Consider the following 51,931-nt stretch of genomic DNA (forward strand, 5'->3'; position numbering starts at 1 on the left):
CTTGCAATTCTACCGCGGCCATGCCGCGTCCTATGCTGGCTGGGCGAAGGCACCGTCGACGCGGCTGCTTGACTTTCTGGCCCTGCTGCCATCCGGCGGCGCGATCCTCGAGTTGGGCTGCGGCGCCGGCAATCATGCGGCGGTGATGCTGGCCGAAGGGTTTTCGGTGCGCGCGACCGATGGTTCGCCTGAAATGGCCGAGATTGCCTCGCAGCGGCTTGGTCATCCCGTCGAGACGATGCGGTTCGACCAACTGGACGCGCAGGAGGCCTATGACGGCGTCTGGGCCAGTGCCTGTCTCCTGCACGTCCCGCGCGACGAGCTTGCCGGCATCCTCGGGCGCATTCATCGTGCGCTCAAGCCTTCAGGCGTTTTCTACGCCAGCTACAAGATGGGCGAGGGTGACGGTCGCGACAGCCTCGATCGCTACTACAACTATCCGCCGCGCGAATGGCTCGAGGCGACTTACGCTGACGCCGGTCCGTGGATCACGCTGTCAGCCGAAACCAACGTGATCCAGAGTTTCGACAAGACGCCGGCCAACATGCTGCATCTCGTCGTTCGCAAGGTCGCGGCCTGATCTCTAGAAGATATTGAAGATCGCCAGCGCCAACACCGCCTGCGCGAGGAAGCCGACGGTGAAGGCGAGGGTGCGGAACACAGGAATTCCGAGCGCATAGACGATGGTGTGCGCGACACGAGCCCAGAAATAGACGGCGCAGGCGAGCACAGTCCATTTCGTGGAATAGTCGATCGCGTTCAGGATCAGCACCAGCGGGGCGAAGACGATGAGGTTCTCGACCGCGTTGTCATGCGCGAACATCAGCCGGTTCGCCCATTCCGCCTGCGGCTTGTCGCCGCGCGAGGGGTTGGCCATGGCACCGCTCAACCCGCGAACCTGGCAGCGGTTGATGGTGTAGGGAATCCAGAGGATCGCGGTCAGGATCACCGTCAGTGTCAGCCAGAACAATTCGCGCGTCATAGTCCGGTTCCCTCAGTCGTCGCGGTGCTGCAAGCGAGCTTATACAAGCGCGGGAGATTCCGCTATGCGCGAACCCTGACATAGCTGCCGGGAGCATCCTCGATCGGTGGGAATGCTTCGCTGCCGACGCTGCGCGCCGGGACTTCCTCGGGATCGAGTTCGCCCAGCCACTCCCGCCAGTCCGGCCACCACGAGCCCTTGTGCTCCACGGCGCCCTTCATCCACTGCGCGATACTGACGTCCTTGACGTTGTCGTTGGTCCAGTACTGGTACTTGTTCGAGGCGGGCGGATTGACCACGCCGGCGATGTGGCCCGAGCCGGACAGGACATACTTCACCGGACCGCCGAAGAATTGCGAGCCGTACAGCACCGATTCGGCCGGCGCGATGTGGTCCTCGCGGGTGGCGAGATTGTAGATAGGCACCTTCACCTTGGAGAGGTCGAGCAGGGTGTTGTCGAGCACCATCGTGCCGGTGGAGAGCCGGTTCTCCAGATAGCAATTGCGCAAGTAATAGGAATGGTTGGCTGCGGTCATCCGCGTCGCGTCCGAGTTCCAGTGCAACAGGTCGAATGCGCTCGGCTGCTGGCCCTTCAGATAGTTGCTGACGACATAAGACCAGATCAGGTCGTTGGAGCGCAGCATGTTGAAGGCCATCGCCATCTTCGAGCCTTCGAGCACGCCGGCGGCCTTCATGTCCTGCTCGAGCGCCGAGATCTGCTCCTCGTCGACGAACACGAGGAGATCGCCGGCATGGGTGAAGTCGATCTGGGCGGCGAAGAACGTCGCGGACGACACGCGCTGGCGGCGCTTCTCGGCGAGCCAGGCGAGCGTGGTCGCGAGCATGGTGCCGCCGACGCAATAGCCGGCGGTATGCACCTTCATCTCGCCGGTGACCTTCTCGATCACGTCCATCGCCGTGAGCGGGCCCTCCTTCATGTAGGCTTCCCAGCTCTTGTTGCCGAGCCGCTTGTCGGGATTGACCCATGAGATCACGAACACGGTGATGCCCTGATCGATGCACCACTTGATGTAGGATTTCTCCGGCTTCAGATCGAGGATGTAGAACTTGTTGATCCAGGGCGGCACGATCAGGAGCGGCGTGCGCAGCACCTTCTCCGTGGTCGGAGCGTACTGGATCAGCTGCATGATCTCGTTCTGGTAGATCACCTTGCCCGGCGTCGTTGCCATGTTGACGCCGACGACGAGATTGTCCGGATCGGACTGGCGGATCTTCAGCATGCCCTTGCCGGCCGCGATGTCCTCGGCCAGCATCTTCAGGCCGCGCGCGAGGTTCTCGCCGCTGCTCGCCACCGTCTCGCGCAGCACCTCCGGATTGGTCAGCATGAAGTTGGACGGCGACAATGCGTTGATGACCTGCTGGACGTAGAACTCCGCCTTGCGGCGGGTCTGCGGATCGAGCCCTTCGGCATCGCGCACCAGCTCCTGCGCCCATTTGGTCGTGAGCAGATAGAGCTGCATGACGAAGTCGAAGAACTGGTTCGACTTCCATTCCGGATCGGCAAAGCGCTTGTCGCGCGGCGAGGGCGTGATCGCGGGCTGGGCGTCCTGACCGGCCATGCGGCGCACCGCCGAGCCCCAGAGGTCGAGATAGTCCTTCGCGAGCTTGGTCTGCAGATCGGAGGAGCGGGAGGTGTCCGACAGCCAGTATTCGGCAACCGACGTGAAGGTCCTGACGACCTCGGCAAGCTCGGCCGGCGGGCGGTCCTGCACCTCGCCGCTCTCGCGCGGCTTGAGATAGGCGGCGAGCGCCTTGCCGCCGCTCTCCATCGCCCGCGCGACATTCATCGCGAAGGCTTCCGCGTCGAACTTCGTCCCGGGTTTCGGCGTGTCGGTTGTGGCCATGCTCATGAGCAGAACAGTAACGATTCATTCCGTATTCGTCACCGCGAAGCTCGCATGTTTGACGTTAAACACTCTCGAAGATGTGTTGCACTGCGACAAATTTTCTTGGTTCCGTCACAATCGAGCCGCACCGCTCGTCTTGTTGGGCAAGGGCTTTTTTCGCTCGCACCATTTGGGCAGCCATGGTTTGAGCTTGGGCGCGGTCTTGGGTAAGGTTGCCCGGGGCCGTGCTTTGGGACGAGTAGGGGATTTCCCAAGTGTTGGCGTTATGGGACCTGCAAAAGACGCGGCCGATCTGCAGCGCGTTGCTGCTCGCGGCGTTCGCCCTCGGCGGATGCTCGAGCCAGCTCGCGGATCTGACGCCGGGGGATGCACAGCCGCATGTCAGGGAGCCCGGCACTTATCTGCCGGTGCATGACCTGCCGCCGGATCGCGATGAGGCGGTCATCCCGCCGGAGCAGCGCGCCAAGATCGAGGCCGAGCTCGCCGCGGCACGCGATCGCCAAGCGGTGGCCGCCAAGGACGCCAAATGAGGCGCAAGGTAATCGCTGGCGCCTCCGCCTCGCCGTGCTAAAAGATTCCGGTTCAGCCAGGAGTCAGGGCGAACGACTTCAGTCCTTGTCGTCGATGATTGCTCTAAGTATTTGATTTTGAGTGATTTTCGTGATGATCATGAGCGCCTTTTGAAATGGCCCTCGTGGCCTGTCGATTCTGTCCTGACCGGTTGCCCGGAGCCCTAGAGAGCCATGGAAGAGTTTTACCGCATCCGCCGCCTGCCGCCTTACGTGTTCGAACAGGTCAACCGGGCCAAGGCAGCCGCGCGGAATGCCGGCGCCGATATCATCGACCTCGGCATGGGCAATCCGGATCTGCCGGCGCCGGCGCATGTGCTGGAGAAGCTGAAGGAGACGCTGGGCAAGCCGCGCACCGACCGCTACTCGGCCTCCCGCGGAATTCCCGGACTGCGCAGGGCCCAGGCCGCCTATTACGCCCGCCGCTTCGGCGTGAAGCTGAACCCGGACACTCAGGTGGTGGCGACGCTGGGCTCGAAAGAAGGTTTCGCCAACGTGGCGCAGGCGATCACCGCGCCGGGCGACGTCATCCTCTGTCCGAACCCGAGCTATCCGATTCATGCTTTCGGCTTTTTGATGGCGGGCGGTGTGATCCGCTCGGTGCCGTCCGAGCCGACGCCGCAATTCTTCGAGGCGGCGGAGCGGGCGATCGTGCATTCGATTCCGAAGCCGCTGGCGCTGGTCGTCTGCTACCCCTCGAACCCGACCGCCTATGTCGCGAGCCTCGATTTCTACAAGGACCTCGTCGCCTTCGCGAAGAAGCACGAGATCCTGATCCTGTCCGATCTCGCCTATGCCGAGGTCTATTTCGACGAGAGCAACCCGCCGCCCTCGGTGCTCCAGGTGCCCGGCGCGATGGACGTCGCCGTCGAATTCACCTCGATGTCGAAGACGTATTCGATGGCCGGCTGGCGCATGGGCTTTGCGGTCGGCAATGAGCGCGTCATCGCGGCGCTCGCCCGCGTCAAATCATACCTCGACTACGGCGCGTTCACGCCGGTCCAGGTCGCCGCGACCGCCGCGCTGAACGGTCCGGACGATTGCATCAAGGAGATGCGCGACACCTACCGCAAGCGCCGCGACGCGCTGGTGGAATCGTTCGGGCGCGCCGGCTGGGAGATCCCACCGCCGGAGGCCTCGATGTTCGCCTGGGTGCCGCTGCCGGAAGCCTTCCGCAGCGTCGGCAGCATGCAGTTCGCGACGCTGTTGGTGGAGAAATCCGGCGTTGCGGTCTCGCCCGGCGTCGGCTTCGGCGAGCATGGTGAAGGATATGTCCGCATCGCCATGGTGGAAAACGAGCAACGGATCAGGCAGGCCGCGCGCGGCGTGCGCCGCTTCCTTGAAAGCGGCATCGAAACGTTGCACAACGTCGTTCCGCTCGCCAATCGGCGTTGAGTTCTCTTCGGCAGGTTTTCTAAGACACCATGGTTGCACCCCTGAAAGTGGGCATAGCGGGGCTCGGCACCGTGGGCGCCGAAGTAGTCCGTTTGATCGAAACGCAGGCGCGCGTGCTCGCGGGCCGCAGCGGCCGCGGCATCCGCGTCGTCGCCGTCACTGCGCGCTCGAAGGCGAAGAAGCGCGGCGTCGACCTGCGCGGCGTCGAATGGGCCAGGGATCCGATGGCGCTGGCCACCCATCCCGAGGTCGACTGCTTCGTCGAGCTGATGGGCGGTGCGGGCGATCCGGCGCTGTCGGCGGTGGAAGCCGCGCTGAGCGCCGGCAAGTCGGTGGTCACCGCCAATAAGGCACTGCTGGCCAAGCATGGGCTCAAGCTCGCCAAGGCGGCTGAAAAGCACGGCGGCGCGCTGAATTTCGAGGCAGCGGTCGGCGCGGCGATCCCCGTCATCAAGACGTTACGCGAAGGTCTCGCCGGAACCGGCATCGACCGCGTCTACGGCATCCTCAACGGCACCTGCAACTACATCCTGACCCGGATGGAACAGGAAGGGCTGTCCTTCGCCGAATGCCTCAAGGACGCGCAGCGGCTCGGCTATGCCGAGGCCGATCCGTCCTTCGACGTCGACGGCCACGACACCGCGCAGAAGCTCGCCATCCTCGCCAGCCTCGCCTTCGGCACGAAAGTTGCTCAAAGTGCCGTGTATGTCGAAGGCATCTCATCCATCGCGCCGGAAGATCTGCGGGCGGCGGCCGATCTCGGCTATCGCGTCAAGCTGCTCGGCGTTGCGGTCCGCACCACCAAGGGCATCGAGCAGCGCGTGCATCCGACCATGGTGCCGAAATCATCCTCGATCGCACAGGTGATGGGTGTCACCAATGCGGTCACGATCGACGGCGAGGGCATTCCGCCGATCACGCTGGTCGGTCCCGGCGCCGGCGGGGCTGCGACCGCATCCGCCGTCGTCGCCGACATCGCCGACGTTGCGCGCGGCATCCGTGCCAATCCGTTCGGCCGGCCGATCTCGCAGCTGCGCGACACCAAGAAGGCGCCGATGGAGCGCCACGAGGGCGGCTATTACATCCGCCTGCTCGCGCGTGACTTCCCCGGCACCGCGGCCGCGATCGCGACGCGGCTGGCCGAGCAGAAGATTTCGATCGAGTCGATCGTGCAGCGTCATCCCAATGGCGGCGCTGCGCCCAGCGACGGCAAGGCGGTCCCGGTGCCCGTCATCCTGATCACCTATGCCACACACGAGGATGCCGTGCGCCGTGCGCTCGCCGCCGTGCAGAAGGACAAGGTGATCAGCGGGCTGCCGCAGGTCATCAGGATTGAGAAGAACTAGAGCATGACCTCGGAAAAGTGTTGAGCGGTTTTCCGGAAAGGTCATGCTCAAGCGATAAAACGGTTCGAACGAACTGTGGGTGTTACGAGTTGATGCGGACGGAGATTTCCGGCCCAAACGTTTCGAAGGAGTGAGCCGATGTCGACCCATATTGAAGTCCCCCCGCACGCCTTGCTCGAGCGCATTCTGACGCTGGAGATCGTGCGGGTGACGGAGCGGGCGGCGGTGTCCTCGGCGCGGCTGCGCGGGCACGGCAACGAGAAAGCGGCCGATCAGGCCGCCGTCGACGCCATGCGGCGCGAGCTCAACAAGCTGCCGATCCAGGGCACCATCGTGATCGGCGAGGGCGAGCGCGACGAGGCACCGATGCTCTATATCGGCGAGGAGGTCGGCCTCAAGACCGGACCCCAGGTCGACATCGCGGTCGACCCGCTCGAGGGCACCACGCTGTGCGCCAAGAACATGCCGGGCTCGATCGCCACCATGGCGATGGCCGACGGCGGCACGCTGCTGCACGCCCCCGACGTCTACATGCAGAAGCTCGCGATCGGCCCCGGCTACGACAAGGGCGTCGTCGATCTCGATGCGAGCCCTGCCGACAATGTCCGCCGCCTCGCGAAGGCCAAGGGCGTCAAGCCGGAACATATCACGGTGCTCGTGCTCGACCGGCCGCGCCATGCCGACATCATTTCGGGCGTGCGCTCGACCGGCGCCGCCGTGCGCCTGATCACCGACGGCGACGTCGCCGGCGTGATCCACTGCGCCGACCCCGACAACACCGGCGTCGACATGTATCTCGGCACGGGCGGTGCGCCGGAAGGCGTGCTCGCGGCCGTGGCACTGCGCTGCATCGGCGGCCAGATGCAGTGCCGCCTCATCCTCGATTCCGACGAGAAGCGCGAACGCGCCGCGAAGATGGGTGTCAACGACCCCAAGATGATCTACGGCATCGAGGACATGGCGCGCGGCGACTGCCTGTTCGCCGCCACGGGCGTCACCACGGGCTCGCTGCTGTCGGGCGTCAAGTTCCGCAAGGACGGCGTGATCGAGACCGAGACGGTGGTGATGCGCTCCGTCACCGGCACCGTGCGCTACATCAAGGCCGAGCATCGCGAGCTCGCGAAGTTCCATCTGGACTAAGCTGGCCCGCCCACGCGATCGTTCGGCTGGCTCAGCCAGACGTGGCCGGGACGGGTCCAACGTCCGCCCGCTACGGGCCGCGCAGCGGCGCTGGCACGAACAAGAACGCGTCGCACAAAGTCAGAGCGAGCTTGGCTGCTCCTTGAAGCAAGCCAACCTCCTCGGCCCACGGCTGGAGAATTGACCTCGCGGACGCCATGTCTCCGCCCGCGACCGCTCGGCGCGCTTTGGTGTCGGCCTCGGCATAGAGGTCGGTTGCGATCATGCCGGACAGCGCCTGCGAGAGGCCTTGATCGAAGCTCTCGAGGCGAACCTCCGATTGGTAGTGATCCGGCCTGAGCCTGATGTGGTTCTTCGCATCGGCAGGATCGAAAAGTCCGACCTTGCCCAGCATGATCAGCAGCGGATGATTCCGGGCGATTACGGCGGGAATGATCGGGTAGGTCCTGCGTCTCCCCGATCGGTCATCGAGGGATGAGAATGAGACGACCGGCCCGATGTTGAAGCGCGAATTGCGGTGGAGCACCACGACGCGATGATCGATCTCGGAATCGGCTTCGAACACCTCGCCGCTCTTAAATCCGTCCTCCAGGCCGGTTGCGATGAAGTAGGCCGAAAGCTGGGCGACACGGGCGGTGACGGTGTCTTGATCGAGCCCATCCACCTCGAACTCGATCTCTCTTCCAGTGAACGCCGACAGTCCGACTGTATAGGCTCCTATGGTTTTGCCGGAACGGTAGGGGACGATCTCCGTCCACAATGCGAGCGGTTGATCTGGATAAGCCGCAAAGGCGCTGCGCGACTGCTCCAGCCACATCTCGGGCGAACGACCTACCTTTCCATCCCAGATGACGGCGACCACACCGGGCGTCGCTGCGAGCACTGCGCCTACAAGGGCGGTTGTGAGGAGCGTACGCTCGGCAAATCCCAGCTCTTTCGTTTCGGCATTGCTCTTGGCAGAGTCCATCACCGCGATGGCGAGGTGCGCGCGATGGCGTCCCGCGGCGCGGAAAGCTTCCGGCCATAGCCGAGAGGCTCGCTCCCAAAGTTGCTGATCAGAAGGCACCGGCTCCGGTACCAGGAAGATCGTCAGGGTGTGATTTCCGACGGGGATCAACATCGGACGAGTAGCGCCGTCGCTCAATACGGCGGCGCTGCGACTGCACTGCAAGTCGGGATGACGACCGCGTATTGACTGAATCAAGGCCTCCTGATCCGGGAGGCGGGCATCTTTGAGCAGAATGAATGCGAGAGGAATGGTTGCCATAGCAGATGGGTGCGCGTCCCAATTGGTCGAGGCAGCGACATTGCTCGCCCCAGACGAAGTTGATGTGGCGGACAACCGCTATTGTTGCATAGGAAGGAACATGCTTTAAAGCCTCGATCTGAACCCGGAGTCAGCCCGGCGCAGGAAAATCTGCGGAGCGAAACATGACACCACCATCCGATCACTCCGCCGTCAAAGCCCTCGTCTTCGACGTGTTCGGCACCGTCGTCGACTGGCGCACGAGTCTCATCGCCGACTTTATGTGGTGGGGCAAGCAGCGTGGCATCACCGCCGACTGGACCGCACTCGTCGATGGTTGGCGCGGCATGTACATGGCCTCGATGGACGACGTGCGCAAACACCCCGAGCGCGGCTATGTCATGCTGGATGATCTGCATCGTCGCTCGCTGGACAAGCTTGTCGAGAAGTTCGCCATCAAGGGGCTGACGGAAGCCGATCTCGATTATCTCACCAAAGGCTGGCACCGCCTTCACCCGTGGCCGGACAGCGTCGCCGGCCTGACCCGGCTCAAGACCAAGTTCGTCATCGCGCCGCTGTCGAACGGCAATGTCGCGCTGCTTACCAACATGGCGAAATTCGCCGGCCTGCCTTGGGACCTCATCCTGTCGGCCGAACTGTTCGAGCACTACAAGCCCGATCCGGAGACCTATCTCGGCGCAGCCAAGCTGCTGTGCCTGAAGCCCGAGGAGGTCATGATGGTTGCCGCCCACAATGGTGATCTCGCGGCCGCCCAGAAGAACGGGCTCAAGACGGCATTCGTGGCGCGGCCGACCGAATACGGGCCGTTGCAGAAGGTCGACTTCGAGGCGACCGGCAACTGGGACATCGTTGCGAAGGATTTTGGCAGCATCGCGGACAGGCTAGGTGCTAGGACGCGGACTCATTAAGGCGCAGCCATAGCCTGATTGACGCGAGTTGAACGAAGGCTAGGTAGTTGGGCAGCGAGCCTGTCGTAGCGCATCGCCACCCGACGACATTGTTTGATCCTGTTGAAGAACCGCCCGACCTGGTTGCGAGCGCGGTAGAGATAGGGGCTGAAGCAGATGGGATCGCTGGATAGCTTTTCGGCGGGATGTTGGCCCACGCGCCCTTCTTCATGGCAAGGTCTCTGATCCAATCGACGTCATAGCCACGGTCGGCAAGCAACATTGACCCGACTTTCAGACGAGACAGCAGTCTCCCGGCAAGCCGCACGTCGTGGGCCTCACCGGGGCTCATGATTGGATGGCCGGCCTTGACCTGCTGGCCGACTCGGTCACGCACGATTCAAACTTTGTTTCTTGACCGGCAAATATCCGCCCACGTGGTCGTTTACCGGTGCGCGGCGATGAACATGGCGACGGCCGACCGGCAATAGGATTCGATTTCGTTCTCGTCCTCTGCTTTCGCCTGATCGAAGCGCGCGATCATCAGGAGATCGGATCCTTTGAAAAGCGCGGCAAACAAGCGGGCGGACCGGAGAGGATCGGGCACGTTCAGAAGCGCCTTCGCGTGCAACTGAAGCAACAGGGCCTCGATTTGGACGATGACATGGGCGGGGCCGGCTTCGTAATGGAGTTTGCTTAACGACTTTTGATTCGTCTTGTCGGCCATCACCATGGCTTCCACACTGCGGACGTCCAATCTCAACAGGGTGCGAAGCAGTGATGATCCCACCGCCATGAGTTGATCCTCGGCCGAACCGCCGACGCCTTCAAGCAGGGCCTGTGGTGCAAACAACTGATGGCAGCCGGCCGCGATGGCCGCGCTGAACAGCGACTCCTTGTTCTCGAAGTGCCGATAGATGCTGAGCTTGGATATCTTCGCCCGCTGGGCGACCTTGTCCAATGTCGTCGCTTGAAAACCCAATTCCACAAAGAGTTCGCGCGCGGCGTCGACTATCGTTTGGCCAAGCGCCTCGTTGGCGGGCCGGCCGCGCCGGCCCTGGCTGTTTTCGGTCACGACATTTCCAGTCCTTGACAGTATCCTAATTGTTGCATTACGATACCATATAGTATCTGAAATGTGCAAGCTAGGCCCAGCCTGACCACAACACGGAGCCACGACCATGAATGACGTCATCATCATCGGCGGCAGCTTTGCCGGTCTCGCCGGCGCCCTGCAGCTCGGCCGTGCCCGCCGCAAAGTCACCGTTCTCGATACCGGCCTGCCGCGCAACCGCTTCGCCGGCCACTCGCATGGCCTGCTCGGCCACGATCACAAGCCACCGCTGGACATTCTGGCCGAGGCGCGGCAGCAACTGGCGCGTTATCCCACGGTCAGGATGGTCAATGCCCGGGCCGCCAGCATCTCCGGTACCATCGACAGTTTCTCCGTCCTCACTGGCGATGGCGAAAGCCTTGGCGCGCGACGCCTGATCCTGAGCTATGGCGTTGTCGACCAGATGCCTGCTGTTCCGGGCTTTGCTGAAGGCTGGGGCACATCCATCATCCCCTGTCCCTATTGCGACGGCTTTGAGGTCGCCGGCCAGCATTGGGGCCTCGTCTGGTTCCGCCCGCAGTCGCACATTCAGGTCAAGCTGTATCAGGATTGGACCGACAGGTTGACTGTCTTCGCCGATGGTCACGACATTGCACCGGATATCCGCGCCGATCTGGCCCGCCGCAACATACCTGTCGTTGATGGCCGGATCACCGGGATCGCCCGTCACGGGGGCCATAGCGCCACGGTCAAGCTCGATACCGGCCCCGATGTCGCAGTCGACATTCTGTTCGCGCATCCGCCCACCAAGCCGTCCGCAAGCCTGCATGACTCATTGGGCCTCGCCACGGTCGATACGCCTCTCGGCATCGTCCTCAAGGTCGACGAGCGCCGCGAAACCAGCATGCCCGGCATCTACGCCGCCGGCGATCTCGCCACCCCCGGAATGCCCTCGGTCACCACGGCATCATGGCAGGGCGCAACGGCCGGCATCTCCGCTCAGCAGTCGATGCTGGCTTGAGAGCAGGCAGCATCGATTACCCCAGTTTCAATTTCACAATAGACAGGAGCGCCACCATGGCCGCCATAAAACCATTCAAACCTCTAGACGAGAAATTTCCGTTTGACCGCCAACTCGGTGTCGCGGCCGCGCCTCTCGTGCTCATCAACCTCTTCACGGTCGTCGATCCCGCCGACGAAGCGGGCTTCCTGGACGCTTTCAAGGCGGCTGCCGAGATCATAACGAAGCAACCGGGCTTCATTTCCATGCAACTACATCGAGCGATCGGCGATAGACCAACTTACCTGAACTATGTGGTGTGGGAATCCACCGAGGCGGTCCGCGCCGCCTTCACTGATCCCGAGTTCCTCGCGAAACTTCCAGCATATCCTTCATCCGTCGTGGCCAGCCCGCACCTGTTCCAGAAGGTCGCCGTCCCCGGCTTCTGCACGGCCTGACCCCGGAAATATGGCGAGGCGCGATGACGGGTATCTCGGCCCAGCAGTCGATGCTGGTTTGAGAGCGCAGATTGGAGGATGAAGCATGGCCGTCGAAACCGACAGCGCGGGTGTGCGCTTCCCTCCGCCCTTCGTCTATCTGGGAGCGCTGCTGTTGGGGCTGGCGGCGGAGCGGTTCGTCACCCTGCGCTCTTTCGGCATCGACTGGCGGTTGCTGGTCGCGACGGGCGCGCTGCTGTTCGTTGCCGGCGCGGCGATGATGCTTGCGGCGGCGGGGCTGTTCCGGCGGCTGGGCACCAACATTCCGCCGTCGCGGCCAACGACCCTCATCGCAACGACCGGTCCTTATCGGTGGACCCGCAATCCCATGTATCTCGGCATGGCGCTCATCTATGCCGGCCTTGCGCTCGGCTTCGACGGGCCGATCGCCTTCGCCTTGCTCCCGTTGGTGCTGATCGCGATCCAGACGCAGGTGATCGCCCGCGAGGAGTGCTATCTCGAAGCGAAGTTCGGCGACGACTACCGCCGCTACAAGGCCGAGGTTCGCCGCTGGCTCTGACTAATGCGCCGCTGCTGTCTGCGTGGCCGCCCGTCAGCCAGCTCTCCCAACAGATCGCCGTCGTTACCCGGAGCAGCTTTCAGTATCTGGCAAGTATCCATCCGTCCTGCAGAGCCGTCGGCTATCCAGCAACAGGGGGCATCAATGGTCTACAGTCTAATCGTCAAAAAAGAGATCCGCAGGAGCTTCGATCATGTCAACAACCAGCGTTGGGATGATGCTGCAAAGGGCCTAACACCAAACGCGTATCACTGGGTTGCCGGAGATCATGCGTTGGGGGGTGAGCGACATGGAAAGCAATCGGTGAAGCAGTGGTTCGAGCGCATGGGCCGTGTTTTTCCGAAGCTTCACATAGATATTGAGCAGGTCGAGGTGACGGGTTGGCCATGGAATACCACAGTGTTCGTCAAGTGGCGGGCCAACGCGAGGCTACTTGACGGCCAAAGCTCGTATGTGAACAGGGGCGTCCACGTCTTCAAGTTGCGATGGGGCAAGGTTTATTCGATTGAGGAATACTTCGACTCGCAGGCTGCAGAACGAAGCCTCGCTATCCAAGCTCGTGTCGGTTTGGATGAAGCTGCGGCTGGACCAATTGTGAGCTAACGCGGATCATTCGTATGATGCCGCCATCAGCGCACAGATTCCCTTATCCGGTTGCCGCGGGCGGTATCGCGGCGCTCTCAAAAGGAAGGGCAATGGTGGCGATGGTGGTCGCGGGCTTGGCGAACAAGATGGCCGCCTTCTCGAACCGCCTGAGGCCTCGATCAATGCAAAGAGCAACGATGAGAAAAATCATAGGGCCGTAGAGGTGAGAATACCCATGGTGTTCGATGCGCCAGAAAGCGGCCTGTATCGGTACGCCCAGTCTGGTCTGGAATTGGCCCATCGCGATATATTGCGCTCGGCCGTTGTAGGGGCAACGCGGACATGGGGTACGTCGTCGCAGGGTTTATGGGTACACGGCTTAGTCTGCGCCTCCCGGACGCAGTAAATGCCCTTGCTTCCAACGCGACATGCACTTGCAAGGGTGGTGCAAGAGCCTGACACGATGCTGATCTACGAGCGTTTTCGGCTGGTCGAGGGCTTCGGCGGTGCCAAGATCGATCCCCAACTACGAAGCGGCGATTGATAGCTCGGGATTGCTCGAAGAGCTCCGTGAATTCGATCCGCGCGTGGTTGGAACGCTGCCGTTGGACCTTTCGACCCCGACAAGCGATGTCGATGTCGTTTGTCACGTCACGGACACGGCCGCTTTCGCCGAAATCGTGTGGCGACGGTACAGCTTGTGTGAAGGGTTTGCGCTCTATCAATGGCGTTCAAGCCTGCGGCCGGTGGTCGCCCGCTTCAATTGGGGCGGCTGGCCCTTCGAGTTGTTCGGCGATCCCCGGCCGGTCGATCAGCAGGAAGGCTGGCTGCACTTCGAGATCGAGCGGCGATTGCTGGCGCTCGATGATGGACGGCTGCGCAAAGCGGTGGCCGACCACAGGGCGCGCGGGATGAAGACGGAACCGGCGTTTGCCGTCGTCCTCGGCATCGCTGGAGACCCGTACGCTGGATTGCTGGCCCTGGCCCGCGAGAGCGACGCGCATCTGCGGGCGCGGCTGGAGCGCCTGTGAGGTTCGCCTCGATCGATTGCCGATCCGGGCGGTTCTCGCGCCGCCCGGACCTGAGCCGATGAGCTACAATGTCATCTTCATCGGTTCCGGATAGTAGTGGAATCCCTCACCGGCCTTGGCGACATGGCCGTAGCCGGGCCAGGCGAAGTGATAGGACATCACCGGGGTCTTGTTGGCCGCAAGCATCGTCAACAACTTGACGCGCGATTCCGCCGCCTGCTTCGGATCGGTGTCATAGGAGAACTCCATCCGCGGCCGCTCCAGCAGCAGCACCGAATGGTGCGAGAGGTCGCCGAGGAAGGCGAAGGATTTTCCCGCCGAAGAGACCATGAAGATGGTGTGACCGACGGTGTGGCCCGGTGCCGCGATCGCCTGCACGCCGGGCAGGAATTCCTGGCCGTCCTTGAAGAACACGATGCGGTCGCGAACCGGCAGCAGGTTCTTGCGGGCGTGGACGACGAAGTCCTTGGCCGCGCTGCCGAGCTTGCCCTCGTCGGTCCAGAAGTCGAAATCGGTCTGCGAGATGTAAACTTGCGCGTTCGGAAACAGCGGCTTGCCGCCTTCGTCGACGATGCCGCCGATATGGTCGATATGGGCATGCGAGCAGACGACGGCGTCGATGTCGCCCGGCTTGATGCCGGCCTCGGTCATGCTCTTCTGCTGCCGGCCGGTGCTGGCGCCGAACATCTTTGAGCTGCCCATGCCGGTATCGAACAGGATCAGCTTGTCGCCGGTGTTCACGATCGGCGAGTTCTGTTCGAGCACGACGTTGTCCGGCGACAGGAAATTGTCGGCGAGCATCTTCTTGACCTCTTCCTTGGGAACGCCGGTAAAGGTCCCCGAGGGATCGCCGAGCGGCAGCGGCCCGTCGGATACGACGGTCACCTCGGCATCGCCGAGAATGAATCGGTGCCAGTAGGGCGTCTGCGTGCCGAGCTTGGGAGCCCGCGCCAGCGCGCTGCTGCCGAGCATGGCGCTGGCGCCGAGACCCGCCCCGAGTGCGAGCAGGGACCGACGAGAGACATCGATTGTCATGCGTTTCCTCCGCTTTAGTCTTTTATCTTGGTTATCTTGCGCCATCGTTCGCGCGGTTGCGACCGGCCTGATCAGCCATGTGGCCGGAGGTCGGCGGCAGCCATGCTGCGCCGGTTACGACAAGCTAGCAAGTAGAATTGGTCGGCGGATGCATGCGACCGCGGAATTGCGCGTTACGCAATTCTCAGCGTGAGGTCCTTGCCTTCCGTCTCGGCAAAGCCCGCCTGCAGAACCTCTTCGCGCTTGTGACGCTGCTCTGCTGCTTGCAGCCGAAATGGCGGCGCGTCGCGGCCTCTGACGGCACGAACCGGTCCGGCGTTACTTCGCGATCGGCGTCGTTAGCTCCTTGTCGGTCGTGTCCACCACGAACACGGCCAGCAGCTTCGCGGGCTCGCTATTGCTGGCATTGGCGCTGACGGCGTGGCGATCACCGGGCCTTTCAGAGAAGTTCTCTCCCTTGTGAAAGACCTTGGCCGGGCCATCATTGACCTGACTGCGGATCGCTCCTTCGAGGACCGTGGCATAGATGAAGGCGGACGGCGCGTGAATGTGGGCGGGCGAGGAGCCTCCGGGCCCGTACTCGACCAGCACGCCCTTCATGCTCTTACCGGGGACATTTGGCAGCGCCTGGTCAAAGACGATCGTGACCTTGGCCAAGGGGGCGGCCGATTGGGCGGCGGTCTCTGCTGCATGGGCCGCCAGGAAGGATGCGGCATAAACCGCGGTTGCGATCAGCAATCTGCGCATGGGATTTCCCCTTCTTTGCCATTTCCATCGTGGTTGAGTCTGGCCGAGCCTTCAGAGGCTCGCGAGCCATGTTGCGAGCGGCGTTGTCCCCAGCCGCGCATCGCCGAGCGGGGTCAGCGACTTGTCGTCAATGAGGGCGCCGTAATAGGGCGCCTTCGGATCCCCCACCACTGGGCGGACATCGCGCGATGCCTTCAGGCGGCGTGCGATGAATTCATTGAAGGGGGCCTTCTCGGGGCCAGCGATATCGATCGTGCCGTTGAGCGGCTTGCCGGTTGCGACCTCCGCGAGGCGATCGACGACGTCGTCGGCCGCGATCGGCTGAAACCGGGCCGTGGGAACGATGATCTTGCCGTCGATCGCGCCTGTCTCGGCGATGGCTCCGAGGAATTCGAAGAACTGGGTGGCGCGCACGATCGAGTAGGGGACCGAGGCGGACTTGATGATGGTTTCCTGCGCCAGCTTGGCACGGAAATAGGCGTTGTCGGGAGCGCGGTCGGTACCGACGATCGAGAGTGCCACGTGATGTTTCACGTCTGCTGCGGCCTCTGTTGCGCCGAGATTCCTGCTCGACCGCTGGAAGAACTCGAGCACGGCAGCCGGCTCCCAGGACGGCGCGTTGGCGACATCGACGACGACCTCCGCGCCCGCCAGCGCCGCAGCAAGGCCTTCGCCGGTCACGGCGTTCACGCCTGATTTCGGCGAGGCTGCCACCACCTCGTGGCCCTGTTGCTTGAGCTTCGCGACGAGCTTCGATCCGATCAAGCCGGTTCCGCCGATCACGACGATCTTCATGGCATGTCTCCTCGGTCTATCGGAGCGCGAGACAAACCAGGGGAGCTCGCGCTGTCACGTCGATCGACGTGATGCGAAGCGACTCTATGCGAGCCATGGCCCAGGCTCTTGCCTGTAACGGGCGAGCCTTGCCGGAAAATGCTTCAGAAGCTGGGCTGCGATATCACAAGATCGCAGCGGAAGGGATCAGTCCCTCATGCCGTGCACGCAACCTGTGATGATCTTAGATTGCCAGTGTTTTGCCCGACATGTCAAAGCGTTTTGACGGAGGCAAGGCGGCAGGGGAAGCCCTTGAGAAACATCAATGAAAACAACCCTCGGGCTACTGTGCATGGGGTTGTTTTCGAGGATTGGATCGGGTGGCCGAGACGATCCGGTTTCGCGGACGGCCGCTGCTCGCCTCAGGCCCCGCAGACGATCACGCCATACCAGCCGAGGCCCCGATAGGTCTCGTAGCCGGGCGTCGCATGGAAGGCGACCATCGTGCCGGAGCGGTCCTGATAGAAGCCGGAACGCTGGCCATCCAGCGACAGCGAGATGCGCTCGCTGAGGATGCCCTGGCCGTCGGAGGCCGCGATCACGCGAAAATTCGAGTCGACCAGCAGCACGCGGGCCTTGTCGCTGTCGCCGACGCGCACGCCCTGGACGATGGCGCGGGCCTGCGGCTCCCAGTCGAAATGGATGGCGAGCACGCCGATCGGAGCGCCATTGGCCTGGCCGCCGTCGCGGACGCTGGCGCAATAGGTCGCGACCTGCGCGTTGCCGAGCAGCGGCTGGTTCTCGACGTCGCCGGCGACATAGTCATCGCCGGAGCGCAACGACCGTGCCTCGCGAAACCATCTGGTGTGGGCGACGTTCTGGCCGACGACGCGAAAGCGGTCGGCGCGGCCGTTGGCGATGACGTTGCCGTCGAGATCGCAGAGCCAGAGGTCGAGATAGACCGTGTAGGCCCCAAGGATCACGCCGAGGCGCTGCGAGGCATGGGAGACGGCCGCCGCGCCAGGCGAGGCCGCGCAATCGACCACGGCGGAATCGGTCGCCCACCAGCGCACGTCGCACGTGCGCTCATAGAGATTGCGGTCGATCAGCTCGATGGCGTTGAGCGACAGATCGACCATGCGTTCGCCGCGCGAACGCTGGCTCATGCGCTCGATCGAGGAGACGAGATCGCCGGTGCGTTTCGTCAATTGGGTTTCGAGCTCGCGGGCGATGGTCTCGACCTGCTGGCCGACGCCGCGCACTTCCTGCGCCACCACCGCAAAGCCCGCGCCTTGCGCGCCTGCGCGCGAACTCTCGATCAGCGCGTTCAGCGCCAGCATCTTCATCTGATTGGTGATCTGCTGGATCGACTTGGTCTTGTCGATCGCGATCTGGTTGACCTCGGCAGTGAGGCGGTTGATCAGCGCGGAGATGTCGGAATCATCGTCCGTAGCTTCGGGGGCAATCGGCTTGGCTTTCAGACCCAGCGCAGCAGACATCGGGGAGCTTCCCTTGGCAATGAGGCCTGATCTGCAATGAACGGGGAACAACGGCTTACAGATCGAATACGATTCTTTTTCGAAGATTCCGCCTAACGCCTGCTTAATTTGCTGTTCGGCGGAATGCCTAAATGGTAGTCACCCCGGCCGGCCGGGCGGCCATCCACCGCTTTGTGCGTCCGGGCCGTTGCAAATCCCGGCCGATTGCCGGCCAATCCTCGGACAGCCAGTAACCGTGCGTCCGCGTGATCGCCTGGACCCCGAGCTCCCAACAAGTTGCATCCGCCATGACGCCGCCCGCCATCGCCTTGCCCGTCGAAGCGCCCCAGGCTTTCCTGGGCGTGGCGCGTTCGCTGACCGACAAGCTCTGGCGCGACCGGCTGGACGGGCGCGGGGCGGCGCAGGCGCTCGCCATCGTGCAGCGGCACCAACTGCCGGAGTTGCTGGCGCGGGTGCTGGCCGGCCGCGGGGTCGACATCGACGCGGTGCCCGACTTCCTCGATCCGACAATCCGAAAGCTGCTGCCGGACCCGTTCACCGTGACGGAGATGGAAGGTGCCGCCAAGCGGATCGCCGATGCCGCGGCGAGGGGCGAGAAGGTCGCGATCTTCGGCGACTATGACGTCGACGGCGCCACCTCGGCGGCGCTGCTCGCCTGGTACCTGCGCCATTGCGGGCTCGATCCGCTGATCCATATTCCCGACCGGATATTCGAAGGCTACGGCCCCAATACCGAGGCGGTGCGGGCGCTTGCAGCAAAGGGCGCGACGCTGCTCGTGACCGTCGATTGCGGCACCACCAGCATCGAGCCGCTCGCAGAAGCAAAACGTCTCGGCATGTCCGTGGTCGTGATCGACCACCATCAATGCGGGCTCGACCTTCCCGAAGTCGACGCGCTGGTCAATCCGAACCGACCCGACGATCTCTCCGGCCTCGGTCATCTCGCCGCCGTCGGCCTCGTTCTGGTAACGCTGGTCGCCGTCAACCGCGAGCTGCGCCAGCGCGGTTTCTGGACCTCCGAGATGCCGGAGCCGGATCTGCTCGGCATGCTGCATCACGTCGCGCTCGGCACGGTCGCCGACGTGGCGCCGCTGATCGGCCTTAACCGCGCTTTCGTGGCCAAGGGCCTGATCGCGATGCGGCGGCGCGACCATGTCGGGCACACCGCACTGATGGACGTGGCGCGGCTCAACGGCCCGCCGGAGGCCTGGCATCTCGGCTTCATGCTGGGGCCGCGCGTCAATGCCGGCGGCCGCATCGGCCGCGCCGATCTCGGGGTGCGGCTGCTGCTGGAAGGCGACAGCGTCGAGGCTGCGCGGATCGCGGCGGAGCTCGATCGTCTCAACAGCGAGCGCCGAGTCATCGAGCAGGCCGCCGAAGCCCAGGCCGAAGCCGAGGCACTGGCCTCGATCGGGCTGGAGGACAAGCTCGCCGTGATCGTCACGGCATCGGAAGGCTGGCATCCCGGCGTGGTCGGCCTCGTCGCCTCCCGCCTGAAGGAGAAGTTCTCGCGGCCTGCCTTTGCCATTGCGCTGGAGCCCGGCGGCATCGGCACCGGCTCGGGCCGATCGATCGCCGGCGTCGATCTCGGCAAGGTAGTGCGGCAGGCGGTCGCCGACGGCATCCTGCTCAAGGGCGGCGGGCATGCGATGGCCGCCGGCGTCACGCTGCGGAAAGAGAAGCTCGCCGAATTCCGCGCCTATCTCGAAAACGCACTGGCGCGCGATGTCGCGGAGGCGCGCCACGTCAACGAGCTCTATATCGACGGCGCGATCTCCGCACGTGCTGTGACGCCGGAGCTTGCGGCGACGCTCAACCGCGCCGGTCCCTTCGGCAGCGGCAATCCGGAGCCCGTGCTGGCACTGCCGGCGCACCAGCTCGTGTTCGCCGACGAGGTCGGGCAGGCGCATCTGCGCCTGCGTTTCAAGTCGGGCGACGGCGCCATGGTCAACGGCATCGCGTTCCGTTCGGTCGGCCAGAAGCTCGGCAATGCGCTGCTCGCCAATCGAGGCCAGCAGCTGCATGTCGCGGGCTCGCTCTCGGTCGACCGCTACCAGGGCGCCGAGCGCGTGCAATTCCGCGTCGTCGACGTCGCGCTACCCGATCAAGGGCCATCCGTGATTAGATGACGCATGATCCCTCGCGACAAACGCGGTACGCGTTTGCGCGGAGATCATGCGCAAAGATAACGCGCTCAAACAACAAAAAAGGGAGTGAACATGGCAGGACAGGTTGAGGGCAAGGTCGCGCTGGTGACGGGTGGCGCTTCCGGCATTGGCGAGGCCATCGTCGAGCTGTTCGCGCGCGAAGGCGCCGTGGTCGTCATCACCGATATCGACGAGCTGCGCGGCCCGGAGCTCGCCAGGCGCGTCACCAAGGCCGGCGGCAAGGCGGTCTTCCTGGAGCAGGACGTCACCAGCGAGGAGCGGTGGGTGGAGGTCGTCGCCGACATCGCGAAGCGCTACGGCCGGCTCGACATCATGGTCTCCAACGCCGGCATCGGCATCGCCGTGCCCTCGATCGTCGACATGACGCTCGCTGACTGGCGCAAGCAGAATGCGATCAATCTCGATGGCGTATTCCTTTCGGTCAAGCATTGCCTGCCCTTGATGCGCAAGACCGGCGGCGGCTCGATCGTCATGATGTCGTCGCTGGCGGGCTTGCGCGGCTCGCCCGGGTTGTCGGCCTATTCGGCGACCAAGGGCGGCGTGCGGTTGTTCGCCAAATCGATCGCGATGGAGTGCGCGGCGGCGGGCGACGGCATCCGCGTCAACTCGGTTCACCCCGGCATCATCGATACCCCGATCTGGGGCAAGATCCCGACCGGGGCGACCGGCGCCGGTCAGAACGCGCCGATCGATCCGGAGGAGCGCGCCAAGGTCGTCACGCCCCTCGGCCGTGCCGGCCATGCCGCGGAGATCGCCTCCGGCGTGCTTTACCTGGCCTCCGATGCCTCGCGCTACGTCACCGGCAGCGAGCTCGTCATCGACGGCGGCATGAACGCGGGCGGCGTGCCGCGGCGGACCTGAGCCGCGCAGGGCAGGGCGGCGGTTGCAGGGGCTGACGCGCGGGCCCGGTCCCTGTACAAGGCTGACAGCTCCCGACCGACAGAGGTGTCCTTTGCCATGGCGCACAGTCTTCACGCGTCCTCACCCGCGCCCGCTCCATTCCGCTCCAACCGGCCGGACCTCGCGACCGACGCGATCCGCACCGCGCGCGAGGATCTGGCCGCCTGCTTCCGCATGGCGGCGCGCAACGGTTTCGAGGAGGGCATCTGCAATCATTTCTCGGCCGTGGTGCCGGGCCATGATGATCTGTTCCTCGTCAATCCCTACGGCTACGCTTTCCGCGAGCTGACTGCGTCGAAGCTCCTGATCTGCGACTTCCATGGCAACGTCCTCGATGGCGAGGGTGTGCCGGAGGCGACCGCCTTCTACATCCATGCCGAGATGCACAAGCGCCTGCCGCGCGCAAAGGTCGCCTTCCACACCCACATGCCCTATGCCACGGCGCTGTCGATGACCGAAGGCGATCCCCTGATCTGGGCCGGCCAGACCGCGCTGAAATTCTATGGCCGCACCGCGGTGGATCGCGATTACAACGGCCTTGCGCTCGACAATCGTGAAGGGGCACGCATAGCCACCGCCGTCGGCGATGCCGACATCGTCTTCATGAAGCATCACGGCGTGATGGTGCTGGCGCCGACCATCGCGGAGGCCTGGGACGATCTCTACTACCTTGAGCGCGCTGCCGAGGTGCAGGTGCTGGCGATGTCGACGGGACGAAAGGTGTTGCCGGTCGATCCCGCGATTGCGGACGCGACCTACAAGCAGATGCGCGAAGGCGATGCCGAATCCGCTCGGCTGCATCTCGCCGCCATCCGCCGTCAACTCGACGCGGAGGAGCCGCAGTACCGGCACTGAAGCCGGCTACGAGCCCTGCCGCAGCTTCGCCAGCACCTTCAGCCCGCCATAGCCATCCGCCGGCGTGATGCCGGCGCGCTGCTGAAAATCCTTAACCGCCTTCATCGTGTCGTTGCCGACGCGGCCGTCGGTGCCGCCAGTATCGAAGCCGGCCTTGGTCAGGCGCGTCTGCATCTCCTGCACCTCGGCCAGGGTCAGCGCACGCTCGGAGCCGGGGAAGGGCTGGATGAACGGTGGCGCGCCGAGGCAGCGGTCGCCGAGATGGCAGATCGCCAGCGCATAGTTCATGGAAGGGTTATAGCTCTTCACCGAATAGAAATTCGGCCCGAGCAGGAAGGTCGGCCCGCCCGAAACCGGCGTCCACATCTGCGCGGATGCGTTCGGTTGCGGAAACGGCTGGCCGTCGGCGCGGGTGACGCCGGCTGCCTGCCACGCCGCATAGGTGCGGCTTCCGCCGATGTTGCCGGGCGCGCGCACCTCGTAGCCCCAATGTTCGCCGCGATGCCATTTGCCGCGATTGACGAGATATTTTGCCGTCGAGCCCAGCGCGTCGTCGGGCTTGCCGAACGGCGAGACCTTGCCGTCGCCGTCGTAATCGATGCCGACATTGAGCCAGACTTCCGGCATCCATTGTGAATGCCCCATCGCGCCGGCCCAGGATCCCTGCATCTGCTCCGGCGTGCTCCAGCCCTTGTCGACGATGCGCAGGGCGTTGATCAACTCGGTCTCCCAATAGGCCTTGCGGCGCGGCTCGTTCCAGGCGAGCGCGGCGAGCGAGGGAAACACGGGCCTCATGTGATTCTGCTGCACCAGGGGATCGCCATAGGCGGATTCGACGCCCCATAGCGCCAGCAGCGTGCCGCGCTCGACGCCGAAATCGCGCTCGATGCGGGTGAGCAGCGCCTCGTTGTTTTTCAGCGCGACCTTGCCGTTGATGATGCGCCAGTCCGAGACGCGGCGGTTGATGTACTGCCACACCTGCTCGCGGAATTCCGGCTGGTTGCGCATCTGCTTGAACACGCTCATGTCCGGCTCGACCCGCCCCATCGCGCGCTGCCATGTCGCGGCTGAAATACCTTTCGCCATCGCGCGGGCGCGAAAGCTCTCGCGCCATTCGTCGAAGCCCGGAGGCGCGGCGAGAGCGCGCGTCGGGACGGTGAGCAAGGCGGCTGCACCGAACGCCGATTGGAGCAGGGCGCGGCGAGTTGGACGAGGCGAGGAATCAGCGTGCGTCATGGGCGCATTCTAGCCGGAAACATGGCGCGTGTGAGTCGGTTCCTGGAACGGCGGCGATGTGAGAATTCTGCCTGATTGCGTCGGCGGTTCCCACCGGAACAAGTGTCGCACTCCCGCATTCCCTCCACACCAGGAAGGAGGAGAAGATGAGGAAATATCTGCTTGCCGCAGCCATGGTCACCGCCGTCGCTGCGCCTGTGTTCGCCGACGAGGTCGGCGTTCACGTCGGCCCGGCCGGCGCAGGCGTAACGGTCGGCCAGTCCCACGAATATCGTGAGCGCGACCGCGACCACGACCGCACCACCGTCATCAGGGAACGCGAGCCCGCCGACCGCACCACGGTGATCAAGAAGGAAGATGAATTCGGCAACCGCAGCAAGACCGTCATTCACGACAACGACTGACGGAGCGGGGGCCCGGCTTGATGCCGGGTCCCTTCCTTCGCACGATCGGCAAATCGAATCGGGGCCGAATGAAGATACGCACGCATGCGGAAAGCCACGTCGTCGAACTCGACGACGGATCGCAGTGGCAGATTTTCCCCGGCGATCTCGCAACCACGCTGAGCTGGAAGCCGGAAACCGAATTGCGTCTCGAGCAGAGCAGTGACCCGATGAGTTCGCACGTGCTGGTGAATGCCGCCGACCAAAGCCGCGTGCGGGTGATCGCGGCGCACGAAACCTGGCCCGACGGCGAGGTCAAGAACGCGTTGAAGGGCGGATAGGCGCGCTGCTGCTGCGGCAAAGACGGCAACCAACGTCTGCGAATGTCGGTGGCCTAGCTAGTCCCCCTGCAGGTCCTTCGCGATTCCGGCAAGCCAGCGCCGGATCGTGGTTTCGGCATTTGAATCCAGATCCCGAGCCAGGCGCTTCTCCAATTCGAGCACACGCTGCCGGCACGCGTTCAACAGCGTCGCGCCGCGCGGCGTCAACGTCCATTGCAGGATGCGGCCGTGGACGGGATGAGGCGACATCACAATCGCGCCGTCGCGTTCGAGGTTGCGAATGATCACACCGACGGTCTGGGGCGTGAGGAAAGTGAGGCGGGCGACATCGGCCCCCGACAAGCCCGGATAGGCGTTGAGCATCGTCATGACCGCAAATTGCGGCGACGTCACGCCGAGATCGGCGAGAGTCCGTTCCATCGTCAGGCGAACCGCGGCATGGGCCTGACGCAGGAGATAGCCGAGATAGCCCTGCTCGCCACGCTTGCCTTCGCCGGGAGCGGGAACACGCGTGGTGTCGTCGGCAGTCGCGGGTGCGTTGCGCACGTTTTTCGGTCTTCTGCTGGCAGCGGACTTGCGTGTCATATAAGAGCTCTTATAAGATATAAATACACTTATAACATTCCTAGGTGAACGGCAATGTCACACGCCCGCAGCGAATACGAGGATTTCAAGAGGATCGCGCCGGACGCGTATGATCTGGTGCTTGGGCTGGGCCAGCTAGCGGCCAAGGCAGGGCTCGACAAGCAGCTGCTCGAGCTCGTCAAGCTACGGGCCTCTCAGATCAATGGCTGCGCCTTCTGCGTGCAGCACCACGTGCTGCTGTCGGAACGGATCGGCGTTCCCGTCGACAAGCTGCATCTGGTCGCGGTCTGGCGCGAAGCGCCGATCTTTTCGCCGCGCGAGCGTGCGGCCCTGGCCTGGGCCGAGGCGCTGACCTGTCTGCCCGATGGCGTCAGCGAGGAGGTCTACGCCGAAGCCTCTGGCGAATTCTCCGAGACGGAACTGACGTACCTGACGTCAGCGGTTGCCTCGATCAACGTCTGGAACCGTTTCGGCGCGGCGTTTCGCTGGACGCCAGTAAAGCGGCCGGTCGCAGCCGCATCCTGAGGGGGACAAGGGGAGGTCACGATGACGGCCATCAGCTTTTCTGCCGTGCAGCGCCCGATGCCGTCACGTTCAACGGCGCTTGCGGTCGTCGCAGGGCTCGCCTGCGCGCTCGCGATCGGCAAGGTGCTGCCGGTGACGATCGACAGTGTATCCGGAGTGCTGGCCCCGCTCTGCGCCACGGCGGCGGAGAGCTCGCCGCTCGACAAGGTCGAGCCGATCGGGTCCTACGCGCTTCCGAACGTCCCGGGCAAGCGCGTCACCATCGTGCGCGTGTCCTATGGTCCCGGCGGATTTTCGCGGCCGCACCGACACTCGGGATCCGTCACCGCCTACATCACCAAGGGCGAGATCCGCTCGCAGCTCGGCGGCGGCCCGGTCGAGACCTTTGGCGTCGGCCAGTCCTTCTTCGAACCGCCGGGCTCGACGCATCTGGTCTCGGCCAATGCCAGTATGACGGAGCCGGCGGAGTTGATCGCTGTGTTCGTCGCAGACGAGGGCGCGCAACTGACGACGTTCATCGAGTAGCTGCACGCGCAATGCGCCACCGCATGTTCAGGCCGATCGCGATCGCCTCAACCGTTTCCATGCCGGTGCGAGACCGTATTCGACCGCTGGAATCGCAAGTCCGCCGACAAGCAGTCCAAGCACGCCCGAGATGGCTGCCTCGACCGACCATTCGATGATGCCCGCAACGGAGGGAAGGAGGTGTGCGGCAGCCTCGGTGGCGGCATGGACCGTGTGGCCGACCACGGGTGGGCCGTATTTTTCGATGCCGTGCAGGATGATGCCGCCGCCGACCCAGATCATGGCGGCGGTGCCGATGGTGCTCAGCACCGCCAGGAAGATGGGCATGCCGCGGACGAGCGCGCGTCCAAGCAAGCGGATTCCGCTGCCGATGATCGAGGTGCCGCTATAGCGCGCAAGGGCCATGCCGACATCGTCCGCCTTCACGATCAGGGCCACCACGCCGTAGACCCCGACGGTGATGCAGAGGCCGACCAGCGCCAGCACCAGCGCCTGCGTCCAGATGCTGCCCGCCGGGAGGGCCGCCAGCGTGATCGCCATGATCTCCGCCGACAGGATGAAGTCGGTCTTGATGGCGCTCGCGACCTTCTCGTCCTCGACCGACCGGGGATTCAACGCAATCGGCTGCAGCTGAGCTTCGTGGTGGTGCGCATGATGCGGCAGCACGGCTTCGAGCACCTTTTCGGCGCCCTCGTAGCAGAGAAAGGCTCCGCCCAGCATGAGCAGCGGCGTGACCGCGGCGGGAAGGAAGTAGCCAAGCAGCAGGGCAATGGGCAGCAGAATCAGCAATTTGTTGCGAAGCGATCCGGCCGCAATCTTGCCGACGATCGGCAGCTCGCGTTTCGAGGCAAAGCCGATGACGTAGTTCGGCGTGACGGCGGCGTCGTCGATGACCACGCCTGCCGCCTTCGTGCCCGCTTTGGCGGCCTGGCTCGCCACATCGTCGAGCGAGGCTGCTGCCACCTTTGCAATCGCCGCGACATCGTCGAGAAGACCGATCAGTCCGACACTCATGAACCGTGTCCCTTCTTCATTGAGCCGGCGGGTTTTGCGCGACGACACGCTCTTGCACCGCCCGGCATCGGGAGCGAGCAAGCCGTCAATTGTCCTCGCCGCTCGATCCCTCGCGCTGGTCCGGCTTGATCACGTCCTCCGGCAGCGCATGGGCGACCGGCTGCGCCGTGCCTGCGATCTCCGGGCCGACTTCGCGGCCGCGGGCGCGGATCAGGCGCTCATAGGCCGAGACCAGCGTGACGTAGGGGCTGACCCAGATCCAGCCGTCGCGTGTGAACACCTGCACATCGAAATGCAGGTGCATCGACGTGCCGGCGGGATGGTCGAGATAGTTCGAGATCACACCGATCTTCTCGCCTTCGGTGACGATGCGGCCATTGAGCACGCCATCGGCGTTCAACGCGTTCGGGTTCATATGCATGTAGCGGAAACGGATGTGCTCGGTGCGGCTGTTGACTTGAAGTGTCGCGGCCTGGTCCTTGGCTCCGCGGATGACGATCGCGTCACGCACGGCGACGACGGCGCGCTGCTTGGGATCGCAGGGCTCGCGGCCTTCACCGGGCAGCGGGCAGTCGGCGGCGCGGATGTCCTCGCCCTGGTGGCCATAGCCTCCGCCACACTGCCACACCTCGAAGCTGCGCGACTCGCAGAAATTGTCGCGCCAGGGATAGGCGGTCGGACCTTCGCTCTTGTCGCGCCTGCCGTAGGATTGCGAGCGTACGAAAGCGGGCGCCTTGTCGAGGGGAAAGCGGATCTGGGCATAGGCCATCATGTCGGGATGGCCGCCTTGCTTGCGGTAGCCGGTGTTCGGGATGATGTCGCCGCTCGGCCGGTAGCTGAAGTCCGGTGAACGCCCCGCGGGACGGTCGAGGACGTTGGAGGCAATGTCCATCAACGGCCGCATGCGCTGGCCACCGGCGATACGCAGGGCCCTCAAGAAGCGCTCTGCGACTGGATAGGCTTCCTTGCAGGCGAGTCGCCGCGGCTTGGCGATGCTGTCGAGGCACTGGATCGACACCACATAGGCGACGCCGAAGCGGGTGAAAGCGTAGCGTACATAGCCTTCCCGGATGAATCTGCGCAGGTCCGGGTAGGTGGCCGCGAGCGGCTTGACTGGCTCGCCCTTGCCGCCGGCTGGATCGGCGATGTCGTAGACGAGCGCCGAGCCCGTGATCTGCACCTCGACCGGCCTTGCGAATACCCGGCTCGGCATACCCTCGCCGGCGCCGGGCTCGAACGAGAAGGTCGCGCTGTAGCCGGCCGGACCGGCATCGAACATGTCGACGGGATTGAAGTCTGCCTGGTAGCGCGACAGCGTGAGCGACGCCGGCGCGCCGCTGCGCTGCGCCTCGAGGTACGCGGCAGCGTCGAACGGCAGCAGCACGGGTACGGGGCTTCGGGTGATGCCGGTGAAGAAGCGCGAGGAGATCGCGTTGAGCTGCACCAGCGCGGGCATCGCGCGCGGATCGTAGCGCGGCCCCGAACGGCGGGGTGCGAAGATGAAGTCGCCCGCAATCTGCGGGCGACTGTTGATCTCGACACGGAGCTGGTCGAGCGCTGCGCGCCAGTCGACGCGCAGGGCCGTGAGCGAGGGGCCGCGGAATTCATCCGCCGCGACCGGCGCTGCAGCGAGGAGCGACAGCGACGCCAGGAGAAGCGGGACGAACCGGAAACTCTTCCTGCCCACTGCCTCGCCCCCGGCGGTACCTGTTCCGATCCTCGATTGCCCGCTTAGTCCTTGGCGCGCTCGGCGTAGGAGCCGTCCTCGGTCATCACCACCACGCGGGTGCCGACCGTGATGTGCGGCGGCACGGTGGTGCGCACGCCGTTGGAGAGAACCGCGGGCTTGTAGGAGGAGGAGGCGGTCTGACCCTTGGTCACGGGCTCGGTGTCTACCACTTCCAGCGTCACGCGCTGCGGCAGCGCGATCGACACCGGATTGGTGTCGTGCATGGACAGCTTGACCGTCATGCTCTCCTGGAGATACGCGGCGGCGTCGCCGACGACGTCCTTCGAGACCTGGACCTGGTCGTAGGTCTCAGGGTTCATGAAGTGGTAGCCGTCGCCATCCTCATAGAGATAGGTGTAATTGCGCTCTTCGATCGTGGCCTTTTCGACTTGGTCGGTGGTCTTGTAGCGTTCGGAGATCTTTACCCCGTCCGAAATTCGGCGCATTTCGATCTGGCTGACCGGGGTGCCCTTGCCGGGATGGATGTTCTCGGCGCTCACGACGACATAAAGCTTGCCGTCTTGCTCGATCACGTTGCCCTTGCGAATAGAACTGGCGATGACTCTCAAAGCTGTATTTCCTGCTTGCTTGGCCCGGCGGGGGCCAGGACGTGGTCAAATTGATGGGGGACTTGGGGCCTCAAATCGGACCTCGGCGCCCGTTTCGGGCCGCAACATACTGATTTTGCCGTTGGATGCCAGCACTTTGCTGCTGGCTGGAGCGGTCGGTTAATGGCTGGGGACAAGCCGATGTCGCCGTTCTGGTCGCCCGGTAGGCACCCTGACCGGCGGCCGTTCCTCCAGGCTAGAGGCGCGGTGACCGGAGCTTTACGGGCCTTTTTTGCCGAACAAGGCTTCATGGAGGTCGAAACCTCGGTCCTTCAGGTCTCCCCGGGCAACGAGACCCATCTGCACGCCCCCCGGACCGAGATCATCCGGCCCGACGGCAGCCGGGCCCGCCGATACCTGCGGACCTCACCTGAATTCGCCTGCAAGAAGCTGCTGGCGGCGGGCGAGACGCGGATTTTCGAATTCGCCCGGGTGTTCCGGGACCGCGAGCGCGGCGACCTGCATCTGCCCGAATTCACCATGCTGGAATGGTACCGGGCAGGTGCCCCCTATGATGCCATCATGGCCGATTGCGTCGTCGTGATCGCCCGTGCGGCGCAGGCGACCGGCATCGGGACCTTTGCCTTCCGCGGCAGGACCGCCGATCCCTTCGCCGAGCCGGAGCTCCTGACGGTCGCGGGTGCCTTCGAGCGCCTCGCCGGCATCGATCTGCTGTCGACAATTTCGGGTGGCGAGGGTAACCGTGACGCGCTCGCCGCGGCGGCCTCCGGCAAGGTCCGTGTAGCCGAGGACGACACATGGTCCGACATCTTCAGCAAGGTCCTGGTCGAGCATGTCGAGCCGCATCTCGGGCAGGGGCGTTTGACCATCCTGTTTGAATACCCATCTCCAGAGGCGGCGCTGGCGCGGGTGAAGGCGGACGACCCGAGGGTCGCCGAGCGATTCGAGGTCTATGCGTGCGGCGTCGAGCTCGCCAACGGCTTTGGCGAGCTGACCGATGCCGAGGAGCAGCGAAAACGCTTCACGGAATCGATGACGGAGAAGCAGCGCCGCTATGGCGAAGCCTATCCGCTCGACGAGGACTTTCTGGCCGCGGTCGCCGCAATGCCGGAGGCGAGTGGTGTCGCACTCGGCTTCGACCGGCTGGTCATGCTGGCGAGCGGCGCAACACGAATTGATCAGGTGGTGTGGACACCGCCTGCGGATGAGAGATGACGAAGACGAATCTTGCACGCACTTTGCGCGAGCCTGCCGAACTCGTCGCCGAGGGTCTGGCCCCCGCAGCGGCGCTGCCGGCGCTCGAACGCGTTGCCGCGCGCTATGCCGTGGCGATCACGCCGGCGCTGATCGAGCTGATCGACACCAGCGATCCCGACGATCCAATCGCGCGACAATTCGTTCCCACCGCGGCCGAGCTGGACCTGAGGCCGGACGAGAATGCCGATCCGATCGGCGACCACCCGCATTCGCCGGTTCCCGGAATCGTGCACCGCTATCCCGACCGCGTGTTGTTCAAGCTCGTTCACGTCTGCGCGGTCTATTGCCGATTCTGCTTCCGCCGCGAGATGGTGGGGCCCGGCAAGGAGAATGCGCTGTCGGACAGCGCTTATCGCGCGGCGATCGACTACATCCGGGCACACGACGCGATATGGGAAGTGATTCTGACCGGTGGCGATCCCCTGATGCTGTCGCCGCGGCGGATGAGCGAGATCATGGCCGAACTGGCTGCGATCGATCACGTCAAGATCATCCGTCTTCACACCCGCGTACCGGTGGCCGAACCCGCGCGCGTCAGCGAGGAGATGATTGCGGCATTGAAGGTCGCGGGCGCGACCACCTGGCTGGCAGTGCACGCCAACCACGCGCGCGAGCTGGCAGGGCCCGCGCGTGCTGCCTGCGCACGGCTCGTCGACGCTGGAGTTCCCTTGGTGAGCCAGTCCGTGCTGTTGCGCGGCGTCAATGACAACATCGCCGCTCTGTCGGATTTGATGCGAGCTTTCGTCGAATGCCGAATCAAGCCCTACTATCTGCATCACGGCGATCTCGCGCCGGGCACCTCGCATCTGCGAACGACGCTGGCGGAGGGACAGGACCTGATGCGGCAGCTGCGCGGGCGGGTGTCAGGACTGTGCCAGCCGGACTATGTCATCGACATTCCCGGCGGCGCCGGCAAATCGCCCGTGGGGCCAGGTTACGTACTGGCGCCGCAAAATACCGCACCCGATGCGGATGATGCGGGAGCCGAAACGCGCTATCGTATCGTCGATTATTGCGGCGACGTTCATCTTTACCCGCCCGAGACCTGAGCGGGGTGGAGAGCGCGCCGGTTTTGAGAATGGAGCACTGAGAATGAAGAAGATCATGGTGGCAGCATCGCTCGTGGTCTTGCTTTGTGGCCCGGCGGTTGCGCAGACCAACGGCTCGAAGGGATCGACCTCCAGCGGTGCAAGCCGTGGAACGGTGTGGCCGGCGCCAGTTGGTCACCGCCAGCCGCGTGCGACTGACGTGCCGAGCGAGAAGAATCTGAGCGATCCGAACACCGCCGCGAACAAGGAAGATGCGGAGCTCGATCGCAAGATCAGGAGCATCTGCCGCGGCTGCTGATTGCTTTGACCTCTCCCCGTCGGGGAAGGTCAGGAGCGAGCCAACCTAAAGTGCGATACGATTAGGATGAATCGTCATCGCGCCTTAGGTTGTTGTTTAAGCATGATCTTTTCGGAAAACCGCTGCACACTTTTCCGGATCATGCATTGGCCTCGTGATTTCTCAGGCCGATCGTTCGTGCCGCCCGGCGTGCCGGGTGTTGCGACGGATCTCGACGGCGTCGGCGAGCTGCTCGAGCGCGCTTGCCGTAGTCGGCCAGTCGATGCAGCCGTCGGTGATGCTCTGGCCGTAGGTGAGCGGCTTGCCCGGCACCACGTCCTGGCGACCGGCGACGATGTTGCTCTCGATCATCGTGCCCATGATGCGGCTCTCGCCGCCCGAGATCTGACTGGAGATGTCGGCCATCACCAGCGGCTGGTTCTCCGGCTTCTTGCTCGAATTGGCGTGGCTCGCATCGACCATCACGAGCGGCGCGACGCCGGATTTGGTCAATTCGTTGCAGGCGGCCGCAACGCTTGCTGCGTCGTAGTTGGGCCTGCTGCCGCCGCGCAGGATGATGTGGCAGTCCTCGTTGCCCGCGGTCGAGGCGATCGCCGAACGGCCGAGCTTCGTCACCGCCATGAAATGATGCGGATGCGAGGCCGACTTCACCGCGTCCGCCGCGATCCGCACGTTGCCGTCGGTGCCGTTCTTGAAACCGACGGGGCAGGACAGCCCCGAGGCCAGCTCGCGATGGATCTGGCTCTCGGTCGTGCGCGCGCCGATCGCGGCCCAGGAGACGAGGTCGGCGATGTATTGCGGCGTCGTCATGTCCAGGAATTCGGTGCCGGCGGGCAGACCGAGATTGTTCACGGCCGACAGCACGTTGCGCGCCAGCCGCAGGCCCTTGTTGATGTCGAAGCTGCCGTCGAGATTGGGGTCGTTGATCAGGCCCTTCCAGCCGACGGTGGTCCGCGGCTTCTCGAAATAGACCCGCATCACGATCTCGAGCTGGTCGGCAAGGTCCTCGCGCAGGCGCGCAAGGCGCTCGGCGTAGTCGAGCGCGGCCTCGGGATCATGCACCGAGCAGGGGCCGACCACGACCAGCAGGCGATCGTCCTGGCCGCTCAGGATGGCGTGGATGGCATTGCGGGCGGCCATCACCACGCGCGTCGCGGTGAGCGTGCGCGGGACCTCCCGCATCACCTCTTCCGGCGTATTCAGTTCTTTCAGTTCACGGATACGAAGATCGTCGGTCGTGCTCAGCACGGCGGGCTCCTGTCTGTTTTAGAACCTGCCGGCCAATAAAAAAGCCGCCAGGTCTGGCGGCTTGTTCGGACGTTTGCTGCAATCTGTCAGATTGAGCGCGATCCTCCCGCCGCCAGCGAGCTGTCGTAGCTAAAGTACCAAAAATAGCTGGTGGCGACGGTGATCATGGCAGGCCATATAGCCTGCCGCTGGCGGCTTGTCACCCCCCCAATCGGCGCGTAGGGCGGCGAGGCGCCTCAGGTCTTGCTGTTGCGTGCGGCCATTGCCATGCCGATCAAGGAGGCGCCGCCGAACAGCAGGTTGATACCGACGAGCACGCCGATCGCCCAGTCCGCCGAGCTTGGCAGTCCCGTGATCACCATGAACGAGATCGCGATGTCGACGAGGCCGGAAACCAGGAGCCACGACCAGCGGCCGCTGAGCTCGCGGCGGTGCTCCAGCGCGTACATGATGGTGGTGACGCCCTCCGCGAGGAAATAGGCGCCGAGCACGATGGTCAGGGTCAGTACGGCCTGCGTCGGCCGGGCCAGCAGCAGCATGCCGGTGAGCACGGCAAGAGCGGCCGAGATCAGCGACCACCAGAAGCCCGGCGTGCTGCGCGCCCAATAGGTCGCGATCAGTCCGCCGATGCCGCCGATCAGGAACATCCAGCCGAGGAAGATCGCCGTCGCAAGACTCGCGAGCGGCGGCAAGACCAATGCGGCGACGCCGAGAACCACGAGCAGGATGCCCTCGAACAGGAAGGCCTTCCAATGCGTCTTGACCGCCTGGTTCATTGCGGATTGCAGCCGTGAAAATTCCTCAGGCGATGTCATGAAGTCCTCGATCTCGTCAGCAGCCCATGCCGCTCAATCTAGTATGTGTCCACCGCGGTTGCCATCGCGCGGATCAGCCGCCGCCGGGCGCCGACGAAAAGCCATCCGCGCTGGTGCGGATGCGGTTGCGGCCGAGAATGTAGATCGCCGTCGTGACAATCAGAAGCGCAAGGCCGAGCAGGATCGAGACGAAACCAATCGGGATCAGCGCCAGCGTCAGGTTGCGCTCGGGGTTGATCAGCCAGTGATGGATCGAGGTCAGCACGAAGGCGAGCCCCAGAAAGCCGATGCCGCCGCCGGCCAGCAGCAGCGCCCACATCCGGCGGAGCTGGCTGAGCCGCTCGCGCGCGACATCTGTCCGCGGCGCATGGTGGCGCGCGACGCGCCGGACCAGGCGGATGGCGAAGGCAATCGAGCCGAAGCCGACCAGGAGGCTCGCAGCGCCCAGCCACATCCGGAGCGTCGGATCGAGATCGGGCATGCGCTGGAGCGCCAGCAGCGGGAAGTCGAAGGCCGAATGCAGCGCGAGCGGGGCGGCGAAGATCAGTAGCCGGCTGGAGAGGCGCGCCCAGTCGCGATGGCGGCGGTTCGCGCCCAGTGCCGTGCCTGCGCGCGCGATCGTCAGGTAGGCGCCCGCAATGATCCCGAGTGCGCCGTGGAAGGGCACGGTCAGCACGCTGCGCAGGGCGGCCAGCGAGCGCCACATCTCCGCGTGCTGGACCAGATAGGCGAGGTTCTCGTAGGCGGCGAAGCCGAGGCCGACCGCGGCGCCATAGACCACGGTGTCCATTGGATTGGAGAAGGTCCGCCGTTTGGTCGACGAAATCAGCACGATGGCGATCACCTTGACGGCCTCTTCAGGCAGCGCGACGCCGAAGATCGAATGCATGGCCAGCGCCGCCCAAGGGTCGTCGGGGGCCGCGACCATCTTGGCGAAGGGAGCGCGGGCGAGCCCCAGGAGCGAAATGCTGGCCGCGCCGAGCAGGAAGGCAGTCCAGACCTGGGCCGGCGGGCCAGGGCGCTCTTCGGCCGCGATGACAAGCCACAGCATCAGCAGCGCCGGGGCGATGGCCGCAGTTCCAATCACGGTGGGGAGCGCTTCGATCAGGTACATTGGCGCCGAAAATAGGTTCCCTTGATCCGCTTATCTACGTCGGCCGATGCGACCATGTGTCATGCGCCCGCTGTCCGCTCGCTGAACGCGGGCGACCGCTGCCGTTCATTCCCGTCGCCTGCGAAGCAGTAGAATACAAGCGCAATCAATTGCATGACAAAAAATGCTCGTCATCCATGGCAACGACCGTGCGTCGGATGTCGGGTCCGGGATTGGCAAGCCAGATCAAGGAAATACGTAGGTTTCTTCGATTCACTGCACACCTGTCCCGGCAGTGGATCAGCGGGCAGTATGACCTCTCAAGGCAGCGCGCGGCGGCTTACCACTTGCGCTGCAGTGACTCGGCGGCCTCGAAGCCGTTCTTCAATGCGTGGTGAATGGCGGCGCGGCGCCGGGAGCGACGTCGAAGGCGCCGAGGTGGAATTCTTCGCCGATCGATGCGTCCGGACCGGCCGGTTGCGCCAGCAGGGTGAACGCAGCCTGTGGGTATCGCTTCCAGATCTCGATATCGCCGGCGGTGATGGTGAGCCAGCCGAACGTGTACATGTAGCGGCCGGGCTCGGTGACCCGGCCGACCCTGTCCCAAGTGATCTTATCGACTGTGATTTTATCAGCTGTGATCTTGTCGACTGCCATTCGGTCCCCTGAGCGCAAGTCTGCAGATGACGTCCGGCCCGAGGCACAGACCTACATAGGCTGAGACCGCATTTTGGCCGCGATAGGGCAGCGATGCGGCGGATCAGGCCGGCTGCGATGAGCGCACGATCAAGCGGACGAGGTCGTCCCGGGATTGCTTCTCGGCGAATTTGACCGCAAAGCCATGCGCGAATTTGCGGATCACCCGCCCGACGCAGGCGCCGACCGCAAGCGGGGTTCCGACCGGCGGATCGAACTCGGAGGACACCGCGACGCCGGCGGTCGAGACGTCGATGATGAAGCAGGAATGAGCGCTCCCGTCCGCGAGGGTCAGGACGGCGTGCGAGACCTGCGGAACGAAGCGCGCGTCACGTCGCAGCTCGCGAACGCTGGCATCCTTCTGCTTCTTCTCGAGCCAGGTCAGCTTTTCCGACATCCAGGCGCGCCGTGCCCGCGTCATGTCGAGCTCCATCAGGAAGCCTGCCTTCAGCGTCGCGCTGATGGTGCACTGGAATTCGCCGAAATCCTGGAAGTAGGAGGTCACGCGCTCGCCGACCTTGCCGACGACAGGCACGTCCACGATCATGCGGAAGGGGGAGACGCGCTTGGTCCGACAGGCGAAGCTGCGCAGCTTGCCCTCGCAATCGTACCAGCGAGGGAGCGAGTAGCTGCCGCTCACGGCAACGTCCACTGCCCGTTGCCTGAGGAACTCTTCGACGGACATGAGCGCCGATCTGTTTGGGATTCCGTGGGTTCCACGGCTAGCGGCCAAACTCTAAGCAATTGACACCGGCGCTCATGAGTGGGGGTAAATTTCCGGTAAATGCGCAGACCAGAATTGACTGATGGCTCGCGGCGTAAGGTCGCAACGTCGTCGCTGCTCTGATCCCGATCGATCCGAGCGCCTTTTCGATGCGCGTGCCGTCGGCTAAGAGAAAGCTGCCATGCGTAGAAAGCCAACCGACCCCGCTGCCTCGCCAGCTCCAGACGCGGCGCTTCAATTTCGGATCGAGCGAATGGCCAGATGGGTTGGCAGGGTCACCGCTGTGCTGGTCCCACTGGTCACAATCGTCTCACTGGTCTTTTGGCGCCGACCGTGAACTCGACGGCTCATCTCCACCGAGTCTGGGTCTCGACATTGTGCCCGAGCATCGTGCTGATCTTGGCGAAGATCCTGAACCACCTCACCCGAAGTCGCGTGTACGGGATTGTTCCTGGCTGCGGTGAGAACAGCCGGCCGTCCGTTTCCTTCCAGCGTCGCAGCTGCCACTGCATGTATCGCTTGTGAGCGACCCGATAGTAGTGCCCGAAAGTGGGTTGCATCGTCGCTATGGGAATCGCGTGGGCACGCAGGCACTCGGACAAGGCGATCTGCTCGATGGTGAGCTGCCGTGCGCCATGGTCGAGCACGGCGTCGATCCATGCTATGGCATCCTGCACCACCGGAAGATGCCGCTCCGGATCAACGGCCGTGAGCCCGCTGTTGTATTCAACGGCGAGCTTTGGATCGTAGCGATAGGGACCTGCATTCGGCAGACTGGTTGCGAACCCCGCGAGCCGGGGCATGGGATCGCGGCCGTGACGGCGATCGACGGCTACAGCACCGGATCTCAGCGAGGCCAACAGACGTTCGAAAAATCCCTCGCGGAAGAAGGTGTCGGTATCGGCCATGACGCAATAGTTCGTGCTGGTCTCCATTTCCTTCAGGAGGACGCATGGCTTGATGCGATGATGGTAGAGACCGTCGCGAGAAAACTCCGAAATCCTGCTGGAGATGTCGACCAGCCGAACCGGCAAATCCGCGTGGCGATATGGTTTGTCAGTGTAAACGACAACATCCAAAGGGAAGGGGCGCCCCCAATATAGCAAGGTCGAAAGACTGTACCTCAGCTCCAATTGGAGCCGCTCCATGTCGCCATACTCGACGTAGATGAACGTGAGCCCCCGGGCCGTCATCGCTGCGGATCCATAGATTGAAACCGCACCGGTAGCCGAGTTTCTGCGCAGAAACAATGTGTCCGCGGCGCGAGCGTCCGCTACCGCTGCTTGATCTCCCGGTAAGGCGCAGGCCGAAGCCGGGCGGCTAACCACCCCGGCCAACCTGCCTGCATCGCTATGACTTTAGGTGCTTTTTGGCGCTCCCTAGCGGAATCGAACCGCTCTCTCCACCGTGAAAGGGTGGCGTCCTAACCGATAGACGAAGGGAGCAAACGCAGGGCCCCGCCGCTTGCCGCGGCACGGCCGCTGGCCGGCCGAACGGCGCCCGGCGGCTTGCAGCGGGCGAACGTATAGTGGCGTTTGCGCTCCCGGGCAAGCCGTTCGGGAACGGACTTTTGGCACCCGTGGATAATGCGGGCCGGAGGCATCGGAGGCGATTTCAACGGTTTGTTAGGGTTCCCTGCGTAGCGCTGGAGCGGGAGATTTTCCAAATGCCACCGCCGAAAAAGCGCGCCGCCCGCAAGCTGCTGTCGCAGCACGCCTGGATCACGCTCGACGGCGGCTTCGCCGCGCGGCATTGCCTGGTCCAGGACATCTCCGACACGGGCGCGAAAATCACGCTGGACGAGGACGCCAGCCAGCTTCCGGGCGTGATCCGGATGGCGTTCGCACGCGACGCGCGCACCGGGCGGAGCTGCCAGGTGGTCTGGCGTCGCGGCAAGTCGGCCGGCGTCAGGTTCATCTGATCGCGGACGCGAACGCCCCCGATGGCGCGCCGCACCGGTCCGGGCTACAAGGCGGCGATGCGTACGCCGCTCCTCATCCTGATCTCGTTGCTGGCCACGTCTGCGGCCGCGGCCGAGAGCCTCCGCCTCCCGCCTGCCGAACGGCAGCAAGCGGGCAACGCCCTGCCGTTGAAGAGCGCCGCCGGCAAGGCCAGGGCGGGCTCCTGCGCCTCCTACGGCCCGCGCTTCGTCATGGTCGAGGGCACCGGGACCTGCGTGAAGGTCGGTGGCTCGATCAGCATCGACACCAGCGTCAGGCGCTGAGACCCATGCCGGCGGACCTGCTGCGGCTCGACCTCATCGTTCCCATCATGATGTATTGCGCGCTGCTGTGGTGGGTCGGCCGCGGCCTGAGCTGGACGGCCCGGCTGGCGACCGCCGTGGTGACGCTGGTGCTCATCATCGCCGTCCTGCTGGTCGAGCGCGGCTGGCGCTGAAGCCCCGACAAAACTGCGAAAACAACCCCATGCACAGTAGCCGTCAAGTGCTGCCGTGACGCCGGAGCAGCGCGCCAGCACGACGATTCCTCGCGCGATCGCCGCAGCTTGCACCCTGCCGCCGCTCACGACATCGGCGGTGCGACGAATTGTGCAAATCCGGGCCGTTTGCCTAGCTCGGCGAGCCAGCGGGTGAGGTGCGGCTGCGCCGGCCGACTGATGCCTTCGACCCCGAGCCAGCGCCGCGCATAGGACCCGATCGCGATGTCGGCCAGCGTGAACGCATCGCCCTCGATGAAGCGGCGCGACGACAGCAGGCGGTCGGCGATGGCCCAGACCTCGGCGGCGGCATCGGCATCGCGCTGCACCTGGATCATGTCGCGCTCGGTGGGCGCCGTGCGCACGATGCCCCAGAACACCGGACGGTCGACCGGCTGCACCATCGACAGCGTCCAGTCGAGCCAGCGGTCGACCGAGGCGCGCTGCTTCGGCGCTTCCGGGTAGATCGTCGTGCCGCTTCCATGCGCGAGGCAGAGATAGCGCATGATCGAGTTGGACTCCCACAGCACGAAGTCGCCCTCGACCAGCGTCGGGATCCGCGCATTGGGGTTCATCGTCAGGTACTCGGCCTCGCGCGTCTTGCCGTATTGCATGCCGGCATCGATGCGCTCATAGGCGAGGCCAAGCTCGGTCAGGCACCACAGCACCTTCTGCACGTTGACCGAATTGGCACGGCCCCAGATCGTCAGCTTGGTATCAGGCATGAAGCGTCTCCCCGCATTGTCGCTTGCTGCGGGTGATAGCGGAATTCGCCGCGTCGAGCGATGCGCGATTGCGGCGCGCCCTCATGCAAAAAGCTCCGCACGCGGCGGAGCTTTCATTGCAAAGTTCAACCTGACGTCAGCGGCCGAAGAACAGCCACAACAGAATGATCACCGGGATCGGCACGCCAATCATCCACAGCAACAGCCCTCTCGCCATCGCATCCTCCTCCAATTGCATCACTGGAGGGTGAACGCGGGCCGTGCGCGCTTGTTCCCGCGCGAAGACTACCAATGACCGGTGTTCGGCATCGACAGCCAGGGCTCCTGCGGCGGCTTCGGATCGCCCTTCTGCAACAGCTCGATCGAGTGCAGGTCCGGCGAGCGCACGAAGGCCATGTTGCCGTCGCGCGGCGGCCGATTGATGGTGACGCCGGCCTTCATCAGCTTCTCGCAAGTGGCGTAGATGTCGTCGACCTCATAGGCGAGATGGCCGAAGAAGCGGTCCTCGCCGTATTTCTCCTCGTCCCAATTGTAGGTGAGCTCGACCAGCGGCGCCCCGCGCGTCGGCGGCTGCTTCTTCAGCGCCTCGAGGTCGTCCGCCGAGCACAGGAACACCAGCGTGAACCGCCCCTTGTCGTTCTCGATCCGCCGCACCTCCTTCAAGCCGAAAGCATCGACATAGAATTTCAGCGCGACATCGAGATTGCGCACGCGCAGCATGGTGTGGAGGTATCGCATGGTTGTTGCTCCCTGGGTGGTGGAGGGTTTTTGGGGCGGCGGTGCCGGCGGGTGTGAGATAGCAGGAAAAGGGGAGGAGGGGCAGGGGGCCGAGGCAAATGTGCGTGAGGGGTGCCGGTCCGGCTCGGACCGGATCACGTTCGAAGCAGTGCCGTCATCTCTTTCCAATGATAGATTCGCGCCTTCTCCGTTTGATGCCGCGCGGCTTTGGCCATGGCATGCGCGATGTCGTTCCCGGCGAGCCCGCGATACCGGTCGGCCGGGCCAACGAGCAGCGGATTGAGCACGCTCCAGATCGCGATGATGAGGCGTTCACGCGGGCGGTCCTCGTCGCGCTCGCCGAGGATCATCGAGGGGCGGAAGATATGTGTGTGCTCGAAATCGAGCGAGAGAATGTCCCGCTCTACCTCGCCCTTGGTCCTGAGATAGAACACGCTGGAAGCGGCGTTGGCGCCAACGGCCGTGACCAGAAACACCGACCGCGCGCCGTTCGCCCTGGCGATCTCGGCCGCGAGCAGCGGATAATCATGATCGATCTTGTAGTACTCGGCCTCGTCAGGCGTGTGCTTGCGCGTCGTCCCGAGCGCGATGAAGATCTCGTCCGCAACCAGTTGCGGCTTGAGCGCGGGCAGGGAAGCGAGATCGCCGATCAGCACCGTGAGCTTCGGATGGCTCATCGCCAGCGGCTTGCGGGCCACCGCGACGATCCGCGAATAGTCGGGACTGTCCAACAGGTCGCGCAGCAAATGCGAGCCGATGAAGCCGGTTGCGCCGAAGACGAGAGCGGATTTCATTCAAGCCACTGTTTGCGTTGATTACCTGTCAGGGAGGCGTCCGAGGGTCACTCACGTCAGTGACTGTGTTCAGGGTAAAGAACGCTTTGCTAGCGCAGGTCTCGCGTCACGCCACCCTTGCAGGCTGGAGGATCGCGGTCCTTTCTCACCTAAGGCTGTGCAAAGGTCGAATAACCGCCGCTACTGCTCGCGACGGGGTTGCGCAGATTTCGTTCTACGTGTGTTCTCTAGGGCTGCGGCGCGAATGATTCGCGTCGCGAACCGCGCCGGGACCTTTTCTTGGGGAATCGGGAAACCGGGCGCTCTCGCAATGGAGAACCCACCGATGTCACTTTACGGCGCTTTGTTCAATACCCCTTTTGCAGAAAATCGCTGCCTGCAAGACTGGCAGTGGAAGTTCGAGTTTCAGCGATACCCGATCGATGCCAGGCCTCAAGGGCGCAACTGCGTGTATGGATTCGTCTCGCCTTACGGCTTCGTGCACTACATAGGCAGAGCTGAGGATCTCGCCACTAGGATCGGCTCTCACGACCGTATCGATGAAGCCAAGCGCGATGGCGCGACCGAGCTATGGGTTCACCGCACTGACGTCCACAGCAAGGTGCACTTCCACGATGTGGAGCAGCGGCTGATCCGCACGCTGTGCCCTCCGTTGAACTCGCAGCACAACTCGCTAGCAGGTCTCGGTGGCCTTCTGGGCCTCAGGGACGTGGTGGCGGGAGGCACCAAGTCAGACATGCCTCTCGGACTGCTCGGTGCTCTTAAGCTCTGACCGTGAAGTAAAGTCGCCGGGCGGGATCGAGACTCGCCCGGAGAGGTTCGTCGTCGACGGCTTAGGAGACTAGAGCGATGTCCACTGAACATATCAATGTAAACTTCAAGTGCCCGCAGTGCGGCTGCACGGAGATCACCCTGCCCGATAATCACACCGATGAGTCGCACGCCAGCTGCAAAGAGTGTGGCGTGGACTTCGGTCCTTATGGTGACATCAAGAAGCGCGCCGTTGATCTGCTCAAGAGTGATGTAAACAGAAAGATCAAAGAGGCGTTCAAGGGGGTGAAGGGGTTCAAAATAACGTAATCCTCTGTTGGACGGCGAGTCCCAGATATTCGGAAAATGACAGTCCCCATCTGCCTGCCGACGACGTCGCCATCAGTACACCGCCTAGCAAATAAGCCGATATGGGATTGATCAACCCTGGCCCAGCTCTCGCACAATCCGATATTTTCCAATTTCTGGAACATTGACTCCGGGAATATATTCTATAAGTTGGAAGATACCTGGAATGAAAGGAGCCGCGAAGTAAGCGGGGGCCAGAAGGGAACGTGGGAAAATGGATACTACACTTAAGCAGACCGAGCAGGTGGTAATGCTCGCGATCTTACGCAAAGCCGGGGACGCCTACGGTGTCTCCATTCATGAGGAACTAGCCAAACGGCTAGAGAAGGAAGTCCCGATGGCGACAATCTACGCCACGCTGGAGAAGTTGCAGGACAAGGGGTTCGTCCGGTCTCGGCAAGGCGAGGCCACCGCAGAACGCGGTGGTCGGGCCAAAATGTACTTCGAGATCACCGGTAAGGGCCAGAAGGCCCTCAATGCTTCGCTCAACGGCTTCTTCCGTCTGACCGAAGGGTTGGAATGGAAAGGAGCCATGGGGTGAAGACGGACTCGAAAATCAAGGTCGATAAGCTCGGACCGGATCATTACCGGTTCGAGTGCAACGACGGCAAGGTAATCGAGGTTGAGCTCGATCCTAGTCTGTCAACAGAACAGAAGAAAGTTGAACTGAGCATTGCCCTCACGCGCTTTATGCACCGCGTGGAGTCAGAAAAACGCGAGCATCTTCTTCATAGCGTCGCGGCTATGGATGCTTGAGATTACGGTGACAGTGCACTAAATTGGTGCGCGCGAAGCGCAGCCCGAACCCGGATGGCGAGATCGAAGTTTAATGCACTGTCACCGTAATCCCGATCCGCGATCGTTTTCCGGGTTCGCCGATCTGCTGGCAACCGAACCGGAAGACGATCTGTTCGACGCTCTGCGTGCAGCCGAGAGCATCGGCCGGCCGCTCGGGACAGTCGCTTTCTCGCTCGTCTGGAGCGTCAGACCAGGCGCGTCCTCAAAGCCCGCCAAACGTGGGCCCAAGCCATCGGTGGAGCAGGGCGGCTTTTAGTGCACTGTCACCGTAGTTCAAGAATCTACACAAGGCCTGCATCTGAGAAGGACCGCGGCGGTCTAAGCTGCGCGCTCTCCTTGTCGTTATGCCATTGATGACGTGCACTTGCAGCAAACCGCGTGGCGAACCTAGTTGACCATTACCGAATGCACCGAAGGCCCAGCGACCGCCGGCCGCAGCCGGCGGCGCCACTCATCAAGACTTCATCGGTACGCAGGGACCGCGCTGGCGGCCCGGGCCTTTGCCCTGCACGTTGTTGCCACCTGTGATGATCCGAGCCTTACCCGGCCCGCACTTCACATAAACGGTCTGTCCGGGCTTGAGCATACCGCGGGCGGGCTCCTGGTCGAGGACCATCTGTGCGGCGGCAGGTGCAGCCGAAATCAGCAATGCAAGCAAACCCAACTTCAGTATCTTCATGACAACCCCCTTAATCGACGGGGTTAGCTTACCGGCGTTCGTGCGTGACACAAGCTCTGATTGCGTGAGCAAAAGTTCTCGCATAGACGTCAAGTCAGAACGAAATCATTTCGGTCAGCTCGCAGTTTTGGGAGGAGATATTTTATGCGTGCTTTCACCCTCGCCGTCGCGATTTCCATGGTGGGCTTACCTGCTCTGGCCCAGGAGAGGACGTCCAAGGCACCGAAGGCAAAGACCTGTAGTTACGAGCAGTGCGTTTCGATCAACAAGGCGAGGGGATGGGACAGCGCTGCCGTCAGCAGGTGGTGCAGCGCAAATCCCGGCAAGTGCGACAACTAGGAGGCACTTCAACGCCTCGGAACGTCGGACCAGGCGTGTCCTCAAGCCCGCCAAGCGCGGCCAGAGCCGTCGGTTGAGGAGGGGGAATTAGGTGATCAGTCCCAAGGCGGGTGGCCATGGGGATAGCGCCAAAGGCGGGGCGTCAAATAACCGTCTTCCGTGGTTCTATCGAAGCTTGTAAGCCTTGTTGGGGACACTATGGCGCAGCAGAGATTTACAAGCAGCTTTCGAGAAGCTCTGTGGGAGACTTATGACAAAAAGTGCTTTCACGGAGGCACCGAACTTCTATTGCTAGACATGCGGGTCGATCACATCGTGCCCGAGCACCTCCACCGTGGAGGTGAAGAGGAACGGGTTAGCGCTCTCACCACTCTCGGCCTGCCTCTTGATTTTGACATCCTAGGCCATGGAAACTTGGTTCCCTCTTGTGAGAGATGCAACAGTCAAAAAGGTGGGTTGCTTCTCATTGGCGGAGCAGTCGCAATCGCACTCACGCGCGTTCAACGTAACCTTCCTAAGCTTGAAGAAAATCTAAAAAAGCTGAGAAAGGCGAGACAGCTTGAGGACATCCTTCTCGCTGTGGCGAGATCGCTTGAAAAAGGCGTCTTCACGCAGGCAGAGTTTTTTGAACAGCTCAGGGAAATGGGTATCGGGGGCAGCAACGAGACCGAGCGTTCTGACGAAGCCGCTTTGATACCAGAAGATGTTTGGGGAGAAATAGATCACAAGCTAGAATACAGGAAACTAACACACCAAAAGAGCTTGTCGATCGACAGTCTCAACGAGCAACGGCTTACTATTGGAAGGGACTTGTTTTGCTTGAGCATTTATTTGGGTGAAATCACAGCAAGAAAAGAAGCATCAGGTTCAGGTCTCTATGTTGTCGAAAGCAACAAACGGGAGATTGTTTTCACTGTCGCCAATGACACCGTTACCGTCGTCAGCGGACCCTAAGTCATCTTTCCAAGGCTTCGAGGAGCAAGGTCAAACAAGGTCGGCTCGCAGGATTCCTCCGGCGTCGTGATGCCACTACCGAAATGAAATGGCAAAATGGATTTTGGCCACGATGTGGGTGAAGATGCCGTCGAAGGTCCGACAGCGCGTAGGATGGGTAGAGCACTTGCGAAACCCATCAGTTTCGTCACGCAACAAGTCCCTAGATTACGGTGACAGTGCACTAAATTGGTGTGCGCGAAGCGCAGCCCAAACCCGGATGGCGAGATCCGATAGTTTAATGCACTGTCACCGTAATCCGCTGTCACCGTAATCCGGCCGCCAGAGGTGGTGCCGACTAAACGCCATGGCATGTCGGAGCGGCTAGGAAATTCTTGCACCCTCGGCGTTTCTGCTTCGATCAAGTAATCCGGAACTCGACCTCTATGTTGCCTCGTGTCGCTCGTGAGTATGGGCAAACCTCTTCGTGGGTCACCCTGATCATATCCTGGATCTCCGCCCGGTCGCGGTTCGGCACCGAAATTTCAAGCACGACTGCGAGTTCGAAAAAACCTTCTTGGTTTCTGCCGATCGTTACGTGAGCCGTGACGCTGGATTCGCGAATTGGTGCTTTGCGTTTCCCGCGCCACCCGCATGAGTGCATTCTCGAAGCAAGCTGCGTAACCGGCCGCGAACAACTGCTCGGGGTTCGTAGCCACGCCCCCCGGGCCACCCAATTCCTTGGGGTAAGCGAGTTGCAGATCCAGAACGCCGTCGGATGATTTGATGCTTCCTGCCCGGCCACCCACGGCGGTAGCGGTTGCGGTGTAGAGAGCTTCCATGAGTACTCCTCGTCGTCTATGGACCATGCTGCTCGGGTCGGCTGTCAGGGCGCTCAGAAATCGCGGGCCAGCTCGACTGCCTGTCTTTTGCCTTCAGTTCTTGTCTCCAGGTCCATTTCGGATCCGAGGAGGGTCTTTTCGACGGCGATCTCACGAATGTCCGAGATGCCTATGAAGCGGAGCCACAGGTCCATGTAGGGGCTTTGCAAGTCGTAAGATTTCCGTGGAGTGATCGAAGAGTCGGAGAAATAGTCGAGACCTCGGGCGTAAACCACAACCGCCCGCTTGGCCTTCACGAGGCCGCCGAAACCACGTTCATCAAAACTGAAAAGAATGTCCTTCTGCGTGATAAGGTCGATCAAATGCTTGAATCGATATGGAATGGAGAAATTCCACAGCGGCACGGCAAACACCATCTTGTCGGCGTTTAGAAAGGGCGCCGCTAGGCGTCGGATGGTGTCCCACGCGGAGGCCTGTTCGTTCGTCAGAGGGGTACCCGATAAGCCCGCGTACTTGGCGTCCAGAGCGGCCTCGCCGAAGGTCGGAAGGTCGAGTGACCAAACGTCTAGCTTCTCGATCTCATCAGAAGGGTTTTTCGAGCGGTAGGTCTCGATGAACGCCTCGCAAACCTCGATCGAGGCAGAGCGTTGCTTTCGCGGCGATGCTTCGACGTACAGAACCTTGGACATATTTCATCCTCCCGCGTTCCTCGTAACCCTGCCGAATTGACTTAACAAGCGAATAAAAAGTGTTATATTGAACGAAAACGTGGATCAATTGGCCATGGCGTTCGAACCAAGCTTGCTTCGAACCTTCGTCAAGGTTGCGGAAGGGCGCAGTTTCACACGTGCGGCGGAGGCTTTGAACTCCACGCAATCGACTGTGAGCGCCCAGATTCACCGGCTTGAAGCCCAGGCCGGTCAGGCGCTATTCGAACGCAACACCCGGAATGTGACGCTGTCGCGGGCTGGAGAAACTCTCCTCGGTTATGCGCGAACGATCTTGCAACTGAATGAAGACGCGCATGCTGCCCTCGTTGGAAGCCATTTTGCGGGACGATTGAAGATCGGTGTTGCGGAAGATCTCGTCGATGACTGGCTGCCGAAGATTCTCAAGCGCTACACTCGCAAGCATCCCGCTCTCGCTCTGGAATTGGAAATCGGCATTGTCACGCAGCTACTTCAAAAACTTGAAGCCCGGGAGCTTGATCTTGCAGTCGGCTCCATTTGCGATGCGAAAATAGCTGGTTGGCGCCTTTGGCAGGAGCCGCTGGTTTGGGCTTTTGCCGAAAAGCGAAACTTGCCTGATCCGCTGCCCCTCGCATTCTTTCCGGAGCCTTGTCCGTATCGCGAGCTCGCGCTGCGCGCGCTCGCCAAATCGGGCTGCCCTTGGCAGTTTGCGGGCTCGTCTCCGAGTCTTGCCGGCATGCGCGCTATCGTGAGGGCGGGTCTTGCCGCAACGCCATTGCCGCGCGGATTGATTGGCGCCGGCCTACGTGTTGTTGACGGGGAGAAAGGCCTGCCAACACTGCCGGATGTGGAATATGTAGTCCATATCCGAAGCGACGATCGAAGAGAGGCCGTGACGACGTTGGCAGGCCTTATTCGAGACGCGGCCGGTCGCACGTAAGCGCCGCCGGTCAGTGACGCAACCCGTTACAGCATTACGGTGACAGTGCATTTAATTGACGCCGGCCGCTTTCACGGCCATGATGCAGCATGGCTCGTCTCGCTCGCGTCGTCATCCCCGGTCACCCCCACCATGTCACCCAGCGCGGCAATGGCCGGGGGCGCACGTTCTTCGAGGACGGCGATTATGCGCTGTATCGCGACCTGCTTGCAGCGAATTGCAGGGACGCTGGGGTCGAGGTGTGGGCCTGGTGCCTGATGCCGAACCACGTGCACCTGATCCTGGTGCCGTCCGATCCCGACGGGCTGCGGCGTGCGCTCTCGCGCGTGCACCGCAGCTACGCCGGGATCATTCACGCGCGACGTAAGCGTACCGGTCATTTCTGGCAGGGCCGGTTCGGCGCTGTTGCCATGGACGAAGAACATCTCGCGGCGGCGCTGCGCTACGTGTCGCTCAATCCGGTGCGCGCGCGGCAGGTAGCGCGGGCACAGGACTGGCGCTGGTCGAGCACGCGCGCGCATTTGCGCGGCAAGGAGGACGGCGTGACCGCGCTGGCGCCGATCCGCGATCGTTTTCCGGAGTTCGCCGATCTGCTGGCGACCGAGCCGGAAGACGATCTGTTCGACGCCCTGCGTTCAGCCGAGAGCATCGGCCGGCCGCTCGGAGACAGCCGCTTTCTCGCCCGGCTGGAACGTCAGACCGGGCGTGTCCTCAAGCCTGCCAAGCGCGGGCCGAAGCCGTCGGTGGAGGAGGGGGGTATTTAGTGCACTGTCACCGTAATAATTCCCTTGAACCCCGCCAGAGGTGGCGCCGACTAAAGGCATGGCCCCACTCGTTGCAGAACTCCTGTTTGACCTCGTCAGGTGCCTCGTTGGTGGCTGGCTGAGACCAGGCTGGGGTGGCCATCTGTGCGTGGCTCGATACGAAGATTCATGGCCGTGCTGCACGCTTTGTCGTGGGCCGCCTTCTGCTGGGATTGTGATGTACTCCGTTAAAGCGAGCCTCCTCATCGCATTGGCCATCGGGGCGCTCATCTCGACGGTGCTCCTCGTCCTGGAGCCGCTGACCGACTTCGCGTTCCTCTCGCTGGAATGGCCGGGCATCACCGCAGCGTATTTTTTCTTGGGAGCGGTCGGAGGATCCACCGTCCTCGGCATCGCCATTTGCTGGGGCGTGAATGCACTGACCTACGGTCTGGGTGCTTTCGTCATTCTCAGCGCCTTCAAGGTGCTGAGGGAAGCATGAAGCGCCAGCTTCACATGATGGGAAAGATTACGAGGGTTGCTGCGCTTTGGGGCACCGCGGGCAGATTGGCTCGACCTTGATAGCAGCCGAGGCCGCAGCGCTTGTTTGATCGTGCACGGCCGCCTCCGCCGACCGTGCCCGCTTCGTCACGCCGCCTTTTCCACACCCTTCGCGACGATCTCGACTTCGAAATAGCCCATGTCACGGAGCTCGGCGGCCTTCTTCTCGGCCGCTTCCCTGGTGTCGCGCTTCAAAATGATCTGGCCCGCTCCGTCGCGGGCGCAAACGAAATAAGGCATTTTCGATTCCCAATTTCGTTTGCATATACATGGCTCCGGATTCCCGCAAGAATACGGGTCACCGCTCCAGCCCGGCCTTTTGCCGCATCTCGTCGATCAGCTCCGAGGCCTCGGCCCTGGTCAGTTTCTCCTCGGGCAGGTCCTGATGCGCCTGCCCGGCGAGGGTCTCGAGATAGGATTCCTGGGCTCATTCGTGGGCTCCCGTCATCGGGTCGTCCCCGGAAACCCAATCCTTCGGTTCCATCCGGATGTCGTCCGCCATCGAAAATCTCCTTCTCCGTCAAACGCCGGACTCGACTCATCGTTCCGTTTTTGTTCTCTTTGGCCATATTCAAATCGCGAGGGCTGAACATGCCGGACCTGGACTTTGTCAGGCGGGAGATCGAACGGATGCGCATCCAGATTGGCAGGCAGAGAAAGGAGATCCTCCAGCTGCAGCGGGCGGGCGTCGGCACCGCCTCGGCCGTAGCGCTGCTGTCGCGGATGGAGGCGAAGGTTGAAAGTCTCTGCGCCCAGCGTGACGCGTTGAGGAGCGCAGAGCCGCATCACAACAAGGGCAGGGTGCTCGGCGGGAGGACATGGTGAGCAGGCGCTGGTTCGACGACGAGAGAGAACTGTCGCCCTTCCTGACCGCGCTCGAGGACGTTCGTAGAAAGGCGACGCGGGAAGGGTGGTGCTACGCCCACGTCCAGGCCATCATCGTGGCCATCGACCAGTACGCAGAGGCCGCGACGGGCAACCGCGAGTATTTTTTGAACAAGCCGGTTTCGATCGGCGACAGCCGGAAGGCTGCGGATATTCCGTGATCGGCTGCGCTCTCGTGTCGTTGCTCGTGCATCGCATCGGGGCAAGTCGCCGGTGTCGCCGCTCCCGGTCGAGATGCGACGCGCCGTCAAGCTGCACGAGTTCGAATTGCGACGACGGCGCTCCCAGTTGCAGCTTGTTCGCCAAGAGCGGCCGCAAGCTGGAAGAGTCGCGATGGGCGGCGGCGCGCAGGCGTGGCCGTCATCGGACCATCTTCTGCGCTCCCGTTACGAAGGGCAACGAGGGCGAAGACATGCGCGCTCGTCGTTGCGCCGATCAGCGTGGCGAGACCGAGGAGGAGGACGCTGACCTGGTCCGGCCGGGCGAAGCGGCCTTTCTCGGCGGAGAAATCCGTCGCGTTTTGCGGGACTTTGGACGTGCTTCGGGTGCAATCCCGTTCTGCTCGTCGAATTTCTTCAACCAGGCCTGGATGTATCGGGGATCATCGGGACAAAGCCGTTCCAGCAAACGAAGGTTCTGCGCTCTGAATTCCACAAGGGTTTTCGGCATAACTCCTCCTCAAAAGCCTGCCCGCCGAAAAGGTGCTTCGGGAGGGGAGCCGGGTCAACGGCAAAGAGAGGCTTGAAATTCCGGACGAGCCGATGCAGCGCAAGCGCGCCAAAAAGCGAAAACCCCGCCTGGGGGAAGCGGGGTTCTCTGTCGGAGGTGAAGCTTGGGGACGCTTCAACTGTAAGACGCGCGAGCCGGCAGAAAGTTCAAAAGAAAATCCACAGCCGGACTTGCCGGGCAAACGCGTCACGCGTTTGTCGCGAGGGAGAACCGCTGCGCACTTCTTCCGGATCGTGCTTCAGGCCGCAATCCGGTGGTCGACAGGTGTCGTCAGGAACTTGAGCGCTTCTGCATGTGCGAGGTCGGGAACGGCGATCGCGGTGTGGCTGTACATCGCATGCGTCCGCGACTTCGCGATCCCGTCCAGGATCTCGCGGCCCTTGATGACGTGGAGACCCATGCCCTCTTCAGTGGGGAAGATCGCCAGCACGACGTCATAAGCCGCGATGACGGCCCTGAGCGCTTCGGCCTTGTCTTCGGCGACCTCGACAAAAATACGAACATCAGCCGCGAGTTCACGCAGCTCGTCAAAATCCAGCACTGTGGGATACTCCAACGCAACAGACCTGATCGAAGCTTGGCCGCGTTAGGTTACCGAAGTGTCAACAACGCCGGCCGAGCCACAGGTTTCACGTGCAGGTGACACCGCAGGCGGATCAAGAAGAGTCGCGACAGCGAAACCCCGCCTGGGGGAAGCGGGGCTCTCTGGTGGGGGGGCTTGGGGACTTCAATTCTAAGACGCGCCAGCCGCCGAATTGTTCAAAAAGAGAGCGGGAATCGTTCACAGGAGGAAGGGAGTCCTTGCGAACCCGTGCTTGCGTTTTCGGCCTCGATGGGTTCTAAGCCCGGACACTTCATGACCTCTGGCATGAATCAGCAGCGCGCCCCCGCGGTCCGGCCGCGTCCTCTCCGGGAATTGCTCGCGCCCCCCATTCAAAGGAATTCAGACATGGCGAAGATGACGAAAACCCAATTGATCGATGCAATTGCCGAGGGCACGCAGCTTTCGAAGAACGACGTGAAGTCGGTGATCGAGTACATGGCGACGGTCGGCTACAAGGAGCTCAACGAGTCCGGTGAGTTCGTCATTCCCGGCTTCGTGAAGATGTCGGTCGTGAACAAGCCGGCGACCGAAGCGCGCATGGGCGTCAATCCCTTCACCAAGGAGCCGATGCAGTTTGCGGCGAAGCCCGCGAGCAAATCGGTCAAGGCCTCGCCGCTGAAGGTCGCCAAGGACGCCGTCTGAGGCGCAAGCGACTTTCGTTCTCACAGACCTCGCAGATCATCGCGTCTCCACGACGAAGCTCGCGATGCCGGCTTCCAAAGGGCCGAGCGGTTGCGCTGCACCGTTGCCGGTCCGCTGGATTTCAGCCGATCGATGCGCAAGGGCGAGGCTTCGCTTCGCTGGCATGCAATCCGCGCCCGTCGCCTTCAAGAGATCACACCGACTTCAATAGAAAAGCCCCGCGCTTTCGCGCGGGGCTCTCTTGGCTGACGGCGTTGGGATTTCAGCGCCTGGCCGCCAACCGTATTTCAAACTTAAGGTTGAAAATCTAAAAAGCAACAGCGCCGCGGTGACGGAGTATGTTCGTCAGGCGGCGCTGCCGTGTGACTGGGCGCTGAAATCCCCAGCTTCCATAAGTCTACGCCGCTCAGAAAAGGTTCAACGCGAGGCCGGCGAAATTTAGCCGGAGGGGCTGGACTTCTCGTTCTCTTTTTGTTCTAGTGCGGGTCGCCTTGGGAGACTTTTGGAGGTGACTCATGACTGTCGAAAA

At 63.0% G+C, this 51,931-nt stretch carries 63 protein-coding genes, 1 tRNA gene and 3 pseudogenes (2 of these 67 cut by a window edge); 37 read left to right on the forward strand and 30 right to left on the reverse strand.

Annotated features, from left to right (window positions below):
• Positions 1 to 580, forward strand: the 3' portion of a protein-coding gene (locus EDE08_RS08560; protein WP_131868505.1) for a class I SAM-dependent methyltransferase. Its footprint begins 14 nt before the window's first position; the window shows 580 of its 594 coding nt (coding positions 15–594); the start codon falls outside the window, past its left edge; it ends in the stop codon at positions 578 to 580.
• 3 nt (positions 581 to 583) lie between these two features.
• On the opposite strand, the gene EDE08_RS08565 is transcribed toward EDE08_RS08560, so the two are convergent.
• Both EDE08_RS08565 and EDE08_RS08570 read right to left on the reverse strand, forming a co-directional pair.
• A complete protein-coding gene (locus EDE08_RS08565) occupies positions 584 to 982 on the reverse strand; it encodes an MAPEG family protein (RefSeq protein WP_131868506.1) in 399 nt (132 codons plus the stop codon).
• Positions 983 to 1,044: 62 nt separating this feature from the next.
• Positions 1,045 to 2,853: a PHA/PHB synthase family protein gene (locus EDE08_RS08570; RefSeq protein ID WP_165935835.1), complete on the reverse strand. Its 1,809-nt coding sequence runs from the start codon at positions 2,851 to 2,853 to the stop codon at positions 1,045 to 1,047.
• 251 nt (positions 2,854 to 3,104) lie between these two features.
• Here EDE08_RS08570 and EDE08_RS08575 point away from each other — a divergent pair, with 251 nt between their 5' ends.
• From EDE08_RS08575 to glpX, 4 genes are all read left to right on the forward strand, one after another.
• Complete coding sequence (locus EDE08_RS08575) at positions 3,105 to 3,380, forward strand: hypothetical protein (RefSeq protein ID WP_131868507.1); 276 nt, start codon at positions 3,105 to 3,107, stop codon at positions 3,378 to 3,380.
• 213 nt (positions 3,381 to 3,593) lie between these two features.
• Complete coding sequence (locus EDE08_RS08580) at positions 3,594 to 4,814, forward strand: LL-diaminopimelate aminotransferase (RefSeq protein ID WP_131868508.1); 1,221 nt, start codon at positions 3,594 to 3,596, stop codon at positions 4,812 to 4,814.
• Positions 4,815 to 4,843: 29 nt separating this feature from the next.
• Complete coding sequence (locus tag EDE08_RS08585; protein WP_131868509.1) at positions 4,844 to 6,160, forward strand: homoserine dehydrogenase; 1,317 nt, start codon at positions 4,844 to 4,846, stop codon at positions 6,158 to 6,160.
• A 138-nt stretch (positions 6,161 to 6,298) separates the two neighbouring features.
• Entirely contained in the window at positions 6,299 to 7,300 is a 1,002-nt protein-coding gene (glpX, locus tag EDE08_RS08590; RefSeq protein ID WP_061880385.1) for a class II fructose-bisphosphatase, read from the forward strand.
• Positions 7,301 to 7,370: 70 nt separating this feature from the next.
• On the opposite strand, the gene EDE08_RS08595 is transcribed toward glpX, so the two are convergent.
• Positions 7,371 to 8,642, reverse strand: a complete 1,272-nt coding sequence (locus EDE08_RS08595; RefSeq protein ID WP_245524734.1) for a hypothetical protein — start codon at positions 8,640 to 8,642, stop codon at positions 7,371 to 7,373.
• 89 nt (positions 8,643 to 8,731) lie between these two features.
• Between EDE08_RS08595 and EDE08_RS08600 the strand changes: the two genes are divergently transcribed.
• Entirely contained in the window at positions 8,732 to 9,475 is a 744-nt protein-coding gene (locus tag EDE08_RS08600) for a haloacid dehalogenase type II (RefSeq protein WP_131868510.1), read from the forward strand.
• On the opposite strand, the pseudogene EDE08_RS39480 reads toward EDE08_RS08600, so the two are convergent.
• Both EDE08_RS39480 and EDE08_RS08610 read right to left on the reverse strand, forming a co-directional pair.
• A pseudogene (locus tag EDE08_RS39480) lies at positions 9,456 to 9,806 on the reverse strand (transposase); the annotation flags it as partial. The gene EDE08_RS08600 and the pseudogene EDE08_RS39480 sit on opposite strands and share 20 nt — an antisense overlap.
• 93 nt (positions 9,807 to 9,899) lie before the next feature.
• A complete protein-coding gene (locus EDE08_RS08610; RefSeq protein ID WP_131868511.1) occupies positions 9,900 to 10,529 on the reverse strand; it encodes a TetR/AcrR family transcriptional regulator in 630 nt (209 codons plus the stop codon).
• 106 nt (positions 10,530 to 10,635) lie between these two features.
• Between EDE08_RS08610 and EDE08_RS08615 the strand changes: the two genes are divergently transcribed.
• The 6 genes from EDE08_RS08615 (at position 10,636) to EDE08_RS08640 (ending at position 14,141) form a co-directional block, all read left to right on the forward strand.
• Positions 10,636 to 11,529: an NAD(P)/FAD-dependent oxidoreductase gene (locus tag EDE08_RS08615; RefSeq protein ID WP_131868512.1), complete on the forward strand. Its 894-nt coding sequence runs from the start codon at positions 10,636 to 10,638 to the stop codon at positions 11,527 to 11,529.
• 56 nt (positions 11,530 to 11,585) lie between these two features.
• Positions 11,586 to 11,966, forward strand: coding sequence for an antibiotic biosynthesis monooxygenase family protein (locus EDE08_RS08620; RefSeq protein WP_131868513.1), 381 nt, complete (start codon positions 11,586 to 11,588; stop codon positions 11,964 to 11,966).
• Positions 11,967 to 12,051: 85 nt separating this feature from the next.
• Positions 12,052 to 12,525 (forward strand): methyltransferase family protein, encoded by a 474-nt coding sequence (locus EDE08_RS08625; RefSeq protein WP_131868514.1) that lies wholly within the window; start codon positions 12,052 to 12,054, stop codon positions 12,523 to 12,525.
• A gap of 144 nt (positions 12,526 to 12,669) precedes the next feature.
• On the forward strand, positions 12,670 to 13,128 hold the full coding sequence (locus EDE08_RS08630; RefSeq protein ID WP_131868515.1) for a nuclear transport factor 2 family protein: 459 nt from the start codon (positions 12,670 to 12,672) through the stop codon (positions 13,126 to 13,128).
• A gap of 388 nt (positions 13,129 to 13,516) precedes the next feature.
• Positions 13,517 to 13,654 carry a hypothetical protein gene (locus tag EDE08_RS38280; protein WP_165935791.1) on the forward strand — a complete coding sequence of 46 codons (138 nt, stop codon included), beginning with the start codon at positions 13,517 to 13,519 and terminating at the stop codon, positions 13,652 to 13,654.
• Between the two features lie 10 nt (positions 13,655 to 13,664).
• Positions 13,665 to 14,141 carry a DUF4269 domain-containing protein gene (locus EDE08_RS08640; protein ID WP_245524735.1) on the forward strand — a complete coding sequence of 159 codons (477 nt, stop codon included), beginning with the start codon at positions 13,665 to 13,667 and terminating at the stop codon, positions 14,139 to 14,141.
• Between the two features lie 63 nt (positions 14,142 to 14,204).
• Here EDE08_RS08640 and EDE08_RS08645 read toward each other — a convergent pair whose 3' ends face one another.
• From EDE08_RS08645 to EDE08_RS08665, 4 genes are all read right to left on the reverse strand, one after another.
• Positions 14,205 to 15,176 carry an MBL fold metallo-hydrolase gene (locus EDE08_RS08645; protein ID WP_131868517.1) on the reverse strand — a complete coding sequence of 324 codons (972 nt, stop codon included), beginning with the start codon at positions 15,174 to 15,176 and terminating at the stop codon, positions 14,205 to 14,207.
• A gap of 318 nt (positions 15,177 to 15,494) precedes the next feature.
• On the reverse strand, positions 15,495 to 15,923 hold the full coding sequence (locus EDE08_RS08655; RefSeq protein ID WP_131868518.1) for a cupin domain-containing protein: 429 nt from the start codon (positions 15,921 to 15,923) through the stop codon (positions 15,495 to 15,497).
• A gap of 51 nt (positions 15,924 to 15,974) precedes the next feature.
• On the reverse strand, positions 15,975 to 16,718 hold the full coding sequence (locus tag EDE08_RS08660; RefSeq protein WP_131868519.1) for an SDR family oxidoreductase: 744 nt from the start codon (positions 16,716 to 16,718) through the stop codon (positions 15,975 to 15,977).
• Between the two features lie 401 nt (positions 16,719 to 17,119).
• On the reverse strand, positions 17,120 to 18,196 hold the full coding sequence (locus EDE08_RS08665) for a methyl-accepting chemotaxis protein (RefSeq protein ID WP_028177558.1): 1,077 nt from the start codon (positions 18,194 to 18,196) through the stop codon (positions 17,120 to 17,122).
• Between the two features lie 287 nt (positions 18,197 to 18,483).
• Here EDE08_RS08665 and recJ point away from each other — a divergent pair, with 287 nt between their 5' ends.
• From recJ to EDE08_RS08680, 3 genes are all read left to right on the forward strand, one after another.
• On the forward strand, positions 18,484 to 20,325 hold the full coding sequence (recJ, locus tag EDE08_RS08670) for a single-stranded-DNA-specific exonuclease RecJ (protein ID WP_131868520.1): 1,842 nt from the start codon (positions 18,484 to 18,486) through the stop codon (positions 20,323 to 20,325).
• 90 nt (positions 20,326 to 20,415) lie between these two features.
• Positions 20,416 to 21,225 (forward strand): SDR family NAD(P)-dependent oxidoreductase, encoded by an 810-nt coding sequence (locus EDE08_RS08675; protein ID WP_165935834.1) that lies wholly within the window; start codon positions 20,416 to 20,418, stop codon positions 21,223 to 21,225.
• A gap of 96 nt (positions 21,226 to 21,321) precedes the next feature.
• The gene (locus EDE08_RS08680) at positions 21,322 to 22,119 is read left to right on the forward strand and encodes an aldolase (RefSeq protein WP_165935833.1); all 798 of its coding nucleotides are present in this window, start codon (positions 21,322 to 21,324) and stop codon (positions 22,117 to 22,119) included.
• Between the two features lie 6 nt (positions 22,120 to 22,125).
• Here EDE08_RS08680 and EDE08_RS08685 read toward each other — a convergent pair whose 3' ends face one another.
• A complete protein-coding gene (locus tag EDE08_RS08685; protein WP_131868523.1) occupies positions 22,126 to 23,355 on the reverse strand; it encodes a lytic murein transglycosylase in 1,230 nt (409 codons plus the stop codon).
• A gap of 146 nt (positions 23,356 to 23,501) precedes the next feature.
• Between EDE08_RS08685 and EDE08_RS08690 the strand changes: the two genes are divergently transcribed.
• Complete coding sequence (locus EDE08_RS08690) at positions 23,502 to 23,759, forward strand: hypothetical protein (protein WP_131868524.1); 258 nt, start codon at positions 23,502 to 23,504, stop codon at positions 23,757 to 23,759.
• A gap of 68 nt (positions 23,760 to 23,827) precedes the next feature.
• On the forward strand, positions 23,828 to 24,079 hold the full coding sequence (locus EDE08_RS08695; protein ID WP_131868873.1) for a hypothetical protein: 252 nt from the start codon (positions 23,828 to 23,830) through the stop codon (positions 24,077 to 24,079).
• A gap of 57 nt (positions 24,080 to 24,136) precedes the next feature.
• Here EDE08_RS08695 and EDE08_RS08700 read toward each other — a convergent pair whose 3' ends face one another.
• Positions 24,137 to 24,664 carry a MarR family winged helix-turn-helix transcriptional regulator gene (locus EDE08_RS08700; RefSeq protein WP_131868525.1) on the reverse strand — a complete coding sequence of 176 codons (528 nt, stop codon included), beginning with the start codon at positions 24,662 to 24,664 and terminating at the stop codon, positions 24,137 to 24,139.
• A gap of 54 nt (positions 24,665 to 24,718) precedes the next feature.
• On the opposite strand from EDE08_RS08700, the gene EDE08_RS08705 reads away from it, so the two are divergent.
• Together EDE08_RS08705 and EDE08_RS08710 are read left to right on the forward strand one after the other, a co-directional pair.
• Positions 24,719 to 25,189 carry a carboxymuconolactone decarboxylase family protein gene (locus EDE08_RS08705; RefSeq protein ID WP_131868526.1) on the forward strand — a complete coding sequence of 157 codons (471 nt, stop codon included), beginning with the start codon at positions 24,719 to 24,721 and terminating at the stop codon, positions 25,187 to 25,189.
• 21 nt (positions 25,190 to 25,210) lie between these two features.
• Complete coding sequence (locus EDE08_RS08710) at positions 25,211 to 25,714, forward strand: cupin domain-containing protein (RefSeq protein WP_131868527.1); 504 nt, start codon at positions 25,211 to 25,213, stop codon at positions 25,712 to 25,714.
• 27 nt (positions 25,715 to 25,741) lie between these two features.
• Here EDE08_RS08710 and EDE08_RS08715 read toward each other — a convergent pair whose 3' ends face one another.
• From EDE08_RS08715 to efp, 3 genes are all read right to left on the reverse strand, one after another.
• Complete coding sequence (locus EDE08_RS08715) at positions 25,742 to 26,728, reverse strand: DUF808 domain-containing protein (RefSeq protein ID WP_131868528.1); 987 nt, start codon at positions 26,726 to 26,728, stop codon at positions 25,742 to 25,744.
• Between the two features lie 85 nt (positions 26,729 to 26,813).
• On the reverse strand, positions 26,814 to 28,415 hold the full coding sequence (locus EDE08_RS08720; protein WP_245524736.1) for a M23 family peptidase: 1,602 nt from the start codon (positions 28,413 to 28,415) through the stop codon (positions 26,814 to 26,816).
• A 44-nt stretch (positions 28,416 to 28,459) separates the two neighbouring features.
• A complete protein-coding gene (gene efp, locus EDE08_RS08725) occupies positions 28,460 to 29,026 on the reverse strand; it encodes an elongation factor P (RefSeq protein WP_028177546.1) in 567 nt (188 codons plus the stop codon).
• A 162-nt stretch (positions 29,027 to 29,188) separates the two neighbouring features.
• On the opposite strand from efp, the gene epmA reads away from it, so the two are divergent.
• The 3 genes from epmA to EDE08_RS08740 are packed head-to-tail and all read left to right on the forward strand — an operon-like array spanning position 29,189 to position 31,630.
• Positions 29,189 to 30,241, forward strand: a complete 1,053-nt coding sequence (gene epmA / locus EDE08_RS08730; protein WP_131868530.1) for an EF-P lysine aminoacylase EpmA — start codon at positions 29,189 to 29,191, stop codon at positions 30,239 to 30,241.
• On the forward strand, positions 30,238 to 31,332 hold the full coding sequence (locus EDE08_RS08735; protein ID WP_131868531.1) for a lysine-2,3-aminomutase-like protein: 1,095 nt from the start codon (positions 30,238 to 30,240) through the stop codon (positions 31,330 to 31,332). Before epmA ends, EDE08_RS08735 begins: the two co-directional genes overlap by 4 nt.
• A gap of 43 nt (positions 31,333 to 31,375) precedes the next feature.
• Positions 31,376 to 31,630, forward strand: a complete 255-nt coding sequence (locus tag EDE08_RS08740; protein ID WP_131868532.1) for a hypothetical protein — start codon at positions 31,376 to 31,378, stop codon at positions 31,628 to 31,630.
• Between the two features lie 162 nt (positions 31,631 to 31,792).
• Here the strand turns inward: EDE08_RS08740 and EDE08_RS08745 are convergent, their stop codons facing one another.
• From EDE08_RS08745 to EDE08_RS08775, 7 genes are all read right to left on the reverse strand, one after another.
• Positions 31,793 to 32,878, reverse strand: coding sequence for a 3-deoxy-7-phosphoheptulonate synthase (locus EDE08_RS08745; protein ID WP_131868533.1), 1,086 nt, complete (start codon positions 32,876 to 32,878; stop codon positions 31,793 to 31,795).
• Positions 32,879 to 33,114: 236 nt separating this feature from the next.
• Positions 33,115 to 33,693: an HdeD family acid-resistance protein gene (locus EDE08_RS08750; protein ID WP_131868534.1), complete on the reverse strand. Its 579-nt coding sequence runs from the start codon at positions 33,691 to 33,693 to the stop codon at positions 33,115 to 33,117.
• A gap of 73 nt (positions 33,694 to 33,766) precedes the next feature.
• A complete protein-coding gene (locus EDE08_RS08755) occupies positions 33,767 to 34,807 on the reverse strand; it encodes a PrsW family glutamic-type intramembrane protease (RefSeq protein WP_131868535.1) in 1,041 nt (346 codons plus the stop codon).
• A gap of 363 nt (positions 34,808 to 35,170) precedes the next feature.
• Complete coding sequence (locus EDE08_RS08760) at positions 35,171 to 35,443, reverse strand: hypothetical protein (RefSeq protein WP_245524737.1); 273 nt, start codon at positions 35,441 to 35,443, stop codon at positions 35,171 to 35,173.
• 103 nt (positions 35,444 to 35,546) lie between these two features.
• Positions 35,547 to 36,167, reverse strand: coding sequence for a PilZ domain-containing protein (locus EDE08_RS08765; protein WP_131868536.1), 621 nt, complete (start codon positions 36,165 to 36,167; stop codon positions 35,547 to 35,549).
• Positions 36,168 to 36,553: 386 nt separating this feature from the next.
• Entirely contained in the window at positions 36,554 to 37,399 is an 846-nt protein-coding gene (locus EDE08_RS08770) for a hypothetical protein (RefSeq protein ID WP_131868537.1), read from the reverse strand.
• A 177-nt stretch (positions 37,400 to 37,576) separates the two neighbouring features.
• Positions 37,577 to 37,651 (reverse strand) — tRNA-Glu (locus EDE08_RS08775).
• 221 nt (positions 37,652 to 37,872) lie between these two features.
• Between EDE08_RS08775 and EDE08_RS08780 the strand changes: the two genes are divergently transcribed.
• The 3 genes from EDE08_RS08780 to EDE08_RS08790 are packed head-to-tail and all read left to right on the forward strand — an operon-like array spanning position 37,873 to position 38,603.
• Positions 37,873 to 38,127: a PilZ domain-containing protein gene (locus EDE08_RS08780; protein WP_061880412.1), complete on the forward strand. Its 255-nt coding sequence runs from the start codon at positions 37,873 to 37,875 to the stop codon at positions 38,125 to 38,127.
• A gap of 57 nt (positions 38,128 to 38,184) precedes the next feature.
• The gene (locus EDE08_RS08785; protein ID WP_131868875.1) at positions 38,185 to 38,430 is read left to right on the forward strand and encodes a hypothetical protein; all 246 of its coding nucleotides are present in this window, start codon (positions 38,185 to 38,187) and stop codon (positions 38,428 to 38,430) included.
• A 5-nt stretch (positions 38,431 to 38,435) separates the two neighbouring features.
• Complete coding sequence (locus tag EDE08_RS08790) at positions 38,436 to 38,603, forward strand: hypothetical protein (protein WP_035678397.1); 168 nt, start codon at positions 38,436 to 38,438, stop codon at positions 38,601 to 38,603.
• A gap of 125 nt (positions 38,604 to 38,728) precedes the next feature.
• Here the strand turns inward: EDE08_RS08790 and EDE08_RS08795 are convergent, their stop codons facing one another.
• The 3 genes from EDE08_RS08795 to EDE08_RS08805 all read right to left on the reverse strand — a co-directional run bounded on the left by EDE08_RS08795 (position 38,729) and on the right by EDE08_RS08805 (position 40,899).
• Positions 38,729 to 39,367 carry a glutathione S-transferase family protein gene (locus tag EDE08_RS08795; RefSeq protein WP_131868538.1) on the reverse strand — a complete coding sequence of 213 codons (639 nt, stop codon included), beginning with the start codon at positions 39,365 to 39,367 and terminating at the stop codon, positions 38,729 to 38,731.
• Positions 39,368 to 39,652: 285 nt separating this feature from the next.
• The gene (locus EDE08_RS08800; RefSeq protein WP_131868539.1) at positions 39,653 to 40,105 is read right to left on the reverse strand and encodes a VOC family protein; all 453 of its coding nucleotides are present in this window, start codon (positions 40,103 to 40,105) and stop codon (positions 39,653 to 39,655) included.
• 134 nt (positions 40,106 to 40,239) lie between these two features.
• Complete coding sequence (locus EDE08_RS08805; protein ID WP_131868540.1) at positions 40,240 to 40,899, reverse strand: oxidoreductase; 660 nt, start codon at positions 40,897 to 40,899, stop codon at positions 40,240 to 40,242.
• Positions 40,900 to 41,224: 325 nt separating this feature from the next.
• On the opposite strand from EDE08_RS08805, the gene EDE08_RS08810 reads away from it, so the two are divergent.
• From EDE08_RS08810 to EDE08_RS08825, 4 genes are all read left to right on the forward strand, one after another.
• Entirely contained in the window at positions 41,225 to 41,671 is a 447-nt protein-coding gene (locus EDE08_RS08810) for a GIY-YIG nuclease family protein (RefSeq protein ID WP_131868541.1), read from the forward strand.
• 77 nt (positions 41,672 to 41,748) lie between these two features.
• Positions 41,749 to 41,979, forward strand: a complete 231-nt coding sequence (locus EDE08_RS08815; protein ID WP_131868542.1) for a hypothetical protein — start codon at positions 41,749 to 41,751, stop codon at positions 41,977 to 41,979.
• A gap of 253 nt (positions 41,980 to 42,232) precedes the next feature.
• Positions 42,233 to 42,559, forward strand: a complete 327-nt coding sequence (locus EDE08_RS08820) for a PadR family transcriptional regulator (RefSeq protein WP_131868543.1) — start codon at positions 42,233 to 42,235, stop codon at positions 42,557 to 42,559.
• Positions 42,556 to 42,774: a hypothetical protein gene (locus EDE08_RS08825; protein ID WP_131868544.1), complete on the forward strand. Its 219-nt coding sequence runs from the start codon at positions 42,556 to 42,558 to the stop codon at positions 42,772 to 42,774. The genes EDE08_RS08820 and EDE08_RS08825 overlap by 4 nt, the downstream gene beginning before the upstream one ends.
• 496 nt (positions 42,775 to 43,270) lie before the next feature.
• On the opposite strand, the gene EDE08_RS08830 is transcribed toward EDE08_RS08825, so the two are convergent.
• Positions 43,271 to 43,495, reverse strand: a complete 225-nt coding sequence (locus tag EDE08_RS08830; RefSeq protein ID WP_131868545.1) for a hypothetical protein — start codon at positions 43,493 to 43,495, stop codon at positions 43,271 to 43,273.
• 537 nt (positions 43,496 to 44,032) lie between these two features.
• On the opposite strand from EDE08_RS08830, the gene EDE08_RS08835 reads away from it, so the two are divergent.
• Positions 44,033 to 44,788 carry an HNH endonuclease gene (locus EDE08_RS08835; protein ID WP_131868546.1) on the forward strand — a complete coding sequence of 252 codons (756 nt, stop codon included), beginning with the start codon at positions 44,033 to 44,035 and terminating at the stop codon, positions 44,786 to 44,788.
• Positions 44,789 to 45,188: 400 nt separating this feature from the next.
• Here the strand turns inward: EDE08_RS08835 and EDE08_RS08840 are convergent.
• Positions 45,189 to 45,609 (reverse strand): annotated as a pseudogene (locus EDE08_RS08840) (organic hydroperoxide resistance protein).
• A gap of 53 nt (positions 45,610 to 45,662) precedes the next feature.
• Positions 45,663 to 46,298: an FMN-dependent NADH-azoreductase gene (locus EDE08_RS08845; RefSeq protein WP_131868547.1), complete on the reverse strand. Its 636-nt coding sequence runs from the start codon at positions 46,296 to 46,298 to the stop codon at positions 45,663 to 45,665.
• Positions 46,299 to 46,365: 67 nt separating this feature from the next.
• Here EDE08_RS08845 and EDE08_RS08850 point away from each other — a divergent pair, with 67 nt between their 5' ends.
• From EDE08_RS08850 to EDE08_RS08860, 3 genes are all read left to right on the forward strand, one after another.
• Complete coding sequence (locus EDE08_RS08850) at positions 46,366 to 47,238, forward strand: LysR substrate-binding domain-containing protein (RefSeq protein ID WP_131868548.1); 873 nt, start codon at positions 46,366 to 46,368, stop codon at positions 47,236 to 47,238.
• An 89-nt stretch (positions 47,239 to 47,327) separates the two neighbouring features.
• Positions 47,328 to 48,002, forward strand: coding sequence for a transposase (locus EDE08_RS08855; protein WP_131868549.1), 675 nt, complete (start codon positions 47,328 to 47,330; stop codon positions 48,000 to 48,002).
• Positions 48,003 to 48,219: 217 nt separating this feature from the next.
• Entirely contained in the window at positions 48,220 to 48,483 is a 264-nt protein-coding gene (locus EDE08_RS08860; RefSeq protein ID WP_131868550.1) for a hypothetical protein, read from the forward strand.
• A gap of 146 nt (positions 48,484 to 48,629) precedes the next feature.
• Here the strand turns inward: EDE08_RS08860 and EDE08_RS38285 are convergent, their stop codons facing one another.
• Positions 48,630 to 48,782: a hypothetical protein gene (locus EDE08_RS38285; RefSeq protein WP_165935832.1), complete on the reverse strand. Its 153-nt coding sequence runs from the start codon at positions 48,780 to 48,782 to the stop codon at positions 48,630 to 48,632.
• 58 nt (positions 48,783 to 48,840) lie between these two features.
• Positions 48,841 to 49,044, reverse strand: a pseudogene (locus EDE08_RS39605) (DUF3072 domain-containing protein).
• Between the two features lie 89 nt (positions 49,045 to 49,133).
• Here EDE08_RS39605 and EDE08_RS08870 point away from each other — a divergent pair.
• A complete protein-coding gene (locus tag EDE08_RS08870; protein ID WP_131868551.1) occupies positions 49,134 to 49,367 on the forward strand; it encodes a hypothetical protein in 234 nt (77 codons plus the stop codon).
• Positions 49,361 to 49,588: a hypothetical protein gene (locus EDE08_RS08875; protein WP_028182153.1), complete on the forward strand. Its 228-nt coding sequence runs from the start codon at positions 49,361 to 49,363 to the stop codon at positions 49,586 to 49,588. Before EDE08_RS08870 ends, EDE08_RS08875 begins: the two co-directional genes overlap by 7 nt.
• An 806-nt stretch (positions 49,589 to 50,394) precedes the next feature.
• On the opposite strand, the gene EDE08_RS08880 is transcribed toward EDE08_RS08875, so the two are convergent.
• Complete coding sequence (locus EDE08_RS08880) at positions 50,395 to 50,697, reverse strand: hypothetical protein (RefSeq protein ID WP_131868552.1); 303 nt, start codon at positions 50,695 to 50,697, stop codon at positions 50,395 to 50,397.
• Between the two features lie 408 nt (positions 50,698 to 51,105).
• Here EDE08_RS08880 and EDE08_RS08885 point away from each other — a divergent pair, with 408 nt between their 5' ends.
• Together EDE08_RS08885 and EDE08_RS39355 are read left to right on the forward strand one after the other, a co-directional pair.
• Positions 51,106 to 51,402, forward strand: coding sequence for an HU family DNA-binding protein (locus EDE08_RS08885; RefSeq protein WP_018323108.1), 297 nt, complete (start codon positions 51,106 to 51,108; stop codon positions 51,400 to 51,402).
• Between the two features lie 515 nt (positions 51,403 to 51,917).
• Positions 51,918 to 51,931 carry the start of a hypothetical protein gene (locus tag EDE08_RS39355; RefSeq protein WP_283810545.1) on the forward strand. 121 nt of this gene lie beyond the right edge of the window, so the window shows 14 of its 135 coding nt (coding positions 1–14); it begins with the start codon at positions 51,918 to 51,920; its stop codon lies beyond the right edge, outside the window.

Source organism: Bradyrhizobium sp. R2.2-H, assembly GCF_004346455.1.
In the GTDB taxonomy this organism is placed as follows: domain Bacteria; phylum Pseudomonadota; class Alphaproteobacteria; order Rhizobiales; family Xanthobacteraceae; genus Bradyrhizobium; species Bradyrhizobium diversitatis.

What these genes read in the sequence shown, in the direction of transcription:
- EDE08_RS08565 (WP_131868506.1), bottom strand. Translation starts at nt 982, where the DNA reads ATGACGCGCGAATTGTTCTGGCTGACACTGACGGTGATCCTGACCGCG.
- EDE08_RS08570 (WP_165935835.1), bottom strand. Translation starts at nt 2,853, where the DNA reads ATGAGCATGGCCACAACCGACACGCCGAAACCCGGGACGAAGTTCGAC.
- EDE08_RS08580 (WP_131868508.1), top strand. Translation starts at nt 3,594, where the DNA reads ATGGAAGAGTTTTACCGCATCCGCCGCCTGCCGCCTTACGTGTTCGAA.
- EDE08_RS08585 (WP_131868509.1), top strand. Translation starts at nt 4,844, where the DNA reads ATGGTTGCACCCCTGAAAGTGGGCATAGCGGGGCTCGGCACCGTGGGC.
- glpX (WP_061880385.1), top strand. Translation starts at nt 6,299, where the DNA reads ATGTCGACCCATATTGAAGTCCCCCCGCACGCCTTGCTCGAGCGCATT.
- EDE08_RS08600 (WP_131868510.1), top strand. Translation starts at nt 8,732, where the DNA reads ATGACACCACCATCCGATCACTCCGCCGTCAAAGCCCTCGTCTTCGAC.
- EDE08_RS08615 (WP_131868512.1), top strand. Translation starts at nt 10,636, where the DNA reads ATGAATGACGTCATCATCATCGGCGGCAGCTTTGCCGGTCTCGCCGGC.
- EDE08_RS08620 (WP_131868513.1), top strand. Translation starts at nt 11,586, where the DNA reads ATGGCCGCCATAAAACCATTCAAACCTCTAGACGAGAAATTTCCGTTT.
- EDE08_RS08625 (WP_131868514.1), top strand. Translation starts at nt 12,052, where the DNA reads ATGGCCGTCGAAACCGACAGCGCGGGTGTGCGCTTCCCTCCGCCCTTC.
- EDE08_RS08630 (WP_131868515.1), top strand. Translation starts at nt 12,670, where the DNA reads ATGGTCTACAGTCTAATCGTCAAAAAAGAGATCCGCAGGAGCTTCGAT.
- EDE08_RS38280 (WP_165935791.1), top strand. Translation starts at nt 13,517, where the DNA reads ATGCCCTTGCTTCCAACGCGACATGCACTTGCAAGGGTGGTGCAAGAG.
- EDE08_RS08645 (WP_131868517.1), bottom strand. Translation starts at nt 15,176, where the DNA reads ATGACAATCGATGTCTCTCGTCGGTCCCTGCTCGCACTCGGGGCGGGT.
- EDE08_RS08655 (WP_131868518.1), bottom strand. Translation starts at nt 15,923, where the DNA reads ATGCGCAGATTGCTGATCGCAACCGCGGTTTATGCCGCATCCTTCCTG.
- EDE08_RS08660 (WP_131868519.1), bottom strand. Translation starts at nt 16,718, where the DNA reads ATGAAGATCGTCGTGATCGGCGGAACCGGCTTGATCGGATCGAAGCTC.
- EDE08_RS08665 (WP_028177558.1), bottom strand. Translation starts at nt 18,196, where the DNA reads ATGTCTGCTGCGCTGGGTCTGAAAGCCAAGCCGATTGCCCCCGAAGCT.
- recJ (WP_131868520.1), top strand. Translation starts at nt 18,484, where the DNA reads ATGACGCCGCCCGCCATCGCCTTGCCCGTCGAAGCGCCCCAGGCTTTC.
- EDE08_RS08675 (WP_165935834.1), top strand. Translation starts at nt 20,416, where the DNA reads ATGGCAGGACAGGTTGAGGGCAAGGTCGCGCTGGTGACGGGTGGCGCT.
- EDE08_RS08680 (WP_165935833.1), top strand. Translation starts at nt 21,322, where the DNA reads ATGGCGCACAGTCTTCACGCGTCCTCACCCGCGCCCGCTCCATTCCGC.
- EDE08_RS08685 (WP_131868523.1), bottom strand. Translation starts at nt 23,355, where the DNA reads ATGACGCACGCTGATTCCTCGCCTCGTCCAACTCGCCGCGCCCTGCTC.
- EDE08_RS08690 (WP_131868524.1), top strand. Translation starts at nt 23,502, where the DNA reads ATGAGGAAATATCTGCTTGCCGCAGCCATGGTCACCGCCGTCGCTGCG.
- EDE08_RS08695 (WP_131868873.1), top strand. Translation starts at nt 23,828, where the DNA reads ATGAAGATACGCACGCATGCGGAAAGCCACGTCGTCGAACTCGACGAC.
- EDE08_RS08700 (WP_131868525.1), bottom strand. Translation starts at nt 24,664, where the DNA reads ATGACACGCAAGTCCGCTGCCAGCAGAAGACCGAAAAACGTGCGCAAC.
- EDE08_RS08705 (WP_131868526.1), top strand. Translation starts at nt 24,719, where the DNA reads ATGTCACACGCCCGCAGCGAATACGAGGATTTCAAGAGGATCGCGCCG.
- EDE08_RS08710 (WP_131868527.1), top strand. Translation starts at nt 25,211, where the DNA reads ATGACGGCCATCAGCTTTTCTGCCGTGCAGCGCCCGATGCCGTCACGT.
- EDE08_RS08715 (WP_131868528.1), bottom strand. Translation starts at nt 26,728, where the DNA reads ATGAGTGTCGGACTGATCGGTCTTCTCGACGATGTCGCGGCGATTGCA.
- epmA (WP_131868530.1), top strand. Translation starts at nt 29,189, where the DNA reads ATGGCTGGGGACAAGCCGATGTCGCCGTTCTGGTCGCCCGGTAGGCAC.
- EDE08_RS08735 (WP_131868531.1), top strand. Translation starts at nt 30,238, where the DNA reads ATGACGAAGACGAATCTTGCACGCACTTTGCGCGAGCCTGCCGAACTC.
- EDE08_RS08740 (WP_131868532.1), top strand. Translation starts at nt 31,376, where the DNA reads ATGAAGAAGATCATGGTGGCAGCATCGCTCGTGGTCTTGCTTTGTGGC.
- EDE08_RS08750 (WP_131868534.1), bottom strand. Translation starts at nt 33,693, where the DNA reads ATGACATCGCCTGAGGAATTTTCACGGCTGCAATCCGCAATGAACCAG.
- EDE08_RS08755 (WP_131868535.1), bottom strand. Translation starts at nt 34,807, where the DNA reads ATGTACCTGATCGAAGCGCTCCCCACCGTGATTGGAACTGCGGCCATC.
- EDE08_RS08760 (WP_245524737.1), bottom strand. Translation starts at nt 35,443, where the DNA reads ATGGCAGTCGACAAGATCACAGCTGATAAAATCACAGTCGATAAGATC.
- EDE08_RS08765 (WP_131868536.1), bottom strand. Translation starts at nt 36,167, where the DNA reads ATGTCCGTCGAAGAGTTCCTCAGGCAACGGGCAGTGGACGTTGCCGTG.
- EDE08_RS08770 (WP_131868537.1), bottom strand. Translation starts at nt 37,399, where the DNA reads ATGACGGCCCGGGGGCTCACGTTCATCTACGTCGAGTATGGCGACATG.
- EDE08_RS08780 (WP_061880412.1), top strand. Translation starts at nt 37,873, where the DNA reads ATGCCACCGCCGAAAAAGCGCGCCGCCCGCAAGCTGCTGTCGCAGCAC.
- EDE08_RS08785 (WP_131868875.1), top strand. Translation starts at nt 38,185, where the DNA reads ATGCGTACGCCGCTCCTCATCCTGATCTCGTTGCTGGCCACGTCTGCG.
- EDE08_RS08790 (WP_035678397.1), top strand. Translation starts at nt 38,436, where the DNA reads ATGCCGGCGGACCTGCTGCGGCTCGACCTCATCGTTCCCATCATGATG.
- EDE08_RS08795 (WP_131868538.1), bottom strand. Translation starts at nt 39,367, where the DNA reads ATGCCTGATACCAAGCTGACGATCTGGGGCCGTGCCAATTCGGTCAAC.
- EDE08_RS08800 (WP_131868539.1), bottom strand. Translation starts at nt 40,105, where the DNA reads ATGCGATACCTCCACACCATGCTGCGCGTGCGCAATCTCGATGTCGCG.
- EDE08_RS08805 (WP_131868540.1), bottom strand. Translation starts at nt 40,899, where the DNA reads ATGAAATCCGCTCTCGTCTTCGGCGCAACCGGCTTCATCGGCTCGCAT.
- EDE08_RS08810 (WP_131868541.1), top strand. Translation starts at nt 41,225, where the DNA reads ATGTCACTTTACGGCGCTTTGTTCAATACCCCTTTTGCAGAAAATCGC.
- EDE08_RS08815 (WP_131868542.1), top strand. Translation starts at nt 41,749, where the DNA reads ATGTCCACTGAACATATCAATGTAAACTTCAAGTGCCCGCAGTGCGGC.
- EDE08_RS08820 (WP_131868543.1), top strand. Translation starts at nt 42,233, where the DNA reads ATGGATACTACACTTAAGCAGACCGAGCAGGTGGTAATGCTCGCGATC.
- EDE08_RS08830 (WP_131868545.1), bottom strand. Translation starts at nt 43,495, where the DNA reads ATGAAGATACTGAAGTTGGGTTTGCTTGCATTGCTGATTTCGGCTGCA.
- EDE08_RS08835 (WP_131868546.1), top strand. Translation starts at nt 44,033, where the DNA reads ATGGCGCAGCAGAGATTTACAAGCAGCTTTCGAGAAGCTCTGTGGGAG.
- EDE08_RS08845 (WP_131868547.1), bottom strand. Translation starts at nt 46,298, where the DNA reads ATGTCCAAGGTTCTGTACGTCGAAGCATCGCCGCGAAAGCAACGCTCT.
- EDE08_RS08855 (WP_131868549.1), top strand. Translation starts at nt 47,328, where the DNA reads ATGGCTCGTCTCGCTCGCGTCGTCATCCCCGGTCACCCCCACCATGTC.
- EDE08_RS08860 (WP_131868550.1), top strand. Translation starts at nt 48,220, where the DNA reads ATGTACTCCGTTAAAGCGAGCCTCCTCATCGCATTGGCCATCGGGGCG.
- EDE08_RS38285 (WP_165935832.1), bottom strand. Translation starts at nt 48,782, where the DNA reads ATGCCTTATTTCGTTTGCGCCCGCGACGGAGCGGGCCAGATCATTTTG.
- EDE08_RS08870 (WP_131868551.1), top strand. Translation starts at nt 49,134, where the DNA reads ATGCCGGACCTGGACTTTGTCAGGCGGGAGATCGAACGGATGCGCATC.
- EDE08_RS08875 (WP_028182153.1), top strand. Translation starts at nt 49,361, where the DNA reads ATGGTGAGCAGGCGCTGGTTCGACGACGAGAGAGAACTGTCGCCCTTC.
- EDE08_RS08885 (WP_018323108.1), top strand. Translation starts at nt 51,106, where the DNA reads ATGGCGAAGATGACGAAAACCCAATTGATCGATGCAATTGCCGAGGGC.